The 57,671-nt window shown below is 71.9% G+C and carries 45 protein-coding genes (1 of these 45 running past the window's edge); 27 read left to right on the top strand and 18 right to left on the bottom strand.

All coding sequences use genetic code 11. The annotated features are described in order from the left end of the window. The 4 genes from ACIQFU_RS36420 to ACIQFU_RS36405 form a co-directional block, all read left to right on the top strand. Positions 1–282, top strand: part of the annotated coding region (locus ACIQFU_RS36420) for a flavodoxin-dependent (E)-4-hydroxy-3-methylbut-2-enyl-diphosphate synthase (protein WP_402557482.1) (this coding region is incomplete at its 5' end). 231 nt of the annotated region lie to the left of the window's left edge; 282 of its 513 annotated nt are in view. Between the two features lie 97 nt (positions 283–379). Continuing rightward, positions 380–1,228, top strand: a complete 849-nt coding sequence (locus ACIQFU_RS36415; protein WP_402557481.1) for a GNAT family N-acetyltransferase — start codon at positions 380–382, stop codon at positions 1,226–1,228. 70 nt (positions 1,229–1,298) lie between these two features. Beyond that, on the top strand, positions 1,299–1,838 hold the full coding sequence (locus ACIQFU_RS36410) for a GNAT family N-acetyltransferase (protein WP_402557480.1): 540 nt from the start codon (positions 1,299–1,301) through the stop codon (positions 1,836–1,838). 73 nt (positions 1,839–1,911) lie between these two features. After that, a complete protein-coding gene (locus tag ACIQFU_RS36405; protein ID WP_402557479.1) occupies positions 1,912–3,615 on the top strand; it encodes a proline--tRNA ligase in 1,704 nt (567 codons plus the stop codon). 609 nt (positions 3,616–4,224) lie between these two features. Here the strand turns inward: ACIQFU_RS36405 and ACIQFU_RS36400 are convergent. From ACIQFU_RS36400 to ACIQFU_RS36390, 3 genes are read right to left on the bottom strand one after another with little or no spacing between them, the layout of a single operon-like run. After that, positions 4,225–5,136: an aminoglycoside phosphotransferase family protein gene (locus ACIQFU_RS36400; RefSeq protein ID WP_402557478.1), complete on the bottom strand. Its 912-nt coding sequence runs from the start codon at positions 5,134–5,136 to the stop codon at positions 4,225–4,227. A 39-nt stretch (positions 5,137–5,175) separates the two neighbouring features. Next, entirely contained in the window at positions 5,176–5,700 is a 525-nt protein-coding gene (locus ACIQFU_RS36395; RefSeq protein WP_402557477.1) for a ferritin-like domain-containing protein, read from the bottom strand. Next, complete coding sequence (locus ACIQFU_RS36390) at positions 5,697–6,275, bottom strand: hypothetical protein (protein WP_402557475.1); 579 nt, start codon at positions 6,273–6,275, stop codon at positions 5,697–5,699. The genes ACIQFU_RS36395 and ACIQFU_RS36390 overlap by 4 nt, the downstream gene beginning before the upstream one ends. A gap of 307 nt (positions 6,276–6,582) precedes the next feature. Here ACIQFU_RS36390 and rimP point away from each other — a divergent pair, with 307 nt between their 5' ends. From rimP to ACIQFU_RS36345, 9 genes are all read left to right on the top strand, one after another. Then, complete coding sequence (gene rimP / locus ACIQFU_RS36385; RefSeq protein WP_402557473.1) at positions 6,583–7,131, top strand: ribosome maturation factor RimP; 549 nt, start codon at positions 6,583–6,585, stop codon at positions 7,129–7,131. 2 nt (positions 7,132–7,133) lie between these two features. Then, positions 7,134–8,156: a transcription termination factor NusA gene (gene nusA, locus ACIQFU_RS36380; RefSeq protein ID WP_402557472.1), complete on the top strand. Its 1,023-nt coding sequence runs from the start codon at positions 7,134–7,136 to the stop codon at positions 8,154–8,156. A gap of 102 nt (positions 8,157–8,258) precedes the next feature. After that, positions 8,259–8,564 (top strand): YlxR family protein, encoded by a 306-nt coding sequence (locus ACIQFU_RS36375; protein ID WP_402557470.1) that lies wholly within the window; start codon positions 8,259–8,261, stop codon positions 8,562–8,564. 161 nt (positions 8,565–8,725) lie between these two features. Beyond that, positions 8,726–11,767, top strand: coding sequence for a translation initiation factor IF-2 (gene infB / locus ACIQFU_RS36370; protein ID WP_402557469.1), 3,042 nt, complete (start codon positions 8,726–8,728; stop codon positions 11,765–11,767). Between the two features lie 151 nt (positions 11,768–11,918). Further along, positions 11,919–12,212: a DUF503 domain-containing protein gene (locus ACIQFU_RS36365; RefSeq protein WP_064730112.1), complete on the top strand. Its 294-nt coding sequence runs from the start codon at positions 11,919–11,921 to the stop codon at positions 12,210–12,212. 56 nt (positions 12,213–12,268) lie between these two features. Further along, positions 12,269–12,739, top strand: coding sequence for a 30S ribosome-binding factor RbfA (gene rbfA / locus ACIQFU_RS36360; RefSeq protein WP_402557468.1), 471 nt, complete (start codon positions 12,269–12,271; stop codon positions 12,737–12,739). Further along, positions 12,736–13,641, top strand: a complete 906-nt coding sequence (gene truB / locus ACIQFU_RS36355; protein WP_402557467.1) for a tRNA pseudouridine(55) synthase TruB — start codon at positions 12,736–12,738, stop codon at positions 13,639–13,641. Before rbfA ends, truB begins: the two co-directional genes overlap by 4 nt. 255 nt (positions 13,642–13,896) lie before the next feature. Beyond that, positions 13,897–17,673, top strand: a complete 3,777-nt coding sequence (locus ACIQFU_RS36350) for a trypsin-like peptidase domain-containing protein (protein ID WP_402557466.1) — start codon at positions 13,897–13,899, stop codon at positions 17,671–17,673. Between the two features lie 200 nt (positions 17,674–17,873). Continuing rightward, on the top strand, positions 17,874–18,830 hold the full coding sequence (locus tag ACIQFU_RS36345) for a bifunctional riboflavin kinase/FAD synthetase (protein WP_402557465.1): 957 nt from the start codon (positions 17,874–17,876) through the stop codon (positions 18,828–18,830). 84 nt (positions 18,831–18,914) lie between these two features. On the opposite strand, the gene ACIQFU_RS36340 is transcribed toward ACIQFU_RS36345, so the two are convergent. The 6 genes from ACIQFU_RS36340 to ACIQFU_RS36315 form a co-directional block, all read right to left on the bottom strand. Beyond that, positions 18,915–19,946, bottom strand: coding sequence for an ABC transporter ATP-binding protein (locus ACIQFU_RS36340; protein WP_402557464.1), 1,032 nt, complete (start codon positions 19,944–19,946; stop codon positions 18,915–18,917). Continuing rightward, positions 19,943–21,214 carry an ABC transporter ATP-binding protein gene (locus ACIQFU_RS36335; protein WP_402557462.1) on the bottom strand — a complete coding sequence of 424 codons (1,272 nt, stop codon included), beginning with the start codon at positions 21,212–21,214 and terminating at the stop codon, positions 19,943–19,945. The genes ACIQFU_RS36340 and ACIQFU_RS36335 overlap by 4 nt, the downstream gene beginning before the upstream one ends. Beyond that, entirely contained in the window at positions 21,211–22,191 is a 981-nt protein-coding gene (locus ACIQFU_RS36330) for an ABC transporter permease (protein ID WP_402557460.1), read from the bottom strand. The genes ACIQFU_RS36335 and ACIQFU_RS36330 overlap by 4 nt, the downstream gene beginning before the upstream one ends. Then, positions 22,188–23,243, bottom strand: coding sequence for an ABC transporter permease (locus ACIQFU_RS36325; protein WP_402557459.1), 1,056 nt, complete (start codon positions 23,241–23,243; stop codon positions 22,188–22,190). Before ACIQFU_RS36325 ends, ACIQFU_RS36330 begins: the two co-directional genes overlap by 4 nt. Then, entirely contained in the window at positions 23,236–25,101 is a 1,866-nt protein-coding gene (locus tag ACIQFU_RS36320; RefSeq protein WP_402557457.1) for an ABC transporter substrate-binding protein, read from the bottom strand. Before ACIQFU_RS36320 ends, ACIQFU_RS36325 begins: the two co-directional genes overlap by 8 nt. Before the next feature lie 302 nt (positions 25,102–25,403). Continuing rightward, positions 25,404–28,613, bottom strand: a complete 3,210-nt coding sequence (locus ACIQFU_RS36315) for an SCO5717 family growth-regulating ATPase (protein WP_402557455.1) — start codon at positions 28,611–28,613, stop codon at positions 25,404–25,406. 400 nt (positions 28,614–29,013) lie between these two features. Here ACIQFU_RS36315 and ACIQFU_RS36310 point away from each other — a divergent pair, with 400 nt between their 5' ends. After that, positions 29,014–30,585, top strand: coding sequence for a PQQ-binding-like beta-propeller repeat protein (locus ACIQFU_RS36310; RefSeq protein WP_402557453.1), 1,572 nt, complete (start codon positions 29,014–29,016; stop codon positions 30,583–30,585). A 28-nt stretch (positions 30,586–30,613) separates the two neighbouring features. Here ACIQFU_RS36310 and ACIQFU_RS36305 read toward each other — a convergent pair whose 3' ends face one another. Beyond that, positions 30,614–31,414, bottom strand: a complete 801-nt coding sequence (locus tag ACIQFU_RS36305; RefSeq protein WP_402557451.1) for a hypothetical protein — start codon at positions 31,412–31,414, stop codon at positions 30,614–30,616. Beyond that, a complete protein-coding gene (gene eccE, locus ACIQFU_RS36300; protein WP_402557449.1) occupies positions 31,411–32,730 on the bottom strand; it encodes a type VII secretion protein EccE in 1,320 nt (439 codons plus the stop codon). The genes ACIQFU_RS36305 and eccE overlap by 4 nt, the downstream gene beginning before the upstream one ends. 186 nt (positions 32,731–32,916) lie before the next feature. On the opposite strand from eccE, the gene eccB reads away from it, so the two are divergent. Then, positions 32,917–34,443: a type VII secretion protein EccB gene (gene eccB / locus ACIQFU_RS36295; protein WP_402557447.1), complete on the top strand. Its 1,527-nt coding sequence runs from the start codon at positions 32,917–32,919 to the stop codon at positions 34,441–34,443. A 97-nt stretch (positions 34,444–34,540) separates the two neighbouring features. Beyond that, a complete protein-coding gene (mycP, locus tag ACIQFU_RS36290; protein ID WP_402557445.1) occupies positions 34,541–35,782 on the top strand; it encodes a type VII secretion-associated serine protease mycosin in 1,242 nt (413 codons plus the stop codon). A 28-nt stretch (positions 35,783–35,810) separates the two neighbouring features. Here the strand turns inward: mycP (ACIQFU_RS36290) and ACIQFU_RS36285 are convergent, their stop codons facing one another. Next, positions 35,811–36,107 carry a DUF397 domain-containing protein gene (locus ACIQFU_RS36285; protein WP_402557444.1) on the bottom strand — a complete coding sequence of 99 codons (297 nt, stop codon included), beginning with the start codon at positions 36,105–36,107 and terminating at the stop codon, positions 35,811–35,813. A gap of 334 nt (positions 36,108–36,441) precedes the next feature. Here ACIQFU_RS36285 and ACIQFU_RS36280 point away from each other — a divergent pair, with 334 nt between their 5' ends. Continuing rightward, the gene (locus tag ACIQFU_RS36280) at positions 36,442–36,774 is read left to right on the top strand and encodes a WXG100 family type VII secretion target (RefSeq protein ID WP_402557442.1); all 333 of its coding nucleotides are present in this window, start codon (positions 36,442–36,444) and stop codon (positions 36,772–36,774) included. 35 nt (positions 36,775–36,809) lie between these two features. Further along, positions 36,810–37,115 (top strand): WXG100 family type VII secretion target, encoded by a 306-nt coding sequence (locus ACIQFU_RS36275; protein ID WP_402557440.1) that lies wholly within the window; start codon positions 36,810–36,812, stop codon positions 37,113–37,115. 646 nt (positions 37,116–37,761) lie between these two features. On the opposite strand, the gene mycP (ACIQFU_RS36270) is transcribed toward ACIQFU_RS36275, so the two are convergent. The 4 genes from mycP (ACIQFU_RS36270) to eccCa form a co-directional block, all read right to left on the bottom strand. Continuing rightward, the gene (gene mycP / locus ACIQFU_RS36270; protein WP_402557438.1) at positions 37,762–38,889 is read right to left on the bottom strand and encodes a type VII secretion-associated serine protease mycosin; all 1,128 of its coding nucleotides are present in this window, start codon (positions 38,887–38,889) and stop codon (positions 37,762–37,764) included. A gap of 164 nt (positions 38,890–39,053) precedes the next feature. Further along, a complete protein-coding gene (locus ACIQFU_RS36265; protein ID WP_402557436.1) occupies positions 39,054–40,613 on the bottom strand; it encodes a hypothetical protein in 1,560 nt (519 codons plus the stop codon). After that, on the bottom strand, positions 40,613–41,101 hold the full coding sequence (locus ACIQFU_RS36260) for a hypothetical protein (protein WP_402557434.1): 489 nt from the start codon (positions 41,099–41,101) through the stop codon (positions 40,613–40,615). Before ACIQFU_RS36260 ends, ACIQFU_RS36265 begins: the two co-directional genes overlap by 1 nt. A gap of 71 nt (positions 41,102–41,172) precedes the next feature. Beyond that, positions 41,173–45,138 (bottom strand): type VII secretion protein EccCa, encoded by a 3,966-nt coding sequence (gene eccCa / locus ACIQFU_RS36255; RefSeq protein WP_402557432.1) that lies wholly within the window; start codon positions 45,136–45,138, stop codon positions 41,173–41,175. A gap of 163 nt (positions 45,139–45,301) precedes the next feature. Between eccCa and eccD the strand changes: the two genes are divergently transcribed. From eccD to ACIQFU_RS36225, 6 genes are all read left to right on the top strand, one after another. After that, entirely contained in the window at positions 45,302–46,771 is a 1,470-nt protein-coding gene (gene eccD / locus ACIQFU_RS36250) for a type VII secretion integral membrane protein EccD (RefSeq protein WP_402557430.1), read from the top strand. A gap of 197 nt (positions 46,772–46,968) precedes the next feature. Next, positions 46,969–47,256: a 30S ribosomal protein S15 gene (gene rpsO, locus ACIQFU_RS36245; protein ID WP_003973291.1), complete on the top strand. Its 288-nt coding sequence runs from the start codon at positions 46,969–46,971 to the stop codon at positions 47,254–47,256. A gap of 340 nt (positions 47,257–47,596) precedes the next feature. Continuing rightward, a complete protein-coding gene (locus ACIQFU_RS36240; protein ID WP_402557428.1) occupies positions 47,597–49,813 on the top strand; it encodes a polyribonucleotide nucleotidyltransferase in 2,217 nt (738 codons plus the stop codon). Continuing rightward, complete coding sequence (locus tag ACIQFU_RS36235; RefSeq protein WP_402557426.1) at positions 49,810–51,189, top strand: M16 family metallopeptidase; 1,380 nt, start codon at positions 49,810–49,812, stop codon at positions 51,187–51,189. Before ACIQFU_RS36240 ends, ACIQFU_RS36235 begins: the two co-directional genes overlap by 4 nt. Before the next feature lie 27 nt (positions 51,190–51,216). Then, positions 51,217–51,969, top strand: coding sequence for a 4-hydroxy-tetrahydrodipicolinate reductase (gene dapB / locus ACIQFU_RS36230; RefSeq protein ID WP_402557424.1), 753 nt, complete (start codon positions 51,217–51,219; stop codon positions 51,967–51,969). A 13-nt stretch (positions 51,970–51,982) separates the two neighbouring features. Continuing rightward, positions 51,983–52,438, top strand: coding sequence for a hypothetical protein (locus ACIQFU_RS36225; protein ID WP_402557423.1), 456 nt, complete (start codon positions 51,983–51,985; stop codon positions 52,436–52,438). A gap of 79 nt (positions 52,439–52,517) precedes the next feature. On the opposite strand, the gene ACIQFU_RS36220 is transcribed toward ACIQFU_RS36225, so the two are convergent. Both ACIQFU_RS36220 and ACIQFU_RS36215 read right to left on the bottom strand, forming a co-directional pair. Next, the gene (locus ACIQFU_RS36220) at positions 52,518–53,072 is read right to left on the bottom strand and encodes a hypothetical protein (protein ID WP_402557421.1); all 555 of its coding nucleotides are present in this window, start codon (positions 53,070–53,072) and stop codon (positions 52,518–52,520) included. Positions 53,073–53,190: 118 nt separating this feature from the next. After that, on the bottom strand, positions 53,191–53,430 hold the full coding sequence (locus ACIQFU_RS36215) for a hypothetical protein (RefSeq protein WP_076976600.1): 240 nt from the start codon (positions 53,428–53,430) through the stop codon (positions 53,191–53,193). A 204-nt stretch (positions 53,431–53,634) separates the two neighbouring features. Here ACIQFU_RS36215 and thyX point away from each other — a divergent pair, with 204 nt between their 5' ends. From thyX to ACIQFU_RS36200, 3 genes are all read left to right on the top strand, one after another. Next, the gene (gene thyX / locus ACIQFU_RS36210) at positions 53,635–54,375 is read left to right on the top strand and encodes an FAD-dependent thymidylate synthase (protein WP_402557420.1); all 741 of its coding nucleotides are present in this window, start codon (positions 53,635–53,637) and stop codon (positions 54,373–54,375) included. Between the two features lie 219 nt (positions 54,376–54,594). Next, complete coding sequence (dapA, locus tag ACIQFU_RS36205; RefSeq protein ID WP_402557419.1) at positions 54,595–55,494, top strand: 4-hydroxy-tetrahydrodipicolinate synthase; 900 nt, start codon at positions 54,595–54,597, stop codon at positions 55,492–55,494. A 153-nt stretch (positions 55,495–55,647) separates the two neighbouring features. Beyond that, the gene (locus ACIQFU_RS36200; RefSeq protein WP_402557418.1) at positions 55,648–57,333 is read left to right on the top strand and encodes a ribonuclease J; all 1,686 of its coding nucleotides are present in this window, start codon (positions 55,648–55,650) and stop codon (positions 57,331–57,333) included. The last annotated feature ends 338 nt before the right edge of the window (positions 57,334–57,671 follow it).

Below are 57,671 nucleotides of genomic sequence, written 5' to 3'. Positions count from 1 at the left end.
CTGGCCGAAGAGGTCACCGCCGGTCTGGAGGGCATGGAGGTCCCCCTCCGCGTGGCCGTCATGGGCTGCGTCGTCAACGGCCCCGGCGAGGCCCGCGAGGCCGACCTCGGCGTCGCCTCCGGCAACGGCAAGGGCCAGATCTTCGTCAAGGGCGAGGTCGTCAAGACCGTCCCCGAGTCCAAGATCGTGGAGACCCTCATCGACGAGGCCATGAAGATCGCCGAGCAGATGGAGAAGGACGGCGTGATCTCCGGCGAGCCCTCGGTCTCCGTCGCGGGCTGATCCGCCCGCCGCTGCCGCGTCGCCCTGGAGGCGGCGCGGCATATGCACGACAGGTACAGTGCGGAGACCAGCAGATCTCAGGGTGAGGCCCCCGCACGTGTTGACGCAGACCACTTCCCGCGTGCTCGAACCGAGCGACCTGGAAGCAGCGCTCGCCGTCCTCGACCGCGAGCCGGTCGCCAACGCCTTCGTGACCGCCCGCGTGCAGATCGCCGGCCTCGACCCGTGGCGCCTGGGCGGCGAGATGTGGGGCTGGTACGAGCACGGCATGCTCACGTCCCTGTGCTACGCGGGCGCCAACCTCGTCCCCATCTGCGCCACCCCGCGCGCCGTCCGCGCCTTCGCCGACCGCGCCCGCCGGGCCGGCCGCCGTTGCTCCTCGATCGTCGGCCCGGCCGGCCCGACCACCCAGCTGTGGCGGCTGCTCGAACCGGGTTGGGGCCCGGCCCGCGAGGTCCGCACCCACCAGCCCCTGATGGTCACCGACCGGCTCCCCGACGACATCGCCCCGGACCCCTACGTCCGCCGCGTCCGCAAGGACGAGATGGAACGGATCATGCCGGCCTGTGTGGCGATGTTCACCGAGGAGGTCGGCATCTCCCCGATGGCCGGCGACGGCGGACTGCTCTACCAGGCCCGGGTCGCCGAACTCGTCGGCTCCGGACGCTCCTTCGCCCGCTTCGACGCCGACGGCAGGGTCGTTTTCAAGGCCGAGATCGGCGCCGCCACCGACCGCGCCTGCCAGATCCAGGGCGTGTGGGTACACCCCGAGTACCGCGGCAAGGGCCTGGCGGCACCCGGCATGGCGGCGGTCCTGCGCTACGCCCTCGCGGACGTCTCCCCGGTGGCGAGCCTCTACGTCAACGACTTCAACACGGCGGCACGACGGACGTACCTGCGCGTCGGGTTCCGGGAAGTCGGTGCCTTCATGAGCGTCCTGTTCTGATCCCGCGGCGGTTCCCGGCACACCACCTGCACCGGCACCGCAACCGGAACGCCCCTGTAGGCTCCCCGGCATGGACCTCGTGATCGGCCCACTGGACCTCTCCGCGCACGTGGACGAGGCCCTGGCGGTCCAAGCCGCCGCGTTCGGCCTCGGCCCCGACGAGGTGGCCGTCCGCCGTCAGATCGTCCTGCGCCACATGACCCACCCCGGAGCCAGAGCCCTCGGCGCCACCGTCCGGGACCGGCTCGTCGGCTTCGTCTACGGCATGCCCAACGACCGCGCCCACTGGTGGTCCACGGTGGTCGAGCCCTACCTGCGCGCCCAGGACACCGACGCCTGGCTCGACGACTCCTTCGTCATCACCGAGCTGCACGTCCACCCGGCGCACCAGAACCACGGCGCGGGCCGCGCCCTGATCACCACGATCACCGACGCCGCCACCGAACCCCGCTCGATCCTCTCCGCGATCGACACCGAGAGCCCCGCCCGCGGCCTCTACCGCTCCCTCGGCTACCAGGACCTCGCCCGCCGGGTCCTCTTCCCGAGCGCCCCCAAGCCGTACGCGGTGATGGGCGCCACGCTCCCGCTGCACCGGCCGGCCGGTCGATAACCGATTTCCACCGCACCGGACCACCCGGCTAACCTCCTAGCACCACCCTTACGCAGCAGGAGACACGAGAACCATGGCCAACGCACCGGTCCAGCGCATGTCGAAGTTGATGGCGAAGACGCTGCGCGACGACCCGGCGGACGCCGAGGTCCTCAGCCACAAGCTGCTGGTCCGCGCCGGCTACGTGCGCCGCACCGCCGCCGGTCTGTGGAGCTGGCTGCCGCTGGGCAAGAAGGTCCTCGGCAACATCGAGCGCATCGTCCGCGAGGAGATGGACGCCATCGGCGCCCAGGAGGTCCAGCTCCCCGCCCTGCTGCCGCGCGAGCCGTACGAGGCCACCGGCCGCTGGGACGAGTACGGCCCCGAACTCTTCCGGCTCCAGGACCGCAAGGGCGGCGACTACCTCCTCGGCCCGACCCACGAGGAGATCTTCACCCTCCTCGTCAAGGACCAGGCGTCCTCCTACAAGGACCTGCCGGTCATCCTCTACCAGATCCAGAACAAGTACCGCGACGAGGCCCGCCCCCGGGCCGGCATCCTGCGCGGCCGCGAGTTCCTCATGAAGGACTCCTACTCCTTCGACGTCGCAGACGAGGGCCTCGCCGAGTCCTACGCCCTGCACCGCGCCGCCTACCAGCGCATCTTCGAGCGGCTGGGCCTCGACTACCGCATCGTCGCGGCCACCGCCGGCGCCATGGGCGGCTCCAAGTCGGAGGAGTTCCTGGCCCCCGCGGAGGCCGGCGAGGACACCTTCGCGGACTGCCCGAACTGCGACTTCGCCGCCAACACCGAGGCGATCACCTACGGCCTCGCGCCGGTGGACGCGACCGGCGTCCCCGCCGCCGAGGACATCCCGACCCCCGACACCCCCACCATCGAGACCCTGGCCGCCTCCCTCGGCGTCGAGGCATCCGCCACGCTCAAGAACCTCCTCGTCAAGGTGGGCGGCGAGATCGTCGCCGTGGGCGTGCCCGGCGACCGCGAGGTCGACATGGACAAGGTCGAGGCGCACTTCGCCCCCGCCGCCGTCGACCTGGTCACCGCCGAGGACTTCGTCGGCCGCCCCGACCTGGTCCGCGGCTACGTCGGACCGCAGGGCCTGGGCGAGAAGGTCACGTACATCGCCGACCCCCGCGTCGCGCCGGGCACCGCGTGGATCACGGGCGCCAACAAGGCCGACACCCACGCCAAGAACGTCGTGGCGGGCCGCGACTTCGAGGTCGACGCCTACGTCGACGTCGTGGTCGTCCGGGAGGGCGACCCCTGCCCCAAGTGCGGCACCGGCCTGAAGCTGGACCGCGCCATCGAGATCGGCCACATCTTCCAGCTGGGCCGCAAGTACGCCGACGCCCTCAAGCTCGACGTCCTCGGCCAGAACGGCAAGCCGGCCCGGGTCACCATGGGCTCCTACGGCATCGGCGTCTCCCGCGCGGTGGCCGCCCTCGCCGAGCAGCACGCCGACGACAAGGGCCTCGTCTGGTCCAAGGAGGTCGCCCCGGCCGACGTCCACGTCGTCGCGGCGGGCAAGGCCCTGCAGACCGAGCTGGCCCTGGAGGTCTCCGACAAGCTGGCCGCGGCCGGGGTCCGCGTCCTGGTCGACGACCGCGCGGGGGTCTCTCCCGGCGTGAAGTTCACCGACGCGGAACTCATCGGCGTCCCGCAGATCCTGGTGGCGGGCCGCCGCTCCGCGGAGGGCGTCGTCGAACTGAAGGACCGCCGCACGGGGGAGCGCGAGGAAGTAACGGTCGAGGAGGCCGTCACCCGCCTCACCAGCTGAACGCGGGGCGTTGCGGCGCGGGTTGCCGGGCGTGGGCCCAACGGCCCGGGGTTTCCTCGCCCCCGGCGCGGGTGGGCCATGCGGCCCGGCGCCGCCTTGGGTGCGGGCGCGGGGTGAGGTGCGCGGCCCGGCGCTGACGGGGTGCCGCTGCGCCCACCCGTGCCGCCATGGGGGCACCCCCTCTGGGGGAGGCACGACTGCCCGCAGCGGCGGGCGGCGTGGCGCTGTTCGCCGCGACGGCGGGGGGCCGCGAGCGGCGAGGAGGGGCAGTGGCGCGTTGGCGGCCGGCAGCCGCGTACGGCGGGAAGGGAGGGCGTGTCGGGGGGTGTCGCCCGCAGCGGTTGGCGCGTCCGCGCCGGGAAGTTCTGTGGCCGACCGATTCCGCGCCGTTCCGAGGACGGACACCCCCCCGGCGCGGCCCCGACCCACTCACCGAACCCAAGCCGCTACCCACACCCCCACCGAACCCGCGCAGGCGCCGCAGGCACCCGCACCACATTCGCGCAGGCGCCGCAGGCACCCGCACCACATTCGCGCAGGCGCCGCAGGCACCCGCACCACACCCGCGCAGGCGCCGCCAGGCACCCCGCGCCACCGCCGGAGGCCGCGTCACAGCCAGTCCGCGAACTCCAGCAGCAGCTCCGCGTCCTGCTCCCGCCCCACCTGTCGGGCCCGTACCCCCGACTCCACCGCCCGGAACAGCGTCCAGCCGCGCAGCCGCTCCTGATCGACCTCCAGCGACTCCGCGAGCCGCTTGATCCGCCGCCGCGTGGTGGACGCCCCCGAAGGCTGGGCGATCAGATCCTCCACCCGGTCCCGCACCAGCCGTGCCAGGTCGAACGCGCTCTCCCCGACCACCGGATCGGGCCCCACCGCCAGCCACGGCATCCGGTCCCCGGCGAGCACCTTGCTCTGCCGGAACGTGCCGTGCAGCAGCCGCTTCTCCGGCGGATCGGCCAGCAGCTCCTCGCGAGCCGCGAGCGCCGCGTCGACCAGCGGCGCCACCTCCGCGTCGGCCGCCGCGCCCGCCCGCATGGCCTCGGCCTGCCGCCCGGTCCGCTCGGCCACGGTCTCGAAGCAATGCGAGGGGGGCGGCTCCACCCACAGCCGCCGCAACGTCCCCGCGGCCTCCAGCAACGCCTTCGCCTCCGGCAACGACCGTACCGACACGTCCGGATGCAGCCGCTCGAGCAGCAGCACGCCGTCCTCGGCCTTCTCCACGGCCCCCTCGTCGCGCACCTGCACGGCACCCAGCCCACCCCAGTGCGCGAGTGCGGCCCGCTCGCTCTCCGGGCGCGCCCGGCGCGGGGCGAGCTTCAGCACCGCGGGCGCCCCCTCGGCCGTCCGCACCAGCACCACCAGGCTGCTGCGCCCGCCGGGCACCTGCACCCGCTCCACGGCCAACTCCCGCACCGCCACGGCCCGCTCCGCCGCTTCGGGCAGCTTCGCCAGCCAGTCGTCACCCTCCGGTGCCGTCTCGCCGAGCGCCCTGATCAAACGCCGCGGCGGTTCGAATGCCATGCGCGAGCCGTTCCCTTCCCGTACGGAAAGCCGTACGCGTTACGCAGTCGGTGAAGCCGTCGCCGACGAAGCCGCCGGTCCCGTCGCCGTGCCGGAGGCATCCGGTGCAGGACCCCGCCCGGCAGGCGTGCCGGCCGCCCGCTCGGCGAGCCCTGGGAAGGCTACGCTCCCGCCCCGCCAGCGTGCCGCGCGGACCGCCGCCTCCCGCAGCGCACCGGCCGCCGCGGCCCGCCCGTCACCCTCGGCCGCCCGCACCAGGTCGGAGTAGACCCCCGCCACCCGGTCCTCCAGCTCGGCCGCCAGCCGCACCGCCGCCGCCGGGTCCGGCACCGAGAACGGGAGCGCGTACCCCGCCGCCGCGGCGACCGGTTCACCACCCACGTCCCGTACGTCGCGCGCCAGCGCGTCCCGCCGCGCCCGGTGCGCGTCGTACGCCGCCCGTGCCTCGGTGCGCCGTTCCTCGCCGATCCGCCCGCCGACGACCCCGTAGCCGTAGACCGCCGCGTGCTCCGCCGCCAGCGCCGCCTGGAGGGCGTCCAGCCGCCCGTCCTCCGCCTTGCTCACCCGTCACCCTCCGTCAGCAGAAACACGTGGGCCGCCCCGGCCGCCGCGACCGAGGCCAGCAGCCGAGCCGACTCGCCCGGCACGTCGAGCAGCTCCTCGGCCCGCCGGTCGGCCAGTTTCCGCTCGGCGTCGACGAGGAGGGCCAGGGCGCCCTTCTCGTCCGCCGGCACGGCACCGGCGTCACCGGCCGTCGGCCCGGCGGCCCGCGCGGAGGCGGAGACCGGGGGCGAGGGCGAGGGCGAGACAGAAGGAGACGCAGTCGACGACGCCTGAGGCGAGGCCGCCCGCACTCCACCGAACGCCTCCGCGTGCCGTACGACCTCCTCCCGCAGCGGTCCCAGCCGCTCCGCCAGCCCGGGATGGGCCGCGATCACCGCCGCGTACCGCCCGGCCAGCGCTTCGCTGTCCCGGGCCGCACGCGCGCGTGCCCGGTCGGCGGCCGACGGGACGGTCCCGGGACCGTCGGAGTCCGAACCTCCGGTGCAGCCGACGAGCAGGGCGGCCCCGGCGGCCGACGTGAGCAGGCTCCTTCTGCGCGGCCCCCGGGGCGGGCGCGGCGATGGGGGAAGCGACACGGCAGACGTCCTCGACAGGCTCGTACGGAAGCGGAGGCAAAGCGACGGCGGAGCGACGGGCGACGCGCCGGGAACCCGCGGTGCGGCCTGCGGCCCGTCCGTGATCACGGTACCCGTGTGCCGCCCGGGCACCACTCACCGGCAGCAGCACGGGCCCGAACCGGCGCCTTTGAACCCGGACGGGCCCCACCGGCCCCGGACCGGCCCGCCGCACGGGGTGGACGGCAACACCCCCCGGGACCGGATACCCTTTGACCAGACACGCGCACCGTCCCACAACAGCACACGCGGCCGAGGAGTCACCCGGATGAGCACCACCCAGAGCGAGAGGCTGCGAGAGCTGCTGGAGCCGCTCGTCGCCTCCCAGGGACTGGACCTCGAAGAGATCGCGGTGGACTCGGTCGGCCGCAGGCGTGTACTGAGCGTGGTCGTCGACTCCGACACCGGAGCGGACCTGGACCGGATCGCCGATGTGAGCCGCGCGCTCTCGGTGAAGCTCGACGAGACCGACGCGATGGGCGACGGGGAGTACACCCTCGAGGTCGGCACTCCGGGCGCGGAGCGCGCACTCACCCAGCACCGCCACTACGTGCGCGCCACGGACCGCCTGGTCCGGTTCCAGCTGCGCGAGGGCGGCGAACTGGTCGCCCGCATCCTCGCCGTGGACGAGGACGGACTCGACCTCGAGGTGCCGGGCGTCAAGGGCCGCAAGGCCACCACCCGCAGACTTCCCTTCGGCGACATCGACAGGGCACGCGTCCAGGTCGAGTTCAACCGCAAGGACGCCAAGAACCCCGGAAACCCCGGGGACACGGACAGCGACACCGACGACAACACGAAAGAGGAGGAGGCGTAGCCGTGGACATCGACATGAGCGCCCTGCGGGGCTTGGTACGGGAGAAGGAGATCTCCTTCGAGCTGCTGGTCGAAGCGATCGAGTCGGCCCTCCTCATCGCCTACCACCGCACCGAGGGAAGCCGCCGGCACGCGCGCGTGGAGCTCGACCGGAACACCGGCCATGTGACCGTGTGGGCGAAGGAGGACCCCGACGACCTCGAGGAGGGCCAGGCGGCCCGCGAGTTCGACGACACCCCGTCCGACTTCGGCCGCATCGCCGCCACCACCGCCAAGCAGGTCATCCTGCAGCGGCTGCGGGACGCCGAGGACGACGCGACGCTCGGCGAGTACGCAGGCCGTGAGGGCGACATCGTCACCGGCGTGGTCCAGCAGGGCCGCGACCCGAAGAACGTGCTGGTCGACATCGGCAAGCTGGAGGCCATCCTGCCGGTGCAGGAGCAGGTGCCGGGCGAGGACTACCCGCACGGCGCGCGGCTGCGGTCCTACGTCGTCCGCGTGGCCAAGGGCGTGCGCGGCCCGTCCGTGACGCTGTCGCGCACGCACCCCAACCTGGTGAAGAAGCTGTTCGCCCTCGAGGTGCCGGAGATCGCAGACGGGTCCGTCGAGATCTCCGCGATCGCCCGTGAGGCCGGCCACCGCACCAAGATCGCCGTACGCTCCACCCGCTCGGGCCTGAACGCCAAGGGCGCCTGCATCGGCCCCATGGGCGGCCGGGTGCGCAACGTCATGGGTGAGCTGAACGGCGAGAAGATCGACATCGTCGACTGGTCGGACGACCCGGCCGAGATGGTGGCGAACGCGCTCTCCCCGGCCCGCGTCTCCAAGGTGGAGATCGTGGACCTGGCGGCCCGCTCCGCACGCGTGATCGTGCCCGACTACCAGTTGTCGCTGGCCATCGGCAAGGAGGGCCAGAACGCCCGGCTCGCGGCCCGGCTGACCGGCTGGCGGATCGACATCCGCCCGGACACCGAGCAGCCTGACGAGCGGCCGTCGGACCCGTCGTCCGGCGGTCACGGGGAATAGATCCAAGCCGCACGCCGCTGAGATCACGACAGCTTTGCGTGCGGCACGTGTTCGATTCTTGCCCCGAAGGGGTGAGGTCGGTCCGGGGAGGTAGACTTAGCGGTGTCTGGCCGGACACGTACCCGAGCATGCCCCGAGCGCACCTGCGTGGGGTGCCGGGAGCGAGCGGTCAAGAGCGAGCTGCTGCGCACCGTCGCGGTCGAGGGTCATTGCACCCCTGATCCACGCGGTACGCTGCCCGGCCGGGGTGCGTACGTACATCCCGTTCCGGTCTGTGTCGACCAGGCAGTGCGCCGCAAGGCGTTCCCGCGGGCGCTCCGCGTCCCGGGTCCGCTCGACGTAAAGGCGTTGCGCCACTACGTCGAGCAGGCACAAGGTTGCAGCAACGCCGCCGAAGGCGGCGTGTGAGCAACGTGGTAAGGAAGACACGCCGCGCGGAACCCCGCGCGGTCTGGTACCTCGCGAGTCGAAAGCAGGTCGAGATTGCGATGAGCACTCGATGAGTACGCGATGAGTACGCCCATGAACTAGCGACGGTCCGGACGCAACCCGGACCTCAGAGGAGCGAAGTGGCTAAGGTCCGGGTCTACGAACTCGCCAAGGAGTTCGGTGTCGAGAGCAAGGTCGTCATGGCCAAGCTCCAGGAACTCGGTGAATTCGTCCGTTCGGCGTCTTCGACGATCGAAGCGCCCGTAGTACGCAAGCTGACAGACGCCTTCCAGCAGGGTGGCGGAAACGGCCGGTCCGCCGGTCGTCCCGCGGCCCCCAAGAAGGCTGCCCCCAGGCCGTCGGCGCCCGCCCCGGCGCAGGCGGCCCGCCCGGCCGCGCCCCGTCCGGGTCCCGCGGCTCCGGCGGCTCCCAAGCCTCCGGCCGCCCAGCAGCCCGAGGCCCCGTCGGCCCCCGCGCCGGCACCCTCCCAGGGTCCGCGCCCGACGCCGGGCCCCAAGCCCGCGCCGCGTCCGGCCCCGGCCGCCCCGGAGTTCACCGCTCCGCCGGCCGCCCCGGCCGCTTCGTCCCAGGCTCCGGCCGGTCCGAAGCCCGGTGGCGCGCGTCCCGGTGCCCCCAAGCCCGGCGGCGCCCGTCCGTCCGGTCCGGGTCAGGACCGCGGTCAGCAGGGCGGCCAGGGCCGTCCCGGTGGCCAGCGTCCCGGCGGTCGTCCCGGCGGTCCGCGTCCGGGCAACAACCCCTTCACCTCCGGCGGCAACGCCGGTATGGCCCGCCCGCAGGCGCCCCGTCCGCAGGGCGGTCCCCGTCCGGGCGGTCCCGGTGCTCCCGGCGGCGGCCCGCGTCCGCAGGGTCCCGGCGGCCAGGGCGGCGGTCCCCGTCCCCAGGCTCCGGGCGGCAACCGCCCGACCCCGGGCTCGATGCCGCGTCCGCAGGGCGGCCAGGGCGGTCCCCGTCCCGGTGGTCCGCGTCCGAACCCCGGCATGATGCCGCAGCGTCCCGCTGCCGGCCCGCGTCCCGGCCCCGGTGGCGGCGGTCGCGGTCCCGGCGGTGCCGGTCGTCCCGGCGGCGGCGGTCGTCCGGGTGGCGGCGGCGGCTTCGCCGGCCGTCCCGGTGGTGGCGGCGGCGGTCGTCCGGGTGGCGGCGGCGGTTTCGCCGGCCGTCCCGGTGGTGGCTTCGGTGGCGGCGGTGGCCGTCCCGGCTTCGGCGGTCGTCCCGGTGGTCCGGGTGGCCGCGGTGGCACGCAGGGCGCCTTCGGCCGCCCCGGCGGTCCCGCGCGTCGCGGTCGCAAGTCGAAGCGGCAGAGGCGCCAGGAGTACGAGGCCATGCAGGCCCCGTCGGTCGGCGGCGTGATGCTGCCCCGCGGCAACGGCGAGACCATTCGCCTGTCGCGCGGTGCGTCGCTCACCGACTTCGCGGAGAAGATCAACGCCAACCCGGCGTCGCTCGTCGCGGTCATGATGAACCTCGGCGAGATGGTCACCGCGACCCAGTCCGTCTCCGACGAGACGCTCCAGCTCCTCGCCGGCGAGATGAACTACACGGTTCAGATCGTCAGCCCGGAGGAGGAGGACCGCGAGCTGCTCGAGTCCTTCGACCTGGAGTTCGGCGAGGACGAGGGCTCCGAGGAGGACCTGGTCGTCCGTCCGCCGGTCGTGACCGTCATGGGTCACGTCGACCACGGTAAGACCCGACTGCTCGACGCCATCCGCAAGACGAACGTCATCGCGGGCGAGGCCGGCGGCATCACCCAGCACATCGGTGCCTACCAGGTCGCGACCGAGGTCAACGAAGAAGAGCGCAAGATCACCTTCATCGACACCCCGGGTCACGAGGCGTTCACCGCCATGCGTGCCCGCGGTGCCCGGTCGACCGACATCGCGATCCTGGTCGTCGCGGCCAACGACGGCGTCATGCCGCAGACGGTCGAGGCGCTCAACCACGCCAAGGCGGCCGAGGTCCCGATCGTCGTCGCGGTCAACAAGATCGACGTCGAGGGTGCCGACCCGACCAAGGTGCGCGGTCAGCTGACCGAGTACGGTCTGGTGGCCGAGGAGTACGGCGGCGACACCATGTTCGTCGACATCTCCGCCAAGCAGGGTCTGCACATCGACTCCCTGCTGGAGGCCGTGGTCCTCACCGCGGACGCCTCGCTCGACCTGCGGGCCAACCCGAACCAGGACGCGCAGGGCATCTCCATCGAGTCCCGTCTCGACCGCGGCCGCGGTGCCGTGGCGACGGTCCTCGTGCAGCGAGGCACCCTGCGGGTCGGCGACACGATGGTGGTGGGCGACGCCTACGGCCGCGTCCGCGCCATGCTCGACGACAACGGCAACAACGTCGCCGAGGCGGGTCCGTCCACGCCGGTCCAGGTGCTGGGTCTGACCAACGTCCCGGGCGCCGGTGACAACTTCATCGTGGTCGAGGAGGACCGTACGGCCCGCCAGATCGCGGAGAAGCGCGCCGCCCGCGAGCGCAACGCCGCGTTCGCCAAGCGCACGCGCCGCGTGTCGCTGGAGGACCTGGACAAGGTGCTGAAGGCCGGCGAGGTCCAGCAGCTCAACCTGATCATCAAGGGCGACGCGTCCGGATCGGTCGAGGCGCTGGAATCCTCCCTGCTCCAGCTGGACGTCGGCGAAGAGGTCGACATCCGCGTCCTGCACCGCGGCGTCGGTGCGGTCACGGAGTCCGACATCGACCTGGCGATGGGCTCCGACGCCATCGTGATCGGCTTCAACGTGCGCGCCGCCGGGCGTGCCGCGCAGATGGCCGAGCGCGAGGGTGTGGACGTCCGGTACTACTCGGTCATCTACCAGGCGATCGAGGAGATCGAGGCGGCCCTCAAGGGCATGCTCAAGCCGGAGTACGAAGAGGTCGAGCTGGGCACGGCGGAGATCCGCGAGGTCTTCCGCTCCTCCAAGCTGGGCAACATCGCGGGTGTTCTCATCCGCTCCGGCGAGGTCAAGCGCAACACCAAGGCGCGCCTCCTGCGCGATGGCAAGGTCATCGCGGAGAGCCTCAACATCGAGGGGCTGCGTCGCTTCAAGGACGACGTCACCGAGATCCGCGAAGGCTTCGAAGGCGGTATCAACCTCGGAAACTTCAACGACATCAAGGTCGACGACGTCATCGCGACGTACGAGATGCGCGAGAAGCCGCGGGTGTAAGTACCGCGACTTCCGGGAGTGACCGGTCCGGGGCCGTCGGCGGAGCACAATATCCGTCGATCGGCCCCGGCCGTTCGTTGTACGGTTCTGATGTCCCCGCCCGTTCGCGGCGGGGCCATCGATCCCGGACCGGCGGGTGAACCGGTTGCACATGTATGTGGGGACGCTGTCCTTCGACCTCCTCCTCGGCGACGTACATTCGCTGAAGGAGAAGCGCTCCGTCGTCCGCCCGATCGTCGCCGAACTCCAGCGGAAGTACGCGGTGAGCGCGGCGGAGGTGGAGCACATGAACCTCCATCGCCGGGCGGTCGTCGGCCTGGCCGTGGTGTCCGGCGACGCGGGCCACCTCAGCGACGTGCTCGACCGGTGCGAGCGGCTGGTGGCCGGCCGCCCCGAGGTGGAACTGCTGTCCGTCAGACGGCGCCTCCACGGCGACGACGACTGACCAGATCGGGCAGAAGGCCAGATCAGGCAAGAGAAGAAAGAACGGGAGACGGACCAGTGGCCGACAACGCGCGGGCGAAAAGGCTGGCGGACCTCATCCGAGAGGTGGTGGCCCAGAAGCTGCAGCGCGGGATCAAGGACCCGCGGCTCGGCTCGCACGTCACCATCACGGACACCCGGGTCACCGGTGACCTGCGGGAGGCGACCGTCTTCTACACGGTCTACGGGGACGACGAGGAGCGGAAGGCCGCCTCCGCCGGACTGGAGAGCGCCAAGGGCATCCTGCGCTCCGAGGTCGGCAAGGCGGCGGGTGTGAAGTTCACGCCGACCCTGACCTTCGTCATGGACGCCCTGCCGGACACCGCCCGCAACATCGAGGACCTCCTCGACAAGGCGCGGCAGTCCGACGAGAAGGTGCGCGAGGCGTCCGCGGGCGCCGCGTACGCGGGCGAGGCGGACCCGTACCGCAAGCCGGGCGAGGACGAGACCGAGGCCGAGGCCGACGAGACGGACGACACCGCTAAATGACCGAGAAGCACACCACGCCCGACGGCCTTGTCATCGTCGACAAGCCGTCGGGCTTCACTTCGCACGACGTCGTCGCCAAGATGCGGGGCATCGCCCGCACCCGGCGCGTCGGGCACGCCGGCACGCTCGACCCGATGGCGACGGGCGTCCTGGTCCTCGGTGTGGAGCGGGCGACCAAGCTCCTCGGGCACCTCGCCCTCACCGAGAAGGAGTACCTGGGCACCATCAGGCTCGGGCAGACGACGCTCACGGACGACGCCGAGGGCGAGATCACGGGGTCGCAGGACGCCTCGAAGGTCACCCGGGAGGCGATCGACGCGGGCGTCGCCGAGCTGAGCGGCGCCATCATGCAGGTGCCGTCCAAGGTCAGCGCCATCAAGATCAAGGGCGTGCGCTCCTACAAGCGGGCGCGCGAGGGCGAGGACTTCGAGATCCCCGCCCGCCCGGTCACCGTCTCCTCCTTCGCGGTGCACGACGTCCGGGACGCCGTCGCCGACGACGGCACCCCGGTGCTCGACCTGGTGGTCTCCGTGACCTGCTCCTCCGGCACCTACATCCGGGCCCTCGCCCGCGACCTGGGCGCCGGCCTCGGTGTCGGAGGGCACCTCACGGCGCTGCGCCGCACCCGCGTCGGGCCGTACAAGCTGGACGCGGCGAAGACCCTCGACCAGCTCCAGCAGGAGCTGACCGTCATGCCCGTCGCGGACGCGGCCGGTGCCGCCTTCCCGCGCTGGGACGTGGACACCAGGCGGGCCCGGCTGCTCACCAACGGCGTACGCCTGGAGATGCCCGGGGAGTACACGGGCGTCGGTGCCGTCGCCGTCTTCGATCCCGACGGGCGCCTGCTCGCGCTCGTGGAGGAGCACAAGGGCAAGGCGAAGAGCCTGGCCGTCTTCGGCTGAGCCGGCCCACCGACGGCCCCGCCCGTGGAGCGGCGATCACGGGGACTACCACAGTCGCCGCTCCACGGTCCCCCCTCGGTTCCCCCACCCCCTAGGTTGTATCCAACCCACCCCTTCTGTTCACCCGTCCGGGCAGGCGCTCGGAGTGAACCGGGGGAGTGGAAGGGGGCGCGTTCGCCAGGAGATCTGTCCCGCTGATCATCACGCGCCTACCGTCGAACACACAGCACGGGTGTACGGCGGGGAGGTTCGACGATGGCGTCGCGCAACCGGTCCCGGGAGGCGACGGGCGGCACGGTGGGGGAGCGGCCCGGGGACGGTTCCCGGCAGGCGCGGGGCGGCCCCCCGGCCGTCCGGGAGACGGCTCCCGCAGGGTACGCGCCCGACGCCGCCCTGATCCGCGTCCACGACCTCGCCGGCCGGCCCCGCGGCACCGGGTTCGTCGCCGACCACCACGGCACGGTGCTCACCAGCCACGAAGCCGTCGACGGCCTGTCCCGGCTGGTCGTCAGCACCGCCGGGGACCGCCGCCGCGTCGTGGCCGCCGCCGACGTGACCCCGCTGCCCGCCCTCGGCCTGGCCCTGGTGCGCACCGGGGGCCTGGGCGTCGAGCCGCTGCCCCTGACAGCGCGGGACCGCGTCGAGGCCGGGACCTACGTCCGCATCGCGGCGGGCGGCTGGCGCGAGGCCCGGGTCCTGGGCGCCACCGACGTCACCTACGCGGCCACCGACCGCTTCCACCTCCTCGGCGACGCCCTGGAACTCGCCGTCGGCACGGCCGGGCGGGACGCCCTGCGACTGGGCGGCGGCGCGGCCGGCGGGCCCGTCCTCGACGTGACCACGGGCGCCGTGCTCGGCGTCCTCGGCACCGCCCTCAGCTCCGGCCACAGCGACGTCGGCTTCGCCGTACCGCTGCGCCGCGCGGCGGCCACGGGCCCGCTCGCCGGCCTCCTCGCCGAGAACGCGGCGACGGTCCCGGCGTACGGCGCCGACCTCAACCTGGCCGGTGTACTCGCCCTCACGGCGACATCGGTCACGGAGGGGAACCCCGCCGCCGGTCCGGGCGGTGGAGCCGGCCGGGTGCAGCCGGTGGAACGCGCCGGGACGGCCCGCGAGTTCGCCGCCTTCGCCGCGAGTCCCGCCCGCGTCCTCGGCCTGGTCGGCGCGCCGGGCAGCGGCCGAACGACCGAGCTGGCGGCCCTCGCCGCCCGCCGGTCCCGGGGCCCGGAAGCGGCGCCCACGCTCTGGCTGCGCGGGGCCGACCTGCACGACGACGACATGTCGCTGGCGGACGCGGCTCGCCGGACGCTGGCCAGGGCGGCCCGCATCGTGGCCGCCTCGGACCCCACCCGCCCCGCCGGCCTCGGCGACATCGGCCCGGAGCGCCTCGCCCGGCTGGCCCGCACCGCCGGACGGCCTCTCCTGATCCTCCTCGACGGCCCCGAGGAGATGCCGCCCGTCCTGGCCCACCGCCTCCCCGAGTGGACCGAGGGCACGGCGGGCTGGCTGCGGGAGACGGAAACACGGCTCGTGGTGGCCTGCCGCGCGGAGTACTGGGAGCACGCGGGGGCGGAATTTCCGAGGGAGCTGCTGTACGGAGCGGACGCCGGGGGGCCGGGGCCCGGCGCCGCCGGTGCCGGCGGCCGAGCGGCGGGGGCAGCGGGGGCAGGGTGGCTGCCCGGAGCTTCCGCCGGGGGCGGGCGGGGGCTCCGGGAGCCGGTGTCGGGGACGACCCGCGCCGTGCCGCCGCTCGGCGCGGTCGGCAGGGCGCCGGGGCCGGAACCGGCCGGCGGCGCGCCGGCAGCCGGGGCGACCCCCGGGGCGCCCTGGCCGCCTCCCGCCGTCGGTGCGGCCGGAGCGGGGCCAACGCCCGGCACACCGGACGGGTTCCCGCCCTGCGTCCGTCTCGGCGAGCTGCGCGGCGACGAGGCCCGACAGGCGCGCGCCCGCCACCGCGTACCGGAAGGCGTCCTGGCGGAACCGGACGCCGGTCACCCCCTCACCCTCCGCCTCCTCTCGGAGGTGCAGGCCGCCCTCCCCGGCACCCCGGCCCCGGTGCCCGTCGCCCGCGACGCGGTCTTCGCGGCCCACCTGGACCTGATGTGCCTGCGCGTCGCCGACCGCCTGGCCGGGGAGAACGGCCTGCACGGCACCGCCGTGCGCCGGCTCGCGGCAAAGGTCTCCGGGCAGGTCCACGAGGCGGCCCGGCGCATCCTCGGGCCCGGCCGGGGCGGCCTCGACCGGGAGTCCTTCGAGGCGCTGTTCCCCTGGGGGCCGGCCCCGGCCCGGCTGGGCGGCGGCACCGGCTGGGCGCCGGCCGTGCTCGCCGAGGGCCTGTTCGTCCCGGCGGGCAGCGGCTACCGCTTCGCGCACGAGGGACTCGCCGACTGGATCCAGGGCACCCACCTCGACCTGGACGAGGCCCTGCGCGCCCTCGTCCACCGTCGCGACACCCCGCACGGCACCCACACCCTCCCCGTCCCGCACCACCGCATCGGCTCCGTCGTCGAGGCCGTCCTGCTCCTCGGCCGACTGCACGGCGTGCCCCAACTCGCCCTGACCCTCGAAGAGCTGGTGCACGCCCTGGATCTCGACCCGCACTCCTGGTGGGCCGCCCGGCTGCTGGCCGAGGTGCTGACCCGCGTGCCCGATCCGACGCCCTGCACGGAGGTGCTGCGCCTGCTCGCCGACGGCATCGCGGAACGGGAAGGGGAGGGCCGGCCGGCGCCACGGGTGTTCGGGCCCGGGTTCTGGACGTCCCTGCGCCTGCCCGAAAGCACCCGGCTCGACCTGCTGCGCCGCCTCGTCCTCGCCGACGGCCCCCCGCACGCGCCCGGCCCCCGCCACCTCGACACCGTGGCCGCACTGCTCACCGCCGACCCCGCGGCCGTACAACCGCTGCTCGTCCGCTGGTTCGACGACGAGCGGCCACTGCCCGCCACGCCGCACGCCACCGTCGCGACGGCCGCGCAGGCGCTGCTGCACACCCACCGCCACCGCGGCCTGGACGGACTCACCGAGGTACTCGTCGACAGCACGCACCGACGCGCCGACGAACTGCTCGCCGTCCTGGCCGAGGAGGAGCCGTCGGCGCTCTGCCGCGCGGTGGAGCGGTGGGCGCGCGACGAACGCCCGGCACGGCAGAGCGCGGCGGTCACCCACGGCCTGCGCGCCGCCCCGCACGCACGCACCGGCGCCGACCGCACCCTGCTCCGCCACGCCGCCCTGGTGCTGCTCGCCGGCCCCTCCGACAGCCCCCTGCGAGGCGGCGCACTGGCCCTGCTCGTCCAGGACCCGGACTGCCGGGACCGGCACCTCCCGAGGGCCCTCGACCACTTCGCCGCCTGCGACCCGTACCTCCCGCCGAGCGCGGTGGCCGCCGCCCTGCCGACCCACCCCGAGCCCGTCCTCGAGGCCTTCCGGGCCCGCCTGCTCGGCCCGGACGCCGGTGAGGCGCTGCGCAGGCTCGCCGACGCCACCACGCCCGCGCTGGCCCACCGGGTGGCCGCGCTCGTCGGGCGGGGCGTGGCGGAGCGCCCCGAGACCGCCGGGCACCTGGCCGCGTACGTCGACCGCCGCCTCGACCGGGACCCCGCACCCCGCGCCGTACTCCTTCCCCTGGTCACCCGACTCCTGGACGAGGGTCCCGAGCCGGTGCGGGCCGCGCTCGCCGGGGTGCTCGCCGCCGACGGGGCCGCGGCGGGCGCGCCGCTCCGCCGCGAACTGCGGGAGCACCTGCTCGCCCGCGAGCACGAACCCGCCGTCCTGGACGCGTTGCTGCACGCCGCCGCCCGCTGCGAGGGCGAGGAGCTGCGGGCGCTCGTCCACCGCACCGGGCTGCTCCTGGTGCGCACCCCGGACGGCGCCACCCGCTTCGACCGTGCCCTGGTCGACCTGGCCCGCCACCTCCCCGGGTTCGCCACCGGGCTGACCGGTTGGCTCACCGAGGCGCCCCAGGACTGGGCCGCACTGGTGGGCCCGAGCACCCGCCGCACGATCGAGCACCTGGCGGGCGTCCGCGTCCCCGCCTGACCAGGCCCCCGGCCCCCGCCACCGGCCGTCGGTCCCGACCCCTGCTCCCACCACGACCCCGGCCCGGCCCGCACGGCGTGCACCCGGTCACAGCGCCGATGCCGATGCGGGCGGGAGCCGGACGGCATGGCACCCTTAGACCTGCGCAAGGGTCACCACGGAAACCATGGAAACCACGGAAGCACCAAGGAGCGGACACAGTGCAGCGCTGGCGTGGCTTGGAGGACATCCCCGAGGACTGGGGACGCAGCGTCGTCACCATCGGCTCCTACGACGGCGTCCACCGCGGGCACCAGCTGATCATCAGGCACGCCGTGGACCGCGCCCGCGAGCTGGGCGTCCCCGCCGTCGTCGTCACCTTCGACCCGCACCCCAGCGAGGTCGTCCGCCCCGGCAGCCACCCGCCGCTGCTCGCCCCGCACCACCGCCGGGCCGAACTGATGGCGGACCTGGGCGTGGACGCGGTGCTGATCCTGCCCTTCACCAAGGAGTTCTCCAAGCTCTCCGCGGCCGACTTCGTGGTCAAGGTCCTGGTCGACCGGCTGCGCGCCAAGGCGGTCGTCGAGGGCCCCAACTTCCGCTTCGGCCACAAGGCCGCCGGTAACGTGGACTTCCTCACCGAGCAGGGCAAGGTCTACGACTTCGAGGTCGAGGTCGTCGACCTGTACGTCACCGGCGAGGCGGGCGGCGGCGAGCCGTTCTCCTCCACCCTGACCCGCCGCCTGGTCGCCGAGGGCGACGTGGCGGGCGCCGCCGAGATCCTGGGCCGCCCGCACCGCGTCGAGGGCGTGGTCGTGCGCGGTGCCCAGCGCGGCCGCGAGATGGGCTTCCCGACGGCCAACGTCGAGACCCTCCCGCACACCGCGATCCCCGCCGACGGCGTCTACGCCGGCTGGCTGCACGCCCAGGGCGAGGCGATGCCGGCCGCGATCTCCGTCGGCACCAACCCGCAGTTCGAGGGCACCGAGCGCACGGTCGAGGCGTACGCCATCGACCGCGTGGACCTCGAGTTGTACGGCCTGCACGTCGCCGTGGACTTCGTGGCCTTCGTCCGCGGACAGGCCAAGTTCGAGACGCTGGACGCGCTGCTCGTGCAGATGGCCGCGGACGTGGACAGGTGCCGCGAGATCACCGCGACGGACGCCCCCGGGCACTGATGCCGACGGCCCGGGCGGCGGCTCCCTCCGCAGCCCGGGCCCGATTTCCCTCCGGCCTCCGTCTCCGTCCCCCCCCCGCCCCCGTCAGCCCGGCCGTCCGGCCGCCGGACGCTCCGCCCGGGCCCAGTGGCAGGCGACCTGCGACTCGTCGCCGCCGCGCAGGATCTCCAGCTCCCGGTGACGGCAGGCGTCCGCGACGCCGGCCCGTTCGGCCTCGCCACCCGACAGGACCGGGCAGCGGACGTGGAAGCGACAGCCGCCGGGAATGTACGACGGGTCCGGCGGCTCGCCGGTGAGCACGACCGGCGAGCCGGGCGCCTCCGGAAGCACGGACAGCAGCGCCTGGGTGTACGGGTGCCGCGGGGCCGTCAGCACCTGCTCCACCGCGCCCGTCTCGACGATCCGGCCGAGGTACATCACCGCGACCCGGTCGGCGATGTTCCAGGCCAGCCCCAGGTCGTGCGTCACCACCAGCGCGGACAGGTCCAGCTCGGCGCGCAGCCGCAGCAGCAGCGCGAGGATCTCGCCGCGCACCGACGCGTCGAGCGACGCCACCGGTTCGTCGGCGACGAGGAGCTCCGGCCGCAGGACCAGAGCGCCCGCGATGACGACCCGCTGGCGCTGGCCGCCGGACAGCTCGTGCGGGTAACGCAGGAAGAACCGCTCCGGAGGCCGCAGACCGGCCCGCGCCAGCGCCTCGGCGACCGCCGTCCGCTCGTCCCCGGTGTGGCCGTGGATGCGCAGACCCTCGGCGACGATGTCGTACACCGTGTGCCGCGGGTTCAGCGAGCCGCTCGGATCCTGCAGGACCAGCTGAGCCCGCCTGCGATACGCCTTGAGCGCCCTGGCCGAGTACGCCAGGGGCGCGCCGTCGAAGGTGACGCGCCCCCCGGTCGGCCTGACCAGACCGAGCAGCGAGCGGGCCAGCGTCGTCTTGCCGCAACCCGACTCGCCGACCAGGGCGACGATCTCGCCCCGCCGGATGTCGAGGTCGACGCCGTCCACGGCTCGCGCGGCGGCCGCCCCGCGCCGCCCGGGAAAGGTGACGTGCAGCCCCTGGACGCTCAGCAGCGGGGGTGCGGCGCCGGGCGCTCCGCCGGACGTGGTGCTGCTCATGGCGCACTGCTCCTCACTCCGTCGTCCGGGGACGCTGTCCCGTCACCGGCTCCGCCCGCACGGTCACCGGCATCCTCGGCCTGTGCTCCGTCACCGTCGGTGTCCCCGGCCGGCCCGGCACCGCCGCCGGCCTCGGTTCCGGCGGTCCCGACACCGGAGGTCCCGGCGGTCCCGGTGCCCTCGCCGGGCGTGCCGCCGCCGATGGCGTTCGCGTCGGGCTCCCCGCTCCCGGGGACCCCGCTGCCGGCCGGCTCCGCGCCCCCGCCCGGCATCCCGCCGCCGACGGCCGTCCCGCCGCCCGCCGCACCGGGGCCGCCTTCCGCCCCCACGTGCACGCAGGCCGCCAGCCGCCGCGGGCCCGCATCCCGCAACGCCGGGTCCTCGGTGGCACAGAGGTCCAGCGCGACCGGGCAGCGCGGATGGAACGCGCACCCGGACGGCACCGCCGCCGGGTCGGGGGGATCACCGGGCAGCCCGCGAGGCGCGAACCGCGAGGCCGGGTCCCCGATCGTGGGGAACGCCTCCGACAGGGCCCGGCCGTAGGGATGCCCGGCGTCGTCGTACACCTGCCGGGCCGGGCCCTCCTCGACCACGCGGCCCGCGTACATCACCGCGAGCCGGTCGCAGGTGTCGGCCAGCACCGCGAGGTCGTGGCTGATCATGACCAGGCCGACGTCCTGCGCGCCCACCAGACCTTCGATCAGCCGCAGGATCTGCGCCTGGATCATCACGTCGAGCGCCGTGGTCGGCTCGTCGGCCACGATCAGGCGTGGGTCGCAGGCCAGCGCCATCGCGATCATCACCCGCTGCCGCTGGCCACCGGAGAGCTCGTGCGGGTAGGCACTCGCCCGGGCGGCCGGCAGACCCACCTGCTCCAGCAGCTCCCCGACCCGCCTGCGGGCGCCGGCCGGCGCGGCCGCGCGGTGCAGCAGGATCGGCTCGGCGATCTGGTCGCCGATGCGGTGGACGGCGTTCAGGGAGTGCATCGCGCCCTGGAAGACGATCGACGCCCCCGCCCACCGGACCGCCCGCAGCCGGCCCCACTTCATCGTGAGCACGTCCTCGCCGTCCAGCAGGATCTCCCCGCCCACCCGGGCACCGGGCGGCAGCAGCCGCAGCAGCGCCAGTGCCAGCGTGGACTTGCCGCAGCCGGACTCGCCCGCGATGCCGAGCTTCTCGCCCGCCTCCAGGGTCACGTCGACCCCGCGCACCGCGGCCGCACCGCCGGGATACGTCACCTTCAGGTCCCGGACCTCCAGCAGACTCAACGGGACACCCCCAGCCTGGGATTGAGAACGGCCTCCACCGCACGCCCGCACAGCGTGAACGCCAGCGCCACGGCCGCGATCCCGATGCCCGGCGGCACCAGGTACCACCAGTCGCCCGAACTGACCGAGCCCGCCTCCCGCGCATCCTGCAGCAGCCCGCCCCAGGACACCACCATCGGATCCCCGAGCCCGAGGAAGGCCAGGGTCGCCTCGGCCAGGATCGCGGAGGAGATGATCAGGGTGGTCTGCGCGAGGATCAGCGGCATGACGTTGGGCAGCACGTGCCGCGACATGACGTGCCAGTGCCCGCCCCCGAGCGCCTTGGCGCGTTCGATGTACGGCCGCGACTCCACCGCCAGCGTCTGCGCCCGCACCAGGCGCGCCGTGGTGGGCCAGGTGGTCACGCCGATCGCGAGCACGACCGTGCCCAGCGACCGGGACAGCACCGTCGCCAGCACGATCGCGAGCACCAGCGTCGGCATCACCAGGAACCAGTCCGTGATCCGCATCATCACCGTGGCGTACCAGCCGCGGAAATGCCCGGCCGTGATCCCGATGAGCGCGCCGATCAGCACCGACAGCGCCGCCGCGAGCAGTCCGACCAGGAGCGAGACGCGCGAGCCCCAGATCAGCAGTCCCAGCAGGTTCCGCCCGAACTGGTCGGTGCCCAGCGGGAACCGCCCGCTCGGGCTCTCCAGCGGCTTCCCCGGAGCGTCGGTCACGCTGTCGACGTCCGACCCGACGGTCAGCGGCGCGGTCAGCGCCACGAGCACGAACAGCACCAGCGCCGCCAGCCCGAACACCCCCGCACGGTGCCGCCGGTACTCCCTCCAGAAACGGACGACGGAGGCACGGCGCCGCCGCCGGGCGAGCGCACGCGGACCCGGCGCGCCGGACTTCGCGAAAGCCCCGGCCGCGGAGTCTCCGCCCCCGGAGTCCCCGGCGGTTTCGGAGGGATCGGTGGTCTCGGCGGTCATCGGCCCACCCTCGGATCGAGCATCGGATACAACAGGTCGGCCAGCGTGTTCATCAGGATCACCGCGGCGGCGAAGACGAAGAACAGCCCCTGCACCAGCGGGAGATCGGGCACACTGAGTGCCTGGTAGAACAGCCCGCCGAGACCGGGCCAGGAGAAGACCGTCTCGACGAGGATGACCCCCGCCACGGTCCGCCCGAGATTGACGAAGACCAGCGTCACCGTCGGCAGCAGCGCGTTGGGCACCGCGTGCCGGCGCCGCACCAGGTCGTCCCTGAGCCCCTTCGCCCGCGCCGTCGTCAGATAGTCGCTGCCCATCTCGTCCAGCAGCGCCGACCGGGTGACCAGCAGCGTCTGCCCGTACTCCACGGCGACCAGCGTCACCACCGGCAGCACGAGATGGTGCGCCACGTCGAGCACATGGGCGAGGCCCTCCTCACGGCCCGACTCCATCCCCCCGGTCGGGAAGAGACCCGGGACCGGGTCCACCCCCACCGACAGCACGATGATGAGCAGCAGCCCCAGCCAGAATGAGGGGATGGAGTACAGCGTCAGCGCCAGACCGGTGTTGAGCCGGTCGCCGGCCCTGCCGTGCCGCCACGCGGAGCGGGTGCCGAGGAAGGCACCCAGCGCGGTGTACAGCACGAAGGCCGTGCCGGTCAGCAGCAGCGTGTTCGGCAGCGCCTCGGTGATCTTGTCGACGACGGGCGCGTGGAACTGGTACGACGTGCCCAGGTCCCCGGTCAGCGCCTTGACGCAGTAGTCCGTGAACTGCTCCCACAGCGGCAGGTCGAGCCCGAACTCCTCCCTGTACACGGCGAGCTGCTCGGCCGAGACCGGACGGCCACCGGTCATGAACTTCACCGGATCGCCGGGGATCAGCCGGAAGAGGAAGAAGCTCGTCACGAGGACGGCGAACAGCGAGACGACCGCGCCCCCCAGCCTGCCCGCCACATACCGCGGGTACGCGCTGCGGGTGCGCCCCCGCGGTGCCGCGGGGGCGGCCCGCTTCCCGGCCGCGGAGACGCTCGCGGGGCCGGTCGCGCTACTCACGGTCGTCGGCCGACGACCGGCGGCGGACGGCGAAGAGCACGCCGATGCCGACGAGGACGACGACGCCCGCGGCGATCCCGATCACGGTCCCGGTCGAGGACGAACTCCCGGAGGAGTCACCGGAGTCGGCGGGCACCGCCGACCACCAGCTCCAGTAGCCGTCCTGCCCGTAGATGTTGCCCGCGTCGGACGGCATCGTCGTGATCGACTCGATCTGGTCCGTACGGTAGGCCTCGACGGCGTTCGGGTAGGCCATGACGTTCATGTACCCGGTGTCGTACAGCCGGGACTCCATCCGCTTGACGATCTCAGCGCGTCTGCCGGCGTCGTACTCGCCCAACTGCTGCGCGTACAGCTCGTCGTACTTCTCGTCGCAGATGAAGTCGTCGGTGGCCCCGGTGTCCTCGGGCGTCGCCGGGAGCGCGTCGCAGGTGTGGATGGAGAGCACGAAGTCCGGGTCCGGGTTGACGGACCAGCCGTCGAAGGCGAGGTCGTACTCGCCGGCCAGCCACGGGTCGGTCACGTTGTCCAGGCAGTCGAGGGTGATCGAGATGCCCAGCTTCCCCCACCACTCCTGGAGGTACTTGCCGACCGCCTTGTCGTTGGGGTCGGTGGCGTGGCACAGGACGCGGTAGTCCAGCGGCTTGCCGTCCTTGCCGAGGCGCTTGCCGTCGGCGTCGGTCCGGTAGCCCGCCTCGTCGAGCAGCCGGGCGGCCGCCTGCGGGTCGTAGGCGAGCTTCTGGTCGGCCGACGGCTCGAAGAAGTACGAGGAGAAGCGCGGCGGGATGTAGCCCGCGCCCTCGACCGCGTGCCCCTGGAAGACCTTGTCGACGATCGCCTTGCGGTCCACCGCCATGAACAGCGCGTTGCGTACCCTCTGGTCCAGCAGGGAGGGGTCGCCGTCACCGAACTTCGTCCGGTCCTTCGCCCGCGCGCCCGGGTTGGTGGCTAGGGCGTAGAAGCGGCGGCCGGGGGCGTCGTTGACGCGGATGTTCTCCTGGCCCTTGAGCGAGTCGGCCTGGGCCGGGGTCAGTGAGGGCGAGCCGGCGACGAACGACACCTCTCCCTTGCGCAGGGCGGCGACGGCGGCGTCCTGGTCCTTGTAGTACCGGAAGACCAGCTCGTCGAACTTCGGGGCGCCGCGCCAGAAGTCCTTGTTGGCCTTCAGGCGCACATAGCTGTCCGGCTTGTAGTCGGTGAGCACGAACGGCCCGTTGCCCACGACCGGGAAGTCCTTGTCGTTGTTGAACTTCGAGAAGTCGTCGACCTTCTCCCAGACGTGCTTGGGCACGATCGGCACGTCCAGCGCCGTCATCGTGGCCTGCGGCTTCTTCAGCCGGATCACCAGCTGGGTGGGGCTCGGCGCGGTGACCTTCGCGAAGTTGCCGACGAAGCTGCCGTTGGCGGTGGCGGCGCCCGGGTCGGTCATCATCTTGTTGAACGTCCACGCCGCGTCCTCGGCGGTGGCCTGCTCGCCGTCCGACCACTTGGAGTCGGAGCGGATCGTGTACGTCCAGGTCAGCTTGTCCGACGAGGGCTTCCACGCGGTGGCGAGCCCGGGTATGACGTGGTTGTCCTTGGCGTCGTAGTTGGTCAGGTACTCGTACGTCAGCCGGTGAATGCTCGTGCTGAGCAGCCGGACCGCCAGGAACGGACTGAGCGAGTCCACGCTCTGCGCCACGGCGACGGTGAGCACCTTGTCGCCGCCGTCACCCGTGTCGCCCTCCCTCGCCGAGACGGAGGGGGCGACCGCGCCCGACGCGAGGAGCAGCGCGCCGGCGCCCGCTGCCGCGAGGACGCGGGTTCTCCACCGTCGGTGGGAGGTACGTCCGCTGCCGTGCTGATCGTGTCTGCTCATGACTACCTGACCTCGCGTCATCGCACGCGCAGACGCCGGGCGCCCTCGCGTGAGGCGGGCTTGAACGGTGGTGAACGCGGAATGAAGTGTGTGTCTACCAACGGCAGTCTGCGCGCGTCAACGGTATGTCAAACACCATGTGGCCTGCGGAAACGACTAGTTGACCAACGTGTGACCCTCATTGGCACAGACCACTGGCGCCTTCCTGGTGAGAGCGTGACGCCTGGGGCGGGCGTTACCGTTCGCACACGCTCGAAGGCCCGCACCGTCGGGACGGCGCGGGCCTTCGGAGGCGGGTGGAGCTACTGCTGCGGCGGGGGAGGGGGCGCCTGTCCGGGCTGCCCCGGGTGTCCTTGCTGTCCTTGCTGTCCCTGCTGTCCTTGTTGCGGGTATCCGTAGCCGGGCTGGGCGTAGGGCTGCTGCCCGTAGCCGGGCTGCGGATACGGCTGCTGCCCTGCTGCGGGCCCGGGCTGCGGCGGGTACGGCTGTCCGGGCATCGGCTGTCCGGGGACCGGCTGGCCGGGTGCGGCCTGGCCCGGCATGGGCGGGGCGGCGACCGGCGGCGGGTTGCCGTCGGACGTCCACAGGCCGTGCGACTGCTGGTGGCGGACGAAGTCCTCGGCGACCATCGCCGCGAGGTTGAAGTACGCCTCCCGCACCTTCGGCCGCATCATGTCGAGGTCGACCTCGGCACCGGCGGCCAGGTGCTCGTCGAACGGCACCACGACCACACCCCGGCACCGGGTCTGGAAGTGCCCGACGATGTCGTCCACCTTGATCATCTTGCCGGTCTCGCGGACCCCGGAGATGACCGTGATCGACCGGGAGACGAGGTCGGCGTACCCGTGCGCGGACAGCCAGTCCAAGGTCGTACTGGCGCTGCTCGCACCGTCCACGGACGGCGTCGAGATGATGATGAGCTGGTCGGCGAGGTCGAGCACGCCGCGCATGGCGCTGTAGAGCAGACCGGTGCCCGAGTCGGTGAGGATGATCGGGTACTGCTGCCCGAGCACGTCGATCGCGCGCCGGTAGTCCTCGTCGTTGAAGGTCGTGGACACGGCCGGGTCCACGTCGTTGGCGATGATCTCCAGACCGGACGAGGCCTGCGAGGTGAACCGCCTGATGTCCATGTACGAGTTGAGATACGGGATCGCCTGGACCAGGTCCCGGATGGTCGCCCCGGTCTCCCGGCGCACCCGGCGGCCGAGCGTACCGGCGTCCGGGTTGGCGTCGATCGCGAGGATCTTGTCCTGCCGCTCGGTGGCGAGCGTGGAGCCGAGCGCCGTGGTGGTCGTCGTCTTGCCGACACCGCCCTTGAGGCTGATGACGGCGATGCGGTAGCAGGACAGCACCGGGGTGCGGATCAGGTCCAGCTTCCGCTGCCGCTCGGCCTCCTCCTTCTTCCCGCCCAGCTTGAAGCGCGAACCGCCGGCCGCCGGGCGGCTGCTCTTCGCCTTCTGCCGCTTGTTGTTGAGCAGCCGGTCGGACGACAGCTCCACGGCCGCCGTGTAACCGAGCGGCGCGGCCCCCGGGTTGGTGGGCTGCCGCTGGTCGTGCTGCATGGGCTGCGGCCACGCGGCACCGAGGCGGGGGTCGGCGGGCTGCTGGGGTTGCTGCGGCTGTGGCTGCGGAGCCTGCTGCGGTGCTTGTGCTTGTGCCTGTGGCTGCGGCTGGTGTTGGTACTCCGGCTGCTGTGCCGGGGGTACGGGGTGCTGCCCCGGCTGCTGCGTCGGCTGGGGCGACTGGGGCGTGTGGGGCGTGTGGGGCGTGTGGGGCGGAACCTGGCCCGGCTGGGCAGGCGGTGCCTGCTGCGCCTGTTGCGGCACGCCGGGGTACGGCTGCTGCGGCGACGGCCCGTGCGGGGCCTGCGGGAAGCCGTAGGCGCCGGGCTGGGCGGGGGAGTGCGGCTGGGCCGGAGGCGGAGGCTGGTGAGCCTGGACACCGGGCTGGGGGAAGCCGTATCCGGTCGGCGGCACCGGCGGAGCGACCGGCTGGTCGGGCGGGACCGGCGCGGCGGCGGGCTGGTTCCACGCGGCGGGGGCCGGCTGCGGAGCCTGCGGCTGGAAGGGAGGTTGCTGGGCCGGCACCGCCGGCTGCTCGGGAGCGGCGGGGGCGGGCTGCGGCTGTGCGGGCCACTGCTGGGCCGGCGCGGGCGCGACCGGCGGGTACGACGGAGGCAGCGGAGGCATCCCGCCGGGTGCCGGGGGCGGCGCGTCCTGCGGTACGGCGTCCTGCGGCACGGCGTCGGCCGGCGGCGCGGCTTCGGAGGGCACCGCGTCCTTGGGCTCGTCCTCCGCCGGAAGGCTGTCCGCGGGCTCGTCCCCGGACGCGTCCTCGGACACGGGGTCGGGGCCGGGGACGGGGTCGGGTACGACGGTCAGGGCGACCGGATCCGGCTCGGCGTCCGGGGCCGGGCCGTCGGGACGGGGGCCGTCCGCGTCGCCGGTCCCGGCGCCGGTGGCCTCGTCGGGAGCCTCGTCGGAGGCCGGACCGGAAACGGCGCCGGTGTCGGCCTCGTCGTCCGGCGTAGTGGACTCCGGGCCGTCGGCGCCGCCCTCGCGCTCCGCGCTGTCGGCAGCGTTCGAGGAGGCCTCGGCCGGGGCGTCGTCGACCTCGTCGGAACCGGTGGCCGGCTCCTCCTCGGCGGCCTCCTCAACGGCGGCACGTTCGGCGATCTCCCGCTTGAGGGCGACCGCGGAGAAGCGCATGGTGGCGCCGCTTTCGAGATCGCCGTTGCCGAGGTCCCCGGTGTCGGACCCGGGGTCTCCGGCAGTCGCGGGCTCCGCGACCGCCTCGGGCTCCTCGGCCGGCGGCGGCGGGGCGGGAGCCTGGAGCTGGAATCCGCCGGCCGGGAACGCCGGCAGGGCTGTGGGAGACGCGGGGTCCGCGGCAGGCTCCGGGTCGGCCGCAGGCTCGGGCTCCGACGCCCGGACCTGTGGTTCCGGCTCGGCCTCGGGCCCGGTCGGGGCAGACGGCTGCGGAGCCGACGGCTGCGGCTCGAACCCGCTCCCCACCGGCAGCCTGGGCACCCCCGCCGGGCTCCCGCTCGGCGGTGCGGGCGGCGTGAACGGCGCACCCGGCCCCGGCGGCGGAGGCGGCGTGAACGCGGCCCCCGGAGCGGGCGCCGGTGGCGGCGGCGTGAACGGTGCCCCGGGAGCGGGAGCGGGAGCCGGAACGGAGGAAGCCCCGTCGGGCGTCGCGTGCGGCGGCGGCGTCAACCCCGGCAACGGCGGAACGGGACCACGAGGAACAGGCGGAACGGCCGGACCCGGAGAGGAAGTAGAGGCGGCCGAACCGGGGGCGGCAGCGGGCGAAGCAGACGACCCGGAAGACGACCCGGCCCCCTCTCCCTCGCCCTGACCGCTGTCGCCGGACGCGTTCTGCGTGTACCAGGCGGGTGGCGCGTAGTCGATGGTGAACTCGCCGGTCGTCTCGATGGAGGACTCCGCGTCGGGCTGGTCATCGCCGGGTGTAGCCCAGCCCCCGCGGATCCCGTCCCGATCGCTGCTCACAGTTCCTCCTGGTGTGGTCGAGCACCCTCAAGCCGTGCTGGGGCGACCTTTGCCTGTCATTCGAAATTGTCCGAGGTCGTCCGATCCACCGGTTCTCCCCCTGAGACGCCGACGCCCGCTCACGGGTTCTGGTGTCGCGCCCGACACCAGCCTAATCATCACGAGCCCCGCCCCGGCAGCCCCCGCCCTCCCTCGAAGTCCCGCCCATCGCGTCACAGGCGCCCCGGAAGCGTCCCGCCGCTTCATCTGCCCGCCCCCGTACGGAGGATGACCCCGTGCGTCACTACCCGGTTCCGACGAGTGATCGTGAGCCCGGCATAGTTGGTGGCAATCTCCGCCGTCCCGTCGCAGGAATGCCCGGGAACCGTCCGAATTCCCCAGGAACAGGAAGAGGCCCCGAGTGAGCTTCGGCCCGCCCCCGTCCATGCCCTCAGGGCCTCCGGCCGCCGCCGAGCCCACCGAGGGCCGGCACGGCCCCGACGGCGGCGGCACAGGACGGAAGGGTCCCGGAAGGCTCCTGACCGGGCTGCTCGCGGTGGTCCTCGCTGGGGCCCTTGGCGCCGGCGGCTGGCTGTTGTGGGGGCGCGGCGGCGGAGCCTCCGACGCGTCGGGCAAGTCGCGGGATCCAGTCGCACAGGGACCGCTCGACGTCCGCGAGACGGTCGAGAAGCCGCCCGCGGGCACTAGTGGCAAGATGGCGTTCCGCTTCTCCGTGGACGACATGAAGCCCGGAGAGCACGTCGAAATGCCCGGAACGTGGGCCACGGACCGCATCCTCGCCAAGGGCATCAACAAGACGCTCGTCGGCCTGAGCATCGGCACCGACGCCGCGCCGGGCGACGAGAAGTGGCGGCTCGAACTCGACGGCCCGATCTGCGGCTACACCCGCCACGTCACCGGCGACAACCGCACCGCCGTCCTCTTCCGGGCCAACGACTGGGCGGACGAGGCCCTCTGCAACCAGGTCGCCTTCGTCGACCTCGACGACGGCCGCCTGGTCTGGGAGGAGCGATTCCCCGTCTCCCAGGCCGGGCCCGAGTCGGCCGACGCCACGGGCACCGACAAGGACCGGCCCGGCGTGGCCCTCGCACACGGCACGGTCGCCGTCACCTGGGGCGGCGGCACCATCGGGTACGACATGGAGAAGGGCGCCACCCGTTGGTCCACGACGACCACCGCGCCCTGCCAGGACATGGGCGTCGCGGGCGGCCGCGGACTGATCGTCCGGGAACAGTGCTCGACCGGCGAGAACAGCCCCGCCGGATCCTGGCGGGACGTCACGTTCAAGCTGCGCAAGCTGGACCCGGCCACGGGCGAGGCCGCGTGGACGTACGCCGTCGACAAGGGCGTCCGCAGCGTCAACGTGCCCTCCACCGTCCCTGCGGTCGTCGCCGTCTCCGCCGGTGACAGCAAGATCACCGACCTCGTCTCACTCGACGACCAGGGCCGGAACCGAGCCACGATCAGTCTCCGCAACGGCGCCTACGTCGCCGAGTGTGCCCTCGACGACTATTCGCTGATCGACGACTGCCCGACCGTCACCGTGGGGAAGGACCAGGTCTTCATCCGGAGCAAGGACCAAGCGGAGATCCCGACATGGAACTGGATCATCGGCTTCGACCTCGCCACGGGAAAGACCACCAAGAAGTTCGACTCCGGCCCGGGCGCACTTCTCTACCCGGTGCGCATGAGCGGCGACCAACTCCTTGCCCTGAGCCTGAGCGAGGACCACATCGCACCGAACGCGCTGCTCGCCCTGGACCCAGAGACGGACGAGGCAATTCCGTATCTCTTCTTCGAAGTGCCTGACGAAGCGAGGCTGATGACGATGACGGAGCACAACGACATCGTCGTCCAGAACGGCCGCCTCTTCTTCGGCGTCAAGTCCGCGGAAGGCCCCGCCGATGCCAAGACCAAGCAGTGGAGCTACCTCGTACTGGGCATCGCAAGCAGCGCACCGCAGAAGTCCTGACGGGCGGGCGGGGCCGACGCGCCCGGTGTCAGTCCATCCGGCGCGGCATGCCCAGGAGCCCGGTCTCTCCGTCCGTGGGCTGCGTCATCACGTACTGGCGGTCCCGGTCCGCGCACCAGAGGGTCATGCCGTCGGCGAGCGTCGGCAAGGACTCCGTCTCGGCCCGGGAGAGCGCAAGGACGCGCCCCAGCTCCGCGGCCTCGTCCGGCGACACCCGCTGGACACCCGTCAGACGTGCCTGACGCATCAGCCGCGGAGCGACCGGGCTGAGATACGGCAACAGTGTGAGCACCGACTGCCACGGGCCGGAGACGACGCGCCCACGCGGCGGCCGCATGCCGCAGTCCCGCACCACCAGCACCGGCGTGCCCGCCGAGGCGCCCTGCGGAGGCACGCGCCCGACGTCGTACACCGCCAGCCCGTTCTGCCCGCCGCCCATGGCATGGATCAGCTGCACCCACGCCTGGGGGCGCCCCGTCTCCACCGCGACCCGCGCGCCGGTCGCGGCAGCGCGCAGGGCGATCACCTGAGCGGTCCACAGACCGGCGATGAGAACCACGTCGTACGGGGTGGGTCTGTTCACACCCAGCACGGCGGGACGGCCCTCCGCGTCCACACCGATGACGACACCGTCGTCACCGAGAGGCAGCGCGAGCGCGTCCAGTTCGGCGGCAGGGACCGTGTGGGCGCCGTGTCGCGGGCCCAGCAGCCCGAAGCCCTTCAGGAGACGCCGGGGACCGCGCCGGCTGCCCGGCGCCGGGCCGGCCCCGGGCTCGCTCCGCGCAGTCCCGTCCGCGCCGTCGGCCGGCAGGGTGGAGGGAGAACTCATCGCGCGCCTCCCAGGGGCAGTGTGGCCAGAACGCCCGGCAGTTGCTCACGGTCGAGCCGGGCCAGTCCGGTGCCCGACCGCCGGGCCGTGTCCTGCAGCGCCCGCCGGGCGGCGACCAGTTCGTCGTCACTGCGGCCGGTCACCCGCAGATGCCCGCACAGCGAGACCTCCTGTCCGACGTGCGACAGGCGGAGACTGAAGGTGGTCGCCAGCGCGGGCACCGACGTCACGTCCGCCACGAACTGTGGCAGCGAGGACGCCTGATCGCCGCCCAGGTGGGGCCACCGGCGGATCCAGTAGGTGGTGTGCCGACGGTTGTCGCACCGCCAGCTGCGCGCCGACTCTCGGGTGCGCGGCTGACGCTGCTCGGTCCGACCGGCTTCCGCGGTCACCAGTGGGTTGGCGCACATGGAGGTGGCGAGAGCCGTGACGAGTTCCTCCTCGCCGAGGACGGTGGTGCGGAAACCGGCGCCGGTGAGCCTGCTGGCCAGGTGGTGGGCGGCGCGCGCCACACACTTCTGTGCTCCGAGGAGTCCGCCCCCGCGCGCCGCCACGGCTTCCGGGCACAACTCCGGGTCCAGTTTCAGGGCGACCCAGGTGAGCCGTACGGCGGGTGTGCCCGTCCGTTCCTGCAGGGGCGCGTAGTTGGCGACCGCCACCGACTGCCGCGGCAGGTGCAGCGCCGGCGCCGGCTGGGTGTGGAGCACGATCTGCGCCGACTCGAGCCGGATCCCGTCCACCTCAAGGGCATCGCGCACGATCCCCAGCGGCAGCGGCTGCCGGCTCCGTTCGGCCCGCAGAGCGGTGGCGTCTGCCTCGACCTGGACGACGGCCGTGACGAAGGTGCCGTCCCCGACGATGCCCACCGGCCGCCGGTCGCGTGCCCCGCACGAGTAGGTGCGCAGCGCGGGCTCGCACTCGAGAGCCGGCACCAGAGCCGGTTCCGTCCCGTGCGGGATCTCCAGGGCGCCGGCCCGCCTGAGCCGGCGCCGCAGACCCCGGGCGGTGGACAACCAGTCGGGGACCGACCGGCCGCGCCGGCGGGCGAAGGCGACCAGTACCAGCGCGACGGCGAACACGGCGGCCGGCACCATGGCCACCCGGCCCACGAGCCAGCCGACGAGCAAGGTGGCCAGGGCGAGTTCGACCAGCAGCAGCCGTTGCAGCCCGGACGACCTGCCGCGTCCGGGGCGCGACCTCGGGTGTGCGGTGCCGGGAGAGGCCCCGCGCGCCGACGCGGGCAGCCGCCTGCCCCGGTCCGGCGAGTTCGGCGCCCGCGTCCGGCCGCGGTTCGGCGGACGTGTCCCGGAAGCCATCATTCAGTTCCCCCGAATCTGCCGAGCCGCAGCTGCAATGCGGTTAGTGCGCACGGCTCTTGAAGACCCGAACACCCTACCCGCCGATCATGGCGGCGCCGTAAGCAGGCATAGTAGGGGCCGGTCTGTCAGCACGGGGTGGGCGAGGGAGTCGTCCCGGACCGGCACGGGGAGAGACGGTCACTCATGACATCACGGCGGGACGAGCTCAACGCCTACACCTTCGCGAAGCGGCGTCTGCTGGCGGCCTTCCTTCAGCCATCACCGTCGGGAACGGAGGAGGGCGCCCCCAAACCGTTGCGCACGGTGGTGCCGACACTGGTCGCGGGGGCGCTGACCCTGGCCGTCTTCGGCGCCTGGGGCATGTTCCAGCCGACGGCACCGTCCGGCTGGGACGAACCCGGTGCACGGGTCATCGTGGGCAAGGAGTCGACAACGCGCTATGTCGTCCTCAAGACGGACGGCGACAGGCGCCTGCACCCCGTGCTGAACCTGGCCTCCGCCCGGCTGCTCATGAAGGACGGCACCTACGAGGTCGTCCAGGTGGGCGACGATGTCCTCGACTCGGGGGAGATCCCGCGCGGCCCGATCCTGGGCATCCCGTACGCGCCCGACCGGATGCCCTCCGCCGAAGAGGCCGGCCGGGCCAAACGGTGGGCGGTGTGCGAACAGCCCGGCGGCAAGGGGGAGACCGTTCAGGAGGCCACCTTCGTCCTCGCCCCGCAGGAGGCCGCGAAGACGGAGGGCGCCGGTCGGCTCAAGGGCGGCGACACCCTGTACGTCGCCACCCGCACGGGCGAGCGATACCTGGTCGACGCAGAGGGAAGCGCCTACCGCGTCACCGGGAACGAGTCCGACGCACTGACCACCGCACTCGTCGGCTCCCGCAAGCCGCAACTGGTCACCAAGGAGTGGCTCGCGACGCTCCATCAGGGCGATCCGATCCGATTCCCCCCGCTGCCGCCCGCCGTCGGCACCCCGGCGGGCGTGTCCGGCGCCCTGTCGGCGCAGGAGAACAAGGTGGGCACGGTCCTCAAGACGGAGACCGGCGAGGGGACGAAGTACTACGTGGTCCTCCAGGGCAAGGTGCAGCCCATCACCGAGTTCACCGCCTGGCTCCTGATCACCTCGCCGCAGACGGCCACGCTGAACATGAACGGCGAGGCCCGCACCGTGGGCCTGCAGGACTTCACCGCCGAGCCCGACCCCTTCGGGGGCCAGCCCGACGACTGGCCCCGCCAACGCGTCCACCAGGTCAACTCCACCGCCGACGGGACCGGGCGCGACACCGTGTGCAGCGTCCTCACGAAGGTGGACACGGACGGCGACACCACGCTCAGCACCTGGGCCGGAACGCGGTACCCGGCCGAGATCACCTCCGACGGCACCAGCACGTACGTCACCCCGGGCACGGGTCTGCTGTACACCCAGATCCAGGGCAGCGGCACGGACTCGGGTTCGCTGTTCCTCGTCGCCGACACCGGACTGAGGTACGCCGTGCAGGCCAACGGGGACAGCGACGCCGACAAGTCGGACATCGGTGCCGACGGCCGGAAGAAGACATCGGACGGCAGCCCGGAGCCCAGCGAGGCACAGGTGAAGCTCGGCTACGAGAACGTACGCCCGGTGAAGGTGCCGCTGGCGTGGTCGGAGTTCCTGGCCAAGGGGCCCAGGCTCGACACCAACAGCGCCCGGCAGCCGCAGGGTTCCTGACCACGCCGGTCCGAAGTCACGACTTCTTGGAACCCCAGAACCACAGCAGCCCAGACCCCAGAACCGCAGTGACAAGGACAGGAAAGACGGGGAAGACGTGCAGCAGCCGCTGACGAAGGCACCCACGCTGGCCGCCGCCGTGCTGCTGACGGCGCTGAGCACCTGCGCGCCGGGTCCCCTGACCGCGCACTCCGCGGCGGCCACGCGCACACCCCTCCAGCTGGCCGGCAGCGGCTCGTGCACGTTCCCCAGTGAGCAACAGTTCAAGGCCCGGCCGTGGCCCCTCCAGCGGGTCCTGCTCGACGAACTCTGGCAGGGCACCCGCAAGGGCAAAGGCGTACGCGTAGCGGTGATCGACACGGGCGTGGACGACGAGAACCCCCAACTGACCGATGCCGTGGACAAGGCCGCCGGCCTCGACCTGCTCACCAAGGGCAAGGGCGGCGACCCGACCCACGACGAGGTGGGCCACGGCACCAAGGTCGCGGGCATCATCGCCGCCCGCCCGGCCGAGGGGACGGGCTTCGTGGGCCTCGCCCCGGGCGCCACCGTCATCCCCGTCCGCCAGAACGACGCGGACAGCAACGGTGACTCGGACTCGATGGCCGTGGCCATCAGACACGCGGTCGCCAAGGGCGCCGACGTCATCAACATCTCCCAGGACACCACCAAGCCCCTGGCCGCCACCTCCGAGCTGGCCGAGGCGGTACGCGAGGCCCTCGCCCGGGACGTCGTCGTCGTGGCCTCCGCGGGCAACGACGGCCTGGACGGCAAGACCAAGGACACCTACCCCGCCGCCTTCGAGGGTGTCCTCGCCGTGGCCTCCTCGGACCGCAACAACGAGCGTGCCGCGTTCTCCCAGGCAGGTGACTCCGTGGGGGTGGCCGCACCCGGCGTCGACATCGTCTCCACCGTGCCCGGAGGCGGCCAGTGCACGGACAGCGGCACCAGCTTCTCGGCCCCGTTCGTCGCCGGGGTGGCGGCTCTCCTGAAGGAGAAGCACCCCGACTGGACCCCGGCTCAGATCGTGACCCGAATCGAGCAGACGGCCGAACGCTCCGTCAACGGCCACGACGACTTCGTCGGCTGGGGAGTGGTCGACCCCGTCCGCGCGGTCCAGGAGACGGACACCGGCCGGGCACCTTCGTCCCCGACCCCCGACCCGGGGGTGACGAGCGCCGAGGCACCGGACGTGGCGCCGTTCTCGCTGGCGGAAACCCCCGAGGAACGCGATCGGCGCTACGCCGTCTACACCCTGTCCGTCGGCGCCGTCCTCGTCGTGATCATCTCGGGCACGGCAGTGGTCCTGCGCGACCTGCGCCGCCGCCGGAACTCATGACCCCGCGGCGGCGGCACGGACTCGGGCGTCACTCGGCGGCGACGCCCGAGTCGTCCGGCGCCGGCTCCAGGTCGAACTCCCCGTCCCGTGCCCCCAGGACGAAGGCCCGCCACTCCGCCTCGGTGTACCGCAGTACGGTCTCCGGGTCCAGCGACGACCGCATGGCCACGGCACCGTCGGGCAGATAGGCGATCTCCACCCGTTCCTCGTGGTCCTCCGTCCCCGGCGCGCCGTGCCACTCCACACCCGAGATGTCGAGCGCGTACAGCTCGTCCCGCTCGCGCTCCTTGCGGGCTTTGACGTCCTCGTCCGGCACCTGGGCCATGGTGGAGGGGTCCTTTCAGGCGGCTCACCAACGATCCCTGACAACCTTACTGGCCTGCCCCGGCCCTTGGCGGCGGAAGCCGGCGATCGCTCCGACCGCTCCCTCGAACTGCCCGAAACCACTCCGCCGTTGGAACCTTTCGATCAACTGACTAGAGTGATCCCGGGTATCACGTGTGTGCGTGGTACTGCACGGGGGCGGTGCGACGTTGCGACCACGCGTCGCGTGGGAGTCGGAGCGGTTCTTGCCCGCCAGGAGAGCCTGAACACCGGTTCAGGCGGACCCGCCACGGTGGTGACAGCCACCAGTGCTTCAACAGGAGGGGCAGGACGACATGGGTGTCGATTACAGCGACCAGGACCTCACGGACCTCGCTGACAAGATCCGTACCTTCCACACGGACGTGAGCAGCCGGGTGACGTCGCTCAACGCCGTCGTGGACACGATCCAGGCGGGCTGGAAGGGCGCCGCGGGCAAGGAGTTCGACACCGTTCAGCGCGGTGTGAACAAGCACCTGCGGAAGCTCCAGGACGACCTCGTCGACCTCGAAGAGGTCATGCGCATGAGCGTCAAGGGCTTCACCCAGCACGAGCAGGACCGGGTCTCGGAGATCCGCAAGGTGGACAACTCCTACCCGGTGACCAGCCGTATCACCGACCTCGCCTGATCTGCAGCGACCCACGCACCCGAGGAGAACGCACAGTGAATTTCGACCGCACAGCCGTCAACTACGACACGGTCACCCAGGCCGCCATCGACGTGCGCAAGACGACCCAGGAGCTCTCCGAGGGCCTGGAAACCCTCATGCGCAAGGTCGCCGCCGTCGCCGAGACCTGGCAGGGCGAGGCGAAGACGGCCTACGGCGAGATCCAGCGCAGCAGCACCACGGAGATGGACCAGATGTGCCAGAAGCTGGCCCGCATCGCCCAGCTCCTGGACGACTCGGTCATCGGCTACCAGGACACGGACAAGGGCAACGCGGCCCGCTTCCGCATGCTGATGAGCTGAGCCGCAAGCACCGAAGCAGTGGGGAGACAGCCACGGACGGCCGTCTCCCCACTCGCCGGCCCGCCTCGCACCACCCCGACGGAGACCAGGCCTGTGCGGCACGTCTTCTGCCAGTCGGGCGGACGCATGCATGCATGAGTCAGCGATGACTCACGGCAAGGGGCGTGCCCCGCATGTGCAACCGGCGCGGTTCTACAGTTCGCGTCTCTCTCGGTCTCTGCCTCCGTGCGGCCTGAGCATGGAGTGCTGGTGTGCCTCTTGCAGTGCAGACTCGTTCCTCTAGAGGGTGTAGGAGGAGCAAGTGGAGATGCGCACTCATGAGGAATCCGACGGCAACTGTGGCCGCGGCAGGTCCGATGAGGGCGCGCATGGAAATTGGCAGAGGACCCAATGGAGGCCCGAACCTGCGTTTCCTTCGAAGGGGGCGAGCTGGTTCAGTTGCATGCTGCTGTGCCGGCGCGCGGCGGCGCTGCGGGCCTGGCCCCACATCTCGTCGAATGACACGGCGATCCTCTTCTGGCGTCACTGACGACTGACTCGTTGGCATACCGGGCGCCCGGTCCGGCCTCAGCCCTGCTCTCCCGGGCCCGGTGTCCCATGGGGCGAGTACTGCTGCGGAGAGGCGTTCCGCGGGCGTCGCCGGCTGCTAGGTGCGTCGGCGGCGGGTGCGGAGTAGGGCGAAGGCGATCGCGGCACCGAGGACCGCGGCCGCAGCGAAGCCCAGGGCGATCCAGAGTGACGTGTTGCCGTCGTCCTCCGAAGCGGGCGCCGCTGCCTGGGACATGTCCGGAGCGGGATTCTCCGCGCCGGCTTCACCGGAGGCGGACGCGGACGCCCCCGGCGACGGGGGCTCGGAGGCCGCCGCGGCCAGGTCCGGCAGGGGGTACTCGTCGGCGGGGCCCGGGTCGCCGGGGTTCTGCAGGGCGGCCCGGGGACGCACGATGCCGTAACCGAAGGACTCGTTGTGAGTCCACTTCTCCTCGTTGCCCTTCATCGTGTTGAGCAGGACCCGGAGGACCTGGTTGTTGGTCCAGGTCGGGTGCTTCGACCAGATGAGGGCGGCGGACGCCGAGGCGATGGCTGTGGCGTCACTGGTGCCGCTGGTCCTGCACACTCCGGTGCCGCCGATGCACGCGTGGACCATGTCCTCCCCGGGAGCGGTGACGTCGATCTCCGGTCCCCACTCCGAGAACGCGCTGCGCTTGACCTTCTCGTTGATCGATCCGACGGCCACGACGCCTGGTGTGGAGGCGGGAAAGCGGGGGCGGTTGGCTCCGTCGCCCTCGTTGCCGGCGGACGCGAAGATCAGTTTCCCCTTGTCGACGGCGTACTTCACGGCGGCGTCCAGCTCAGGGGTGGTGACGCTGCCCTTTGCGGCGGACGCTGCCTGTCCCATCGAGATGTTGATGACTTTCGCATCCGAGTCCGCCGCGAATCGAATGGCCTTGCTGAAGTCCCGTGCGGCGTTGTGACCCGAGCTGAAGTCCCACCCCTCGATCTTCTCGGGCATCCGGATGGGAAGGATCTTCGCACCCGGAGCGAGGCCGTAAGCCCCGCTCTTGCTCCCGTGCTTCCCAGTGCCTGCGATGAGCGCGGCCATGCCGGAGCCGTGGCCCTCTTGGTCGGTTCGCTCGTCGCCCGACTGGTCCGAGTAGTCCTTGCCCTTCAGGACTTGTCCCTTGAGATCGGGCAGCGAATCGTCGACTCCCGTGTCGATGACAGCGACAGTGATGCCGCGGCCGGTGCTCACCTTCCACATCTCTTCGGCGTGCATCGCGTCAAGATGCCATTGGAGGTCGCGAACCGACTCGGCATGCGCCGGAGTGGCGGCGACGCCGACCAGCAACAGGCCGAGGGCAGCCGAGAGCACTGAGGCAGGGCGCAAGTTTCGTCTATTGCTGGCACGCATGACTTTCCTGGGGTTGGCCGGGGCGGGGGTCACTCCACGACTGGCGGCAACGTGCGGCGTCCGCGCTGCCAGGTCTCTTCGTCCTCGGAGAGATAGTCGGGTCGGTCGGTTTCACGCTGATCCTGCTGTCGCGAGCCGGTGCCGCCGGTACGAGGAACGACCCCCGTCGGCCGGCCCTGCACCGCTGCACGGGGCGACTGAGAAGAGCTTCCGGGCCGCGGCAGCCCCGTCCCTCCCGGCGTCATGGGACGACCCATGGGAAGACGACCGTTCTGGCTCGCCACGGCACCGGCCGCCCCACCTGTCTGGGAGGCAAGGCGCCGACCGCCGATTGTGCCGCCCTGTCCGCTGCCGCCAGGACCACCGGGAAGGCCGGGAGTGAGGCCGCGGACCATGGGAGCACGGCCTTGAGGGCCCTGCCCACCGATGACCGTTCCGCGGGGGATGCCCCCGGAAGGACGTCCGGTCGTCGGCGTGACGGGCTTCCCTCCCGCAATTCCGCTGTCGCGCAGCGGTGGAACCCGGACACCTCCTGAGCCCGGCCCTTGTGAAGGGGGAAGCGGTGAACGGGGGACCACCGGCATCCGGCCACTCGCCGGGTTGTTCGTGCCACCACCGCTGCTCTGCAGGACCGGCGGACCGACGACGGGTTGCCCGGGCGGTGCCTCGGACCGAGGAAGAAGCGTGTTCGGCCCGGGTTGCGGAGCCGGTGCCGGCCGTTCCGGCAGGGTCGTCAGCCCGTCGATGTCCATGGCGACGGGACGACGGCTTTCGGCGGACGTGCTGCTGAGCCCGGGCGAGGCCCCTTCGGGGGCACCGCTGTACGGGTGCGGCTGAGATCCGACACGCGAGCCACTGTCTTGGCCGCCTTGGACCACCGCGGCCGCACCTGAGCCGCCTCCGGCGCCGGAAACGCCGTGGGACGGGACGGAAACGTACTCGGACTCGCCGGGCTTCCAGTCCGTGTCGCCGAAGTGAGTGCTCGGCGGCGAAAACGTAGGCGGATCCACGCTGTTCACCTGCTGCGCCGAGTACTCGTACGTCTGCGCCAGCTTCCGCAGCTGCTGAATGGCCTCCCCCCGGGCCGCATCCATGCGCTGCTGCGCCGACGTCGCGTCGGCCTGCGCGGTCTGGGCCAGCTTGCGGGCGTCGGGGTCGTTGCGGGCTCCCGGGTCCTGCGTCGCCGCCAGTGTCTTCTTCGCAGAGGCCAGGTCCGCCTTGGCCTGGGTCGTCTCCGAGGTGTCCGGCAGGGCCGCCTTCGCCTCGACCACCGCCTGGGCCACCGTGGCCATCCAACGCGAGGCCACCTCGGCGTACTGACCGAGACGGAGCGTGGAACTCGCCGCCTGGCCGCCCCAGTCGCGGAAGGTGTCGCCGGCCTCGCCCTGCCATTCGAGGCCCTTGGTGTGCGTCATCAGGTCGTCGCCGATCTTGGTGATCGTCGAGGCGGCCTTGGTGAGCTTGGTCGCGAGGTGGGAGGCGCTCTCCGGGCTGGCCGAGTCGAGCAGGGCCGCGAGCTGCTCGTGGGTCATGGACTCGAAGTCGGTGCGGGCAAGTTTCGGCTGCCGCGGTCCGGGCTGCTCACCCATCACAGGCCCTCATCGCTCGAGTCGGCCGCCGGCGGTGGCCCGCCGCGTCGTTCGGCATACGGATCCCTGCCCGCCACGTAGTACTTCTCCGCCTCCGCGTTGACCGCCCGCATCCGCGCGCGGATGTCGCCGTCGAGGTTCTCGTAGCCGACCCGCGACGCGTGCACCGCCAGTCCCATGCCCTCGATCTGCGCGCTGAGCGCCTTGGACAGCTTCTCCAGCTCCTCGTGGACGACGGCGTACGAGTCGTAGAGGAACTGTGCCTCTTTGAAGTCCGACGAGCCCAGGTGAGCGCGGGTCAGCTTGTCCTGGCCGACCTTGCCCGGTGCCGCCTCGGACCTGTCGAGCTCCAGCAGCAGTTCGTCGACACGCTTCTTGAAGCCCTTCATGGCGTCGTGCTGGATGTCCAGCGCCATCGCCGGATTCACATGGGACAGGTTGTCGAATGACGTACCCGTGTCCGGTGCGCCGCCCCCGTTCGAACCCACCTCAACCGCCTCCCCGTTCAGTCAAGTTGTGTCACGTTGTGTCACGCCGAGTCACCACTCGGACGATCACTCTAATGCCGTTGTGGAAGCAGGCCCACCTGAATCAGCGGTGTCCCGCGCTTGCGGGACACGAACACGCCACGTCCCGGCGGCATGGGCCGCCCCCGCACATTGCCGAGGATGTCGCCCTCGCCGGGGTCGCCCGACAGGATCACGCCCTGCGCGCCCAGTTCCTTCAGACGCTGAAGGAACGACTCGTACATCGCCCGGGACGCGCCCGCCGAGCTGCGCGCGACGATGAACTTCACACCCACGTCGCGGGCGAACGGCAGGTGCTCCACGAGCTGCGCCAGCGGGTTGCCGGAGCCGGCCGCGACCAGTTCGTAGTCGTCGACGACTACGAACAGCTGCGGGCCGCTCCACCAGCTGCGGTCGCGCAACTGCTGCGGGGTGATGTCCGGCTTGGGAGCGCGCATCTCCATGAACTGGTTGATGGCGTCCATGTGGACCTGCATCGCCGACGCCATGGGGGCGTACTCCAGCAGGTGCTCCTCCGACACCGCCTCCAGCATGGTGCGCCGGTAGTCACCGACGACGATCCGGGCCTCGGCGGGGGTGTAGCGCTCCGCGATCTGCTTGGCGATCAGCCGGAGCAGGTTCGTCTTCCCGGACTCGCTGTCGCCGAAGACCAGAAGGAACGGGTCGGTGTCCAGGTCGACGAAGACCGGCTCCAGGTTCGCCTCGTCGATACCGATGGCGATGCCGTGCTGCGGGAACTCGAAGCCCTTGGGCAACTGGTCGGCCGGGAGCTTGCGCGGCAGCAGCCGCACCGTGGGCGCCGGCGGGCCGGGCCAGTTGCCCTTGACCGCCTGCACCAGCTGCGCCGTGGCCTCCGAGAGACTCTCGACGTCCGGGACCGAGTCGATCCGCGGCAGCGCGGTCATGAAGTGGAGCTTCTGCGGCACCTGCCCCCGGCCGGGCACCCCCGTCGGCACGTTCAGCGCGACCTTGCGGTCGAACTCGGAGTCCATGGCGTCGCCCAGCCGCAGTTCCAGGCGGCCGAGGACCTGGTCCTTCAGAGCGGCGCGCACCTCCATGTAGCGCGAGGCGGAGAGCACCACGTGGACGCCGTAGCCCAGCCCGCGCCCGGCGATGTCGTGGACGACCCCCTCCAGGCCCTCGTAGTCGTTGCGGAAGTTGCCCCATCCGTCGACGACCAGGAAGACGTCGCCCCACTGCTCGCCGGGAAGCTCTCCCGCCGCGCGGCGCCGGCGGTAGGTGGCGACGGAGTCGATGCCGTGCGTCCGGAAGAACTGCTCGCGGCGGTTGAGAATGCCGGCCACCTCCGCGACCGTACGACGCACCCGCTCGGGATCCAGACGGGAGGCCACGCCGCCCACGTGGGGCAGGTCGTTCATCGAGGCGAGTCCTCCACCACCGAAGTCCAGGCAGTAGAACTGCACTTCGTACGGCGTGTGGGTGAGCGCGAACGACGCGATCAGCGTACGCAGCAGAGTCGACTTGCCCGACTGGGGGCCGCCCACCACCAGCATGTGCCCGGCGGCCGCCGAGAAGTCCTGGTACAGAACCTCCCGCTTCTGCTCGAAAGGCTTGTCGATCAGGCCGAGCGCCACCGTCAGCCCGCCCAGCCGCGTGTACTCCCGCGCGTGGACGCCGCGTTCGGGCGTGACCGCGAGCGCGGGCAGCAACTGGTCCATGGTGGGGGCCTCGTCCAGGGGCGGAAGCCATACCTGGTGCGCTGACACCCCCTGCCCCTCCAGACGCTGCACGACGACGTCCAGGACGGTGTCGGCCAGGGCGTCGTCCTCCTGCCGCCCCGGGGCGGCAGGCTCGTCCCCCTCCGGACCGGGCACGGCGTACGTGACCGGCACGGGCACAGCGGTGAACAGGGCCGGCCTGCGCTCGACGGGCGCCAGGCTCGCGGTGGTCTCCGGGCCGCCCCTGCGGTAGGGGCCGGACACGTAGGCGGCCTTGAACCGGACCATCTCTTCCGTGCCGAACTTCAGGTAGCCCGAACCGGGCACGGACGGCAGGTGGTACGCGTCCGGCACCCCCAGCGCCGCACGCGACTCGGCCGCCGAGAAGGTGCGGAGACCGACCCGGTACGACAGGTAGGTGTCGAGACCGCGCAGACGCCCCTCCTCCAGGCGCTGCGAGGCGAGCAGCAGGTGCACACCCAGGGAGCGGCCGATCCGGCCGATCTGGATGAACATGTCGATGAAGTCGGGCTTGGCGGTGAGCAGTTCGCTGAACTCGTCGATCACGAGGACGAGGGAGGCCAACGGCTCCAGCGGGGCGCCAGCGGCACGGGCCTTCTCGTAGTCGTGGAGGTTGGCGTAGTTGCCGGCCGAGCGCAGCAGCTCCTGGCGGCGCTGCAACTCACCGCGGATCGCGTCGCCCATGCGGTCGACCAGGGTCAGGTCGTCGGCGAGGTTGGTGATCACCGCGGCGACGTGCGGCATCTGCGACATGCCGGCGAAGGTCGCACCGCCCTTGAAGTCCGCCAGCACGAAGTTGAGCGTCTCGGAGGAGTGGGTGACGGCCAGGCCCAGCACCAGGGTGCGCAGCAGCTCGGACTTGCCGGAACCGGTCGCGCCCACGCACAGTCCGTGCGGGCCCATACCGTCCTGCGCGGCCTCCTTGAGGTCCAGCATCACGGGCCTGCCGTCCTCGCCGACGCCGATCGGCACGCGCAGCCGCTCCGGTGTGGACCGGGGGCGCCAGGTGCGCCGTACGTCCACCGAGGCGGCGTCGCCCAGCCCGAGCAGCTCGGTGAAGTCCAGGTTGGCCAGGAGCGGTTCGTCGTCGTCACCGCCGCCCGTGTGCAGGGGCGCGAGCTGCCGGGCCAGCGCCTCGGCGGCGGGCAGGGGCATCACGTCGGGCGCCCCCTCGTAGGCGACACCGCCGCCCGAGTCCAGCCAGAGCCGATCCGGACGTACGACCACCGACAGGTCCCCCCTCGGCTGGTCGAGTTCACCGGCGACCACCTCGACGACGGTGACGCCCTGCAGGCCCTCCGCGGCGGCGAAGGCCGAGGTCGGCGGCACCATGCCGCCGTCCAGCACCACGAGGATGTGGGGCTGGTCGAGGAGCGGCCGGCCGTCACGGCTGAAACGCGGACGTCCGTCGAGGTGGGCGGCGAGCAGCGGTTCCAGCTCGCCCAGGTCGTCCCCGAACAGACGCCGGCTGCCGGCACCGTCCAGCTGACCCGCCACCTGGCAGTGCGGCAGCCACTTCGTCCAGTCCCAGCGGCTCACCGCTCCGGGCGCGGTGACGACCGCGACGACCAGGTCGTCGGGGGAGTGCAGGGTCGTCGCCTGGGCCACCAGCGCACGGGCCGTGGACCGGGCCTGCTCCGGATCACCGGACACCGTCACGTGGTAGAAGGCGCGCAGCGACACCGCCACCGGCAGGGCGTCCAACTGGCCGTGCACGGCGAGGAAACGCTGCATGGCGCCCGCGCACAGCGGTTCCAGCTCGTCCACCGGTGCGGTGTCCGGTGCGACGAGAGGGGTCGACAGCTGCTGCGGCCCGAGGCCGAGACGGACCTGACCGAAGTCGCCGTCGCCGACCCGCCTCTCCCACACCCGGCTGCCCTCGGCGACCACGGCCCACAACTGGTCGGGGGCCGGGTGCAGATACAGCTGCGCGTCCCGCTGCCGCAGGGCCGTCCGGCGGATCCGGCGCCGCGTCTGGGCGAGATAGCGGAGGTAGTCACGGCGTACATCGGCCATTTGGCCCTGTGTGCCCCGGCGATAGCGGACGAGCTGCGCGATCACCATCGCCGCCGTCGACATCAGCATGACCACGCCCATGATCCGCATGAAGGGATGAGCGTTGGGCGACGCGAAGTAGAACACCACCGACGAGCCCATTCCGAGCGTCGGCAGCACCTGCATCAGCACACCCTCCTGCTGCCCGCGGGGCAGTTCGGGAGGGGCTTCCAGGCGCAACTCGTCCGAGGGCACGTCGGGCGGCAGCGTACGAGGCGGGCGCTTGATGACGATCTGGCTCACCGAAGCTTCAATCCCCCTATACGGAGCGGCCATTCGCCACCGGCACCCCCGTGGTACCGGCCGTTCTCCGCTGCTCGGGGATCCTACGCGTCGTGACGGACGGTGCCTGTCGGTAGGGTGACCGACGCAGCGCACACATCAGCGAAACAGGGGGTCAGTGAAGGTGAGTTCGACCACGGCAACAGGTTTCTGCCGAGTCACGGTCGTGGCGCCGGACGCCCGTATCGACGTCGCACTGCCGGTGGACCTGCCCGTGGCCGACCTCTATCCGGAGATCCTGCGCCTGGCTGAGCAGACCCAGTCCGCCGGTACGCCGACCGGCTACCACCTGGTGCGCAGGGACGGCCGCGTCATCGACGGCGCACGCACGCTCGCCGAAGAGAGGGTCCTCGACGGGGAAGTGCTGAGCCTGCGCCCCTTCGCCGAGTCGCTCCCGCCGGCCGTCTACGACGACGTGTCCGACGCCGTCGCCTCCGCGGTCGTCCGCGACCGCCACCTCTGGAGTGACGACCTGCTGCGCGTCGCCGGGCTGGTCGGCGGCGCGCTGATGATGCTGATGACCGGCTTCGTCCTCTGGTTCGCCGACCCCCTGCGCCACGACATGCACGGCCTGCCCGGCATCGTCGCGGGCGGTCTCGGCGTGCTGCTCACCGCGTTCGCGGGCGTACGGGTACGGGTGTACGCGGACCGGGCCTCGGCGACCGCGCTCGGCCTGCCGGGCCTGGCGCTGCTGCTGATCGCCGGATCGGGCATCGTCGGCCCGGACGCGGGGCAGGGGCCGGGAAGGCTGCAGTTCCTGCTGGGCTGTGTGACCGTGCTGGTGGCCTCGGTGGTCCTGGTGGCGCTGGCCCCGGGTTCGGACGCCCCGTTCGTGGCGGCCACGTTCCTCGCGGCCGTCGGCTCCCTCGCGACCTTCCTCGCCATCGTCGCGGACGCGACCGCGACCGAGAGCGCCGCCGTGTGCGCCCCCTGCGCGATCGGCCTGGTCGCTTTCCTGCCGGGCATGTCGGCGCGGTTCGCCCGCCTGCCCATCGGCTACGCGGCGCCGCGCTCCGCCGCCCAGGACGACTTCGACCCGGACCTGGCGCACGGTCCCGAGATCGAGCCGCTCGACGCCGAGCGCATCGCGGCCCAGGCCCGGCGAGGTCACGAACTGCTGCTGGGGCTGGTCGGCGGCACCGCCGCGGTCGTGGTCGGCTCCGGGGCCGTACTCGGCTTCTCGGACGACGTTTGGGCCCAGCTCCTGGCCCTGGCGGCCGGTTTGTCCATGCTGATCCGGGCGCGCCTGTTCCGCTACACGTCCCAGGTGACGTGTGTGCTGGTGGCGGGCCTGGCGGCGATCGTCCTGCTCCTGCTCGGCCTCGCGCTGAACCCGCCCGTGGCCGCCCTGACCGAGTACGTCCTGCACGGCGACAGGGGAGCGCTCGACCTGCGGACCATCTGGCTGACCGGGGCGATCGCCGCGGGCGCCGCACTGATCACCGCTGTCGGACTCGTCATCCCGCGCAAGGGCCTGTCCCCGTTCTGGGGCAGACTGCTCGACCTGACCGAGGGAGCCGTCCTGCTGACGCTGGTTCCCCTCTGCCTCGCGGTGCTGGGCGTGCTCGCCGAGGTCCGCTCCATGACCGGCTGAGCGGCTGCCCCCGGAGCGCGGGGAAGGCGGTGCCCCCGGACTGGTACCCTGTGTGACGGCCGTTCGTGTACGCGCCCCCGGAGCCCCGAGCCCTGGAGGTCGCGCCCAGCGGATCCCTGCCTTCCGAGTCGTGGAAGATCCCCCGAGACGTAGACCGGGGGCACTCGGTGGCCAGTCACAGACCAAGAGGAGTACGCGTGTCGCTCGACGCCGCAGTGAAGAAGCAGATCATCACCGAGTTCGGTACCAAGGAGGGCGACACCGGCTCCCCCGAGGTCCAGGTCGCTCTGCTGTCCCGTCGGATCTCCGACCTGACCGAGCACCTCAAGACCCACAAGCACGACCACCACTCCCGTCGTGGTCTGCTCATCCTGGTCGGCCAGCGTCGCCGGCTGCTGCAGTACCTCGCCAAGAAGGACATCCAGCGCTTCCGTGCGCTGGTCGAGCGCCTCGGCATCCGCCGTGGTGCGGCGGGCGCCCGCTAGGACGCCGTGAAGGGAGCGGTTCCCATCGTTCGGGGGCCGCTCCCTTTGCTGTACGTGCGCGCAGTCGCCGCCCCTTTGTAGTGTGGTAACTGAACACAAGACGCACGACGCACCAGCACGACGCGTCGGTACGACGCACGACGAGTACGAACGAGACGAACGAACCAAGGAGAAGCGGACCTCACGCCGCCGCCGGTCCTCGGTAGTGGCCCCCGGGGGCAGAACCCCGGGTGCTTCGATCGAAGACCGGCCCGCATTGCACGGAACGCTTCTCCGGCACCGTCCCCTCCGCCACACGGGCGGGCGGGACAAAAGACGACAAGTATCGGAGAAATCACTAGTGGAGAACGAGACCCACTACGCCGAAGCCGTGATCGACAACGGCGCTTTCGGCACCCGCACCATCCGCTTCGAGACGGGCCGTCTGGCCCGTCAGGCCGCCGGTTCCGCCGTGGCGTACCTGGACGACGACACCATGGTGCTGTCGGCCACCAGCGCCTCGAAGAACCCGAAGGACCAGCTCGACTTCTTCCCGCTCACGGTGGACGTCGAGGAGCGGATGTACGCCGCCGGCAAGATCCCCGGCAGCTTCTTCCGCCGTGAGGGCCGGCCCTCCGAGGACGCGATCCTCACCTGCCGCCTGATCGACCGCCCCCTGCGCCCGTCCTTCAAGAAGGGCCTGCGCAACGAGATCCAGGTCGTCGCGACGATCATGGCCCTCAACCCCGACCACCTGTACGACGTCGTGGCGATCAACGCCGCCTCCGCGTCCACGCAGCTGGCCGGCCTGCCCTTCTCCGGCCCGATCGGCGGCGTCCGCGTCGCGCTGATCCGCGGCCAGTGGGTGGCCTTCCCGACACACACCGAGCTCGAGGACGCCGTCTTCGACATGGTCGTCGCGGGCCGCGTCCTGGAGGACGGCGACGTCGCGATCATGATGGTCGAGGCCGAGGCCACCGACAAGACCGTCAAGCTGGTCGAGGGCGGCGCCGAGGCCCCCACCGAGGAGGTCGTCGCCGCCGGTCTCGAGGCCGCGAAGCCCTTCATCAAGGTGCTCTGCCGCGCCCAGGCCGACCTCGCCGCCAAGGCCGCCAAGCCGACCGGCGAGTTCCCGATCTTCCTGGACTACCAGGACGACGTCCTGGAGGCGCTCAGCGCCGCCGTCCGCCCCGAGCTCGGCCAGGCGCTCACCATCGCCGGCAAGCAGGAGCGCGAGGCCGAGCTGGACCGCGTCAAGGGCATCGCCGCCGAGAAGCTCCTGCCGGAGTTCGAGGGCCGCGAGAAGGAGATCTCCGCCGCGTACCGCGCGCTGACCAAGTCCCTGGTCCGCGAGCGCGTCATCAAGGAGAAGAAGCGCATCGACGGCCGCGGTGTCACCGACATCCGCACCCTGGCCGCCGAGGTCGAGGCCATCCCGCGCGTGCACGGCTCCGCCCTGTTCGAGCGCGGTGAGACCCAGATCCTGGGCGTCACCACCCTCAACATGCTCCGCATGGAGCAGCAGCTGGACACCCTCTCCCCGGTGACCCGCAAGCGCTACATGCACAACTACAACTTCCCGCCGTACTCCGTCGGCGAGACCGGCCGCGTCGGCTCCCCGAAGCGCCGCGAGATCGGCCACGGCGCCCTCGCCGAGCGCGCCATCGTGCCGGTGCTGCCGACGCGCGAGGAGTTCCCCTACGCGATCCGCCAGGTGTCCGAGGCCCTCGGCTCCAACGGCTCGACGTCCATGGGCTCGGTCTGCGCCTCCACCATGTCGCTGCTGAACGCCGGTGTGCCGCTCAAGGCCCCCGTCGCCGGTATCGCCATGGGCCTGATCTCCCAGGAGAGCAACGGCGAGACGCACTACGTCGCCCTCACCGACATCCTCGGTGCGGAGGACGCCTTCGGCGACATGGACTTCAAGGTCGCCGGCACCAAGGAGTTCGTGACCGCCCTCCAGCTCGACACCAAGCTGGACGGCATCCCCGCCTCCGTCCTGGCCGCCGCCCTCAAGCAGGCCCGTGACGCCCGCCTCCACATCCTCGACGTGATGATGGAAGCGATCGACACGCCGGACGAGATGTCCCCGAACGCGCCGCGGATCATCACCGTGAAGATCCCCGTCGACAAGATCGGTGAGGTCATCGGCCCCAAGGGCAAGATGATCAACCAGATCCAGGAGGACACGGGCGCCGACATCACGATCGAGGACGACGGCACCATCTACATCGGTGCCGCCGACGGCCCGGCCGCCGAGGCCGCCCGCGCCACGATCAACGGCATCGCCAACCCGACCATGCCCGAGGTCGGCGAGCGCTACCTGGGCACGGTCGTCAAGACGACCACCTTCGGTGCGTTCGTCTCCCTGCTGCCCGGCAAGGACGGTCTGCTGCACATCTCGCAGATCCGCAAGCTCGCCGGCGGCAAGCGCGTGGAGAACGTCGAGGACGTCCTCGGCGTGGGCCAGAAGGTCCAGGTCGAGATCGCCGAGATCGACTCCCGCGGCAAGCTCTCCCTGATCCCCGTGATCGAGGGCGAAGAGGGCGACGACAAGAAGGACGACGCCGACAAGTGACGTCCCGTAGCGCCACGGCGACGGCCCGCACCTCCTCGGAGGCGCGGGCCGTCGCCCGTACCCAAACCCTCATCAAGGGCGAGAACGGCATCGGCACGGTCCGCAAGACCACCCTCCCCGGCGGCCTGCGCATCGTCACCGAGACGCTCCCCTCGGTCCGCTCGGCGACCTTCGGCATCTGGGCCCACGTCGGCTCCCGCGACGAGACCCCGGCCCTGAACGGCGCCACCCACTACCTGGAGCACCTGCTCTTCAAGGGCACCCGCAAGCGCAGCGCCCTGGACATCTCCTCCGCCATCGACGCGGTCGGCGGCGAGATGAACGCCTTCACGGCGAAGGAGTACACGTGCTACTACGCGCGCGTGCTCGACACCGACCTGCCGCTCGCCATCGACGTCGTCTGCGACATGCTGACCGGCTCGCTGATCCGGGAGGAGGACGTCGACGTCGAACGCGGCGCCATCCTCGAGGAGATCGCGATGACCGAGGACGACCCCGGCGACTGCGTGCACGACCTGTTCGCGCACACCATGTTCGGCGACAACGCCCTCGGCCGTCCCGTCCTCGGCACCGTCGACACGGTCAACGCCCTCACCGCGGACCGCATCCGCCGGTTCTACAAGAAGCACTACGACCCCACGCACCTAGTGGTGGCCGCGGCCGGCAACGTCGACCACGACAAGGTCGTACGGCAGGTCCGCGCCGCCTTCGAGAAGGCCGGCGCCCTGGGGGACCCGGTGGCCCAGCCGCTCGCCCCGCGCGACGGCAGGCGCACCGTCCGGGCCGCCGGACGCGTGGAGCTCGTCGGCCGCAAGACCGAGCAGGCCCACGTCATCCTCGGCATGCCGGGCCTGGCCCGCACCGACGAGCGCCGCTGGGCGATGGGCGTGCTCAACACCGCCCTCGGCGGCGGCATGTCCTCGCGCCTGTTCCAGGAGGTCCGGGAGAAGCGGGGCCTTGCGTACAGCGTGTACTCGTACACCTCGGGCTTCGCCGACTGCGGCCTCTTCGGCGTCTACGCGGGCTGCCGGCCCTCCCAGGTGCACGACGTGCTGGCAATCTGCCGCGACGAGCTGAACCACGTCGCCGAGCACGGCCTCACCGACGACGAGATCGGCCGCGCCGTCGGCCAGCTCCAGGGCTCCACGGTCCTCGGCCTGGAGGACACGGGCGCGCTGATGAACCGTATCGGCAAGAGCGAGCTGTGCTGGGGCGAGCAGATGTCCGTCGACGACATGCTGGCCCGGATAGCCTCGGTCACACCGGACGACGTCCGCGCCGTCGCCCGCGACGTCCTGGGCCGCCGGCCGTCCCTGTCGGTCATCGGCCCGCTCAAGGACAAGCAGGCGGCCCGGCTGCACGACGCCGTCGCCTGACCCCCTCCGGTAAGGAAGACAGAAGACATGAGCAAGCTGCGCGTGGCCGTCCTCGGTGCCAAGGGCCGGATCGGTTCCGAGGCGGTACGGGCGGTCGAGGCCGCCGAGGACATGGAGCTGGTCGCCGCCCTCGGCCGGGGCGACGGCCTGGAGTCGCTGGCCGAGTCCGGCGCCCAGGTCGCCGTCGAGCTGACCACCCCCGACTCGGTGATGGACAACCTCGACTACTGCGTACGCCACGGCATCCACGCCGTCGTCGGCACCACCGGCTGGACCGACGAGCGGCTCGCGCGGCTGAACTCATGGCTCGACGCCTCCCCGGAGACCGGCGTGCTCATCGCGCCGAACTTCTCCATCGGCGCCGTGCTGACCATGAAGTTCGCGCAGATCGCCGCCCCGTACTTCGAGTCCGTCGAGGTCGTCGAGCTGCACCACCCGAACAAGGTGGACGCCCCCAGCGGCACCGCCACCCGCACCGCCCAGCTGATCGCTGCGGCCCGGCAGAAGGCAGGCTCCGCACCGGCGCCCGACGCCACTGCCACCGCCCTGGACGGCGCCCGCGGCGCGAACGTCGACGGTGTCCCGGTCCACGCGATCCGGCTGCGCGGCCTGCTCGCCCACCAGGAGGTCCTCCTCGGCGGCGAGGGCGAGACCCTCACCGTCCGGCACGATTCCCTGCACCACAGCAGCTTCATGCCGGGCATCCTGCTGGGTGCCCGCCGGGTGGTGACCACGCCGGGCCTCACCTTCGGCCTGGAACACTTCCTGGACCTGAACTGAGGCCCTCACCCCGATGCGCGCGAAGATCACCTACCTCGTCACGGCCGCCGTCCTGGTCTTCTACTTCGTCCTGGTCGGCAGCCGCGGCGTGCTGCTCATCAAGACCGGCACCCTGCTCACCGTCACCTTCGGCGTCGCGGTGCTGATCCTGCCGGTGATCGGCCTGTGGTTCCTCTGGAAGAACACCGAGTTCGTCCGCAGAGCCAACCAGCTCGCCGCCGAACTCGACGCCGAGGGCGGACTGCCCGTCGACGAGCTGAAGCGCACCCCCAGCGGCCGGGTCGACCGGGAGTCGGCCGACGCCGTCTTCGCCCTGCGCAAGGCCGAGACGGAGGACACTCCCGGCGACTGGCGCACCTGGTTCCGCCTCGCCGTCGCCTACCACGACGCCCGCGACACCCCGCGCGCCCGCAAGGCGATGCAACGGGCGATCGCCCTCCACGACGGCAAGCAGGCCGAGACCGCCTGAGCGGGCCGAAGACGCGAAAGGCCGGGGCCCGGACCGCTCAACTGCGGTCCGGGCCCCGGCCTTTCGCGTGCTCGGAGGCTCAGCCCCGCCGGTACTCGTCGGCCCACGCCTCCACCGCGTCGGCCGCCCGGTTGAAGGCACCGTCGCGCGCGAGGAAGTCGGAGTTGTGCGTGGTCAGCAGCGGGGCCATGGGCTCCGCGGACCGGCCCTTGCGCACGAGCAGCAGCGCCTGCCCCTGCACCGTGCGCGGCATTCCGAGCCAGCGCACCGGCTGCTGCACGGTGCGCACGCTGGCGACCTGCTGCCAGGCCACCGTGCGCGTGGTCAGGAAGCCCACCTGCCGCACCCCGTGCGCGCTCACCCACGCGCCCATGCGCAGCATCCGCAGGGCGCAGAGGATGACGACGACCGCGATGCCGAAGACCACCCCGGCGGAGGAGGGTCCTCCCGTCGCCGCGATGATGACCGCCGCGAACAGGATGAACGAGGCGAGCAGCAGCATCAGCGCCGCCGTCCCCACGCGCCACGGCCCCGGCCGGTAGGGCCGGCGCCACAGTTCGCGGTCGTCGTACGGCAGCGCGACGTCGTCGGCCGTGTCAAAGGCGCGGTCGGCCGTCAGGAAGGGCAGGGGCACGGCTGGTCCTCACTCGTTCCATGGCAAGTGTTGTGCCCGGTGAGGCTACCGACCTGTGTCTCCGGTCACCACCCTCGGGGGCCCGGACGGAGTCGGGCCGGCCGTCCCCGTGGCGCTCCTAGCGTCCCTCGGAGGCCTGGGAGGGCTGCTTGTGCGGGGAGGGCTGGTCGGCCGACAGGGCGGGCATCCCGATCACCAGGGATCCCACGAGACCGGCGACGACGGTGACGCCGAGAAGCCAGCGTCCGGCCAGCTGGCCGAAGGACGCCCGCTCACGCGGCGGGGGTGTGACATTGCTGCGGAACCTGTCGGCTTCGGCGACGAAGGCGAACGGCACGGGTTCACGCCGGCGGATCATAGGGGCTGCGTCTCCCTTCAGGGACTGGAATGAAGTGCTGTTACTCATACAGACGAACGAACGCCCCTCCAGGTGCCCTGTTTCACCGACTTCATTGCGGCACGGCATCGAACGCCCGATTCGGCGCCACTTGGCGGGCCGTAGAGTGGCCTCGCCAAGCGACGAGATGGGCGCCAAGCGACGAGATGGGAAGGCCCTCCACCCGTGACCGACACCCCCGCCGACGATTTCAAGATCGACCTCCGCAGTGACATCACCGTGGAGCTGGTCAAGAACGCCGCGACCGACTCCGACGTGCTGTTCGCGGCCCGTGTCTCGACCGCCGGGGAGCAGTCCCTGGACGAGCTGAAGAAGGACCCGGAGCGCTCCAAGGGCCTCATCAACTACCTCATGCGGGACCGGCACGGCAGCCCGTTCGAGCACAACTCGATGACCTTCTTCGTCAGCGCCCCGATCTTCGTCTTCCGGGAGTTCATGCGGCACCGCGTCGGCTGGTCCTACAACGAGGAGTCGGGCCGCTACCGGGAGCTCCAGCCCGTCTTCTACGTGCCGGGCGCCTCCCGCAAGCTGGTGCAGCAGGGCCGCCCCGGCAAGTACGTCTTCGTCGAGGGCACCCCGGAACAGCACGAGCTGGTCGGCGGCGCGATGGAGGACTCCTACCGCCAGGCCTACGCGACGTACCAGAAGATGCTCGCCGCCGGCGTCGCCCGCGAGGTGGCCCGCGCGGTGCTCCCCGTCGGTCTGTACTCGTCGATGTACGCCACGTGCAACGCCCGCTCGCTGATGCACTTCCTGGGCCTGCGCACCCAGCACGAGCTGGCGAAGGTGCCCTCCTTCCCGCAGCGGGAGATCGAGATGGTCGGCGAGCGGATGGAGGAGGAGTGGGCCCGCCTCATGCCGCTCACCCACGCCGCCTTCAACGCCAACGGCCGCGTGGCGCCGTAAGGCGTGCGACCTGCGACGCGGCCAGACCGGGCACAGATGTACGCATCAACCATGCGAAGTGTCCGGTTTGCGGCGTTTGGAGAAGTTCATCTAGCCTGATCAAAGGGACCCGGCACTGCCTGAACCCCCGAGCAGGCAGTGCCGGGCTCCACTTCCGTTCCGACCTGCCGCCTCCCCCGAGGGCAGACCCCGCCCTGAGCAACGAGTAGCGTGTAACCCATGGCTCCGACCTCCACTCCGCAGACCCCCTTCGGGCGGGTCCTCACCGCCATGGTCACGCCCCTCACGGCGGACGGCGCACTCGACCTCGACGGCGCCCAGCGGCTCGCCACCCACCTGGTGGACGCAGGCAACGACGGCCTGATCGTCAACGGCACCACCGGCGAGTCCCCCACCACCAGCGACGCGGAGAAAGCGGACCTCGTACGAGCCGTCCTGGAGGCCGTCGGCGACCGGGCCCACGTCGTCGCCGGAGTGGGCACGAACAACACCCAGCACAGCATCGAGCTGGCCCGCGCCGCCGAGCGCGTCGGCGCCCACGGCCTGCTGCTGGTCACGCCGTACTACAACAAGCCCCCGCAGGAGGGCCTCTACCAGCACTTCACGGCCATCGCCGACGCCAGCCGGCTCCCGGTCATGCTCTACGACATCCCCGGCCGCAGCGGCGTCCCGATCAACACCGAGACCCTGGTCCGACTCGCCGAGCACCCGCGGATCGTCGCCAACAAGGACGCCAAGGGCGACCTCGGCCGCGCCAGCTGGGCCATCGCACGCTCCGGCCTCGCCTGGTACTCCGGCGACGACATGCTGAACCTGCCGCTGCTCGCCGTCGGTGCGGTCGGCTTCGTCTCCGTCGTCGGCCATGTCGTCACCCCGGAACTGCGCGCCATGGTGGACGCGCACGTCGCCGGTGACGTACAGAAGGCACTGGAGATCCATCAGAAGCTGCTCCCGGTCTTCACCGGCATGTTCCGCACCCAGGGCGTCATGACCACCAAGGCCGCGCTCGCCCTCCAGGGGCTGCCCGCGGGACCGCTGCGCGCCCCCATGGTCGGCCTCACGCCCGAGGAAACCGAGCAGCTCAAGATCGATCTTGCCGCCGGCGGGGTACAGCTCTGACATCAGACTTCGCACCACCGTACGGCCGCACGGACTTCACAACTGAATAGGCGGGCCACCGGTGCCCGCACCCACTACGACAACTGCTTCTGCACGAACGTCACGCGCGCCACGTGCCCACCGGTACGTGGCGCGTGTGGTGAGGAGAGTCTTTTGAGTCATCCGCATCCTGAACTGGGCCGGCCCCCGGTGCTTCCCAAGGGTGGCCTCCGGGTCACGCCGCTGGGCGGCCTCGGCGAAATCGGCCGCAACATGACGGTCTTCGAGTACGGCGGCCGTCTGCTGATCGTCGACTGCGGCGTGCTCTTCCCGGAGGAGGAGCAGCCCGGCATCGACCTGATCCTGCCGGACTTCACGTCCATCCGGGACCGCCTCGACGACATCGAGGGCATCGTCCTCACCCACGGCCACGAGGACCACATCGGCGGCGTCCCCTTCCTCCTCCGGGAGAAGCCGGACATCCCACTGATCGGCTCCAAGCTGACCCTCGCGCTCATCGAGGCCAAGCTCCAGGAGCACCGCATCCGTCCGTACACCCTCGAGGTGGCGGAGGGGCACCGCGAACGCGTCGGCCCCTTCGACTGCGAGTTCGTCGCGGTCAACCACTCCATCCCGGACGCGCTGGCCGTCGCCATCCGCACCCCGGCGGGCATGGTCGTGCACACCGGCGACTTCAAGATGGACCAGCTTCCGCTGGACGGCCGCCTCACGGACCTGCACGCGTTCGCGCGGCTCAGCGAAGAGGGCATCGACCTGCTCCTCGCCGACTCGACCAACGCCGAGGTCCCGGGCTTCGTCCCGCCCGAGCGGGACATCTCGAACGTCCTGCGGCAGGTCTTCGCGAGCGCCCGCAAGCGCATCATCGTGGCGAGCTTCGCCAGCCACGTCCACCGCATCCAGCAGATCCTGGACGCCGCTCACGAGTACGGCCGCCGGGTCGCCTTCGTCGGCCGCTCCATGGTCCGCAACATGGGCATCGCCAGAGACCTCGGCTACCTGAAGGTCCCGCCGGGCCTGGTGGTCGACGTCAAGACGCTGGACGACCTGCCCGACAGCGAAGTGGTCCTGGTCTGCACGGGCTCCCAGGGCGAACCGATGGCCGCCCTGTCCCGCATGGCCAACCGCGACCACCAGATCCGCATCGTCAACGGCGACACGGTGATCCTGGCCTCGTCCCTCATCCCGGGCAACGAGAACGCGGTGTACCGGGTGATCAACGGCCTGACCCGCTGGGGCGCCAACGTCGTCCACAAGGGCAACGCCAAGGTCCACGTCTCGGGCCACGCCTCGGCCGGCGAGCTGCTGTACTTCTACAACATCTGCCGCCCGAAGAACCTGATGCCGGTCCACGGCGAATGGCGCCACCTGCGGGCCAACGCCGAGCTGGGCGCCCTGACCGGCGTTCCGCACGACCGCATCGTCATCGCCGAGGACGGCGTGGTCGTCGACCTCGTCGAGGGCAAGGCGAAGATCACCGGCAAGGTCCAGGCGGGATACGTCTACGTGGACGGCCTCTCGGTCGGCGACGTCGGCGAGCCGGCCCTCAAGGACCGCAAGATCCTCGGTGACGAGGGCATCATCTCGGTCTTCGTGGTCATGGACTCCTCCACCGGCAAGATCACCGGAGGACCCCACGTACAGGCCCGCGGCTCAGGCATCGAGGACTCGGCCTTCTCCGCGGTGCTCCCCAAGATCACCGAGGCACTGGAACGCTCGGCCCAGGACGGGGTCGTCGAGCCGCATCAGCTCCAGCAACTGGTGCGCAGGACCCTCGGCAAGTGGGTGTCCGACACGTACCGGCGGCGGCCGATGATCCTGCCCGTCGTCGTGGAGGTCTGACGGACCGTCGGACCACCGGCAGCGCCAACCAGGAGCGGGGCGCCCCGATTTGCATCGGGGCGCCCCGCTCCAGTACGTTTACATCTCCGCTCGGACGGACACCCGATCACTTCGTGGTTCGGAGCCGCCCCGGAGGGTGGAAATACCGACTCAGAATCTCTGATAAAGTCGGAATCGCTGGAAAGGGAAACGCGAAAGCGTGAACCTGGAAAGCACCGAAGAAATCGGATCGGAAAGATCTGATAGAGTCGGAAACGCAAGACAGCAAGACCGAAGGGAAGCGCCCGGAGGAAAGCCCGAGAGGGTGAGTACAAAGGAAGCGTCCGTTCCTTGAGAAC

The sequence above is a fragment of the Streptomyces sp. NPDC093065 genome (assembly GCF_044754585.1).
Taxonomy (GTDB): domain Bacteria; phylum Actinomycetota; class Actinomycetes; order Streptomycetales; family Streptomycetaceae; genus Streptomyces.
This window is presented reverse-complemented; position numbering and strand designations above follow the sequence as displayed.

Coding starts and splice junctions, on each gene's coding strand:
- ACIQFU_RS36400 (WP_402557478.1), bottom strand. CDS start 5,136: ATGGCATTCGAACCGCCGCGGCGTTTGATCAGGGCGCTCGGCGAGACG.
- ACIQFU_RS36350 (WP_402557466.1), top strand. CDS start 13,897: ATGGCGTCGCGCAACCGGTCCCGGGAGGCGACGGGCGGCACGGTGGGG.
- mycP (WP_402557438.1), bottom strand. CDS start 38,889: ATGCACGCCGAAGAGATGTGGAAGGTGAGCACCGGCCGCGGCATCACT.
- ACIQFU_RS36280 (WP_402557442.1), top strand. CDS start 36,442: ATGGGTGTCGATTACAGCGACCAGGACCTCACGGACCTCGCTGACAAG.
- rimP (WP_402557473.1), top strand. CDS start 6,583: ATGAGCACCACCCAGAGCGAGAGGCTGCGAGAGCTGCTGGAGCCGCTC.
- ACIQFU_RS36225 (WP_402557423.1), top strand. CDS start 51,983: ATGCGCGCGAAGATCACCTACCTCGTCACGGCCGCCGTCCTGGTCTTC.
- ACIQFU_RS36330 (WP_402557460.1), bottom strand. CDS start 22,191: ATGACCGCCGAGACCACCGATCCCTCCGAAACCGCCGGGGACTCCGGG.
- dapA (WP_402557419.1), top strand. CDS start 54,595: ATGGCTCCGACCTCCACTCCGCAGACCCCCTTCGGGCGGGTCCTCACC.
- ACIQFU_RS36405 (WP_402557479.1), top strand. CDS start 1,912: ATGGCCAACGCACCGGTCCAGCGCATGTCGAAGTTGATGGCGAAGACG.
- eccB (WP_402557447.1), top strand. CDS start 32,917: ATGACATCACGGCGGGACGAGCTCAACGCCTACACCTTCGCGAAGCGG.
- ACIQFU_RS36285 (WP_402557444.1), bottom strand. CDS start 36,107: ATGGCCCAGGTGCCGGACGAGGACGTCAAAGCCCGCAAGGAGCGCGAG.
- ACIQFU_RS36305 (WP_402557451.1), bottom strand. CDS start 31,414: ATGAGTTCTCCCTCCACCCTGCCGGCCGACGGCGCGGACGGGACTGCG.
- ACIQFU_RS36265 (WP_402557436.1), bottom strand. CDS start 40,613: ATGGGTGAGCAGCCCGGACCGCGGCAGCCGAAACTTGCCCGCACCGAC.
- ACIQFU_RS36410 (WP_402557480.1), top strand. CDS start 1,299: ATGGACCTCGTGATCGGCCCACTGGACCTCTCCGCGCACGTGGACGAG.
- truB (WP_402557467.1), top strand. CDS start 12,736: ATGACCGAGAAGCACACCACGCCCGACGGCCTTGTCATCGTCGACAAG.
- dapB (WP_402557424.1), top strand. CDS start 51,217: ATGAGCAAGCTGCGCGTGGCCGTCCTCGGTGCCAAGGGCCGGATCGGT.
- ACIQFU_RS36320 (WP_402557457.1), bottom strand. CDS start 25,101: ATGAGCAGACACGATCAGCACGGCAGCGGACGTACCTCCCACCGACGG.
- ACIQFU_RS36215 (WP_076976600.1), bottom strand. CDS start 53,430: ATGATCCGCCGGCGTGAACCCGTGCCGTTCGCCTTCGTCGCCGAAGCC.
- eccE (WP_402557449.1), bottom strand. CDS start 32,730: ATGGCTTCCGGGACACGTCCGCCGAACCGCGGCCGGACGCGGGCGCCG.
- ACIQFU_RS36340 (WP_402557464.1), bottom strand. CDS start 19,946: ATGAGCAGCACCACGTCCGGCGGAGCGCCCGGCGCCGCACCCCCGCTG.
- ACIQFU_RS36365 (WP_064730112.1), top strand. CDS start 11,919: ATGTATGTGGGGACGCTGTCCTTCGACCTCCTCCTCGGCGACGTACAT.